Source organism: Streptomyces sp. NPDC048257 (genome assembly GCF_043201855.1).
In the GTDB taxonomy this organism is placed as follows: Bacteria; Actinomycetota; Actinomycetes; order Streptomycetales; family Streptomycetaceae; genus Streptomyces.
Window position 1 is genome coordinate 1 of sequence record NZ_JBICZI010000010.1, and the last position, 56791, is coordinate 56791.

Here is a 56791-nt window from a genome sequence, read left to right on the forward strand (position 1 = left end):
CGCTCCACCATCGCCTCCGCCCTGGGCCCCGCCCCCCCCCCCCCCCCCCCCCCCCCCCCCCGGCGCCCCGCCCCCCCCCCCCGCGCCGGGGGGCCCGGCGGGGGCCCCGCCCCCCCCCCCCCCGGCGCGGGGGGCCCCCCCGGGGGGGCCCCCCCGGGGGGGGGGGCCCCCCGCTCGGGTGCGGGGCCGCCCCTCGGGGGTTACTTGGACTGGTAGACGCCGAAGACGTCGAGGACCAGGTCGGCGTCCTGGTCGCCCTGGTTCCAGAAGGTGATGACGCCGTGGTCGCCGTCGCTGGCCTGCACCAGGTTCGGGACGATCGCGCCGGCCGTCCAGTTCAGGGTGGAGGAGCCGGGGCGCGGCCCGCTGGGTGCGGCGGGCTCGCCGTCCGCCGGCAGCGGGTAGGGGCTCGGGGCGACCGAGAGGTATCCGTCGCCGCCGGTCTCGGTGACGGTGGTGTTCAGTACGTAGGCCTCGACGCCCGTCGCGGCCTCGGGCGTGAACCCCTGTGTGATGTACTCCCGGGCCCGGAACCTGCCGCCGGGCCAGCCGTAGGCCTCCTCGCGGGTGTCGAGCGTCCTGAACGGGGTGAAGGGCAGGAAGGCGGCCTTGCTGTCCTTGCTGTAGTAGCCGACGACGTCGACGACCACGTGGGCCGGCAGCCAGGCCCCGTTGAAGACCTTGATCGTCCCGTCCTCGGCGACCGGCACGATCACCGCGTTGGCGATGGTCTGGCCGGCCACGAAGTTCAGGTTCGAGGCAGTCGGGACCGGCCCGGCGCCGGAGAAGGCGGTCAGGTGGCCCGTCCCCTGGGGTTCGGTCACCGTGACGTTGAGCGCCACGGCCGTGATGCCCGGGGGCACTCCCTGCAGGCCGCCGATGCGGGTCGTGAACGCGCTGCGCGCGGCGAGCTTGCCCGGCCCTTGGGGGATGCCGAGGCCCGAGCGGGTGTCCACGAACCGGGCGGGTGTCATCGAGGTGTAGCCGGCGGCCTGGGCCCGGGTGAAGTAGCCGGTGACGTCGGCGATCAGGTCGACCGGCTGCGAGCCGCCGTTGTAGAGCTCCACGTACCCGTCCTCGCCGACGGGCACGATCACCAGGTTCGGGACGGAGCGGCCGGCCGTGTAGTTCAGGTTCGAGGTGCCGGGGCGGTCGTAGCCGGCGCCGGGCCACGCGGTCACGTACCCGTTGTCGACGGTCTCGGTGACGGTGACGTTGAGGGCGACCGCGGTGACGCCGGCCGGGACGGCGGCGTTGCCAGCCACCTTGACCCGGGCGGACCCCTGCCCCGGGACCTTGGCCGTGGGTGCGCCGGTGCCGTTGCGGGTGTCGAGGAGCCGGGTCGGGGTGTGCGGGGTGAAGTCGGAGCCGGGGGTGAGGAAGGCGCCGCCGTTGGCGGCCTGGACGGCGTTGGCGGTGTCGGTCACCGTCACCTTCACCTGGTACTCGCCGGACTTGTCGTACGTGTGCGAGTGGTGCAGTTCGGCGTTGCCCTGGGCGGTGGCCGTGTCGGTCTTTCCGTCGCCCCAGTCGATGACGACGCCGAGCGCGAAGTCGGCGCTCGTGATCAGGGTGGTGAGCTCGATGCCGTGTGCGGTGTAGCTGGTGCCGCTGACGTCGACCGCGAGGGCCGGGTTGGCTCCTGCGTCCAGTGCGGCTTGCGCGGTCTGCGGAGTCAGTGCGGTCTGTGTGGTCTGTGGTGTGGCGGTCTTGGTGTTCGCCTTGCCGTTCCCCTCGGCGGCGGGCAGGGCGGTACGGATCGTGCGGTCGGCCGGGCTGTGGAAGCCCTCGGACGTGGATGCCTCGGCTATCGCCTCGGCCACGCCCGCCGCGACGGGTACGGGATCCGCCGCCTGCGCGGTGCCCGGGATGAGGCCGAGACCGGCCGCCACGAAGGCAGCGGTCATTACGAGTCGGTGGTTGCGCACCGGCCCCCCAGTTCTGGTGATGAGCGAAGAGGGGCCACCGTATGGAAAGTTACGGCCAAGGGTCGCGGGGTTCTGGCGCGATTCACTCCATAGGGGCCAGGGCTTTACCGGCTGTGCGGTTTGCGATCGACAGGTGGCCGCCGGAACGGCGGGCCGGTCCCCTGCGGACGGTGAAAGTCAGCGCGCAGGAGGCACAGGCACCGGCCCAGACGGTGGACGCGTTCTGCTTAGCCGTCCGGCAGCGCGTCGGGGCCGCCTCCCGGGTCGAAGCCGGCGCCGACGGCGACCAGCGCGATCGCGGGCCGCTTGCGCATCGCGATTCCCGGGTCCGGCGGTACTTCCTGCTCGGTCGGGAGTCGGGCGGCCAGGCCTGCGCCGTCCAGCTCGCAGCGCCGGCTGCCATCGCCCTCGGCACTGAGTCCGCAGTCGTGCAGAACGCATCCCGGGAAGAGCAGTTCGTCGTCGTAGTCGCGGTCGGGCAGCAGGCCCTCCTTCTCCGATGAAGCGTCCGTAGAGGTAGGTACGCAAGCTGTGGCTGAGGATTGCGGAAGCGTGCAGGGCCCCTGCACGACACAGGACGGCCTGAGCGATCACGTTTGCGGGGAAGGGCGTTCCTCCGTGCGCTTCAGGCAAAGTGCGCTCCATTCCCGCTCGTGACTGCCGATGAGGACGAGCGGCAGCAGGACGTGGCCCCAGCGGGCTAGGGCCTTGGCGACGGCCGGACGGGTGGCGAAGAACCGGCCGGCGAAGCACCACACCGCCGCCAGCGCGAGGACCCAGCGGCGGTCATCCCGCCGATGCCGGCGGTGGCGAACACGGGCACGACGGCTCCCCGCTGCGTTTCCCTCATGCCCGGCTCGACCGGCACTCCGCACAGTGCCATCCACACCACTACGACCCGGATGGAGGAGGACGAGCAGAAGGTCTTCATCACCCTGCTGGTGGTGCACCGTGTGGACGGCCACTTCGCTCACCTCGACGAGCGAATCGACATCCTCGAGGCGGAACATCAGGTCTCCGGAGTGGACAGACCTGTCAGCTTGGCCTTCAGCTTTCGGTTCGCACCGGATACCACACGTGTGCAGACCACATGGGGTGTGAACGCAGTCATCGTCACTCCTGGGCCGGTCATCTGCCCTCGTCCCCAGTCTGCTCCCTGAAGAAGCGCAGCCCTGTCCTGCGGACCTGTTCCGGCCGGGCAACACCGGGACAGCCCTGGGCGCCAAGGGGCGATGACCGACGGAGTGATGTCCCTCTGCCGACACGGCAAGGCGGACGTACTCGGAGCCGGAGCGGCTGCGCCGATACGCGGCGGGGTCCAGGGCCCCGCCGCTCACACCCGTGTCGTACCGCCCCGGGAGGGGGCCCGGCGGCCGAGGGGCAGGAGGTATTGGAGGGGCTGGTCCGGGTCGTGGAGGCCGAGGACTTCGTGGGCCAGGTCGTCGTGGAAGCCGCCCAGTGTGGTGCCGCCCAGGCCCAGGGCCGTCGCCGTGAGGAGCAGGGTCTGGGCCAGGTGGCCGGTCTCCAGGAGGGCCAGGCGCAGTGCGCGCAGTCCGTAGCGGCGGCGCAGCAGGCCGAGGTCGGCGTAGAGGGCGAGGAGGACCGGTGCCTGCGTGATGCCGATCCAGTCGGGGTCGGCCGGCGGGCGCGAGAGGTAGGTCGACAGGGCGGTGATGTCCTCCAGCGGTGCCGGCGGGCCGATGCGGCGCAGGGTCCGGCGCTCGGGGACGCAGTCGTAGGTGCCGGCCGGTAGTCCGGCCACGTCGAGGACGAGGAGGCGGACGCGTGCCGTGTGGAGGGCGCCTGCGCTGGGGTAGGGGCGGTGGGTCAGGGTACGGGTCGTGCCGTTGGCGAGGCGGTGCTCGCTGCGGCCGCTGTCGGCGAGTGAGTGCCACAGCAGGGCGCCGAGTGTGCCGGTGTCGAGGGGGCCGGTGAGGGCGCCGCGGAGCGAGGAGCGGGCGGCGAGGACGGTGGCCAGGGATACGTCGGGCAACGGATCGGCGGGGAGCGGGACTTCGGCGTCCGTGGCCGTGGCCGGCTCGTTGTTCCCGGCGATGGCGGACGGGCGCAGTGCCGAGTCCTCGCCGCGGCCGATCTGGAACTTGCTGCGCTCCAGGTACTGCAGGTCGGGGGCGGTGTGGCCGGGCGGGAAGAACCCGGCCGGTCCGTCCGTCTCCAGCAGGGTGCGGGCGGCCAGCCGGCACACGGCGCGTTCCTCGTCGGGGCTCACGCCCAGCCGGTTGAACAGCATGTGCAGCTGTGAGCCCCAGATCCCGGCCCGGGTCCGCTCCCCCGGGCCGCCCAGCAGTGCGTCGGCCTCCCGGACCCGTTCGGCCCAGTGCGCCAGCCAGGGGGCCGCGGTGCCCGCCCGGAGGCGGTCGCGCAGGTCCGCGGCGCGTCCGCCGAGGGCCGTGCGCTGCGCCGCGTGGACGGTGTTGACCCGGGTGTGGACGGCGGCGGCGGGCAGCAGCGGTACCTCGGTGACCCAGCGCCAGCCCGCGGCGTGTGCGCGCAGCCAGCGTGCGGCGGCCAGGCGGTCCATGCCGAGGGCGTACGCCGTGGTGTGCGCCAGGTCGGCGGCCGCGGTGAGGCGGGACGCGGCCGTGCTCCCGGCGGGCAGGGCCCGCAGTACGTCGAGGGCGGTGCGTGTGGAGGCGCCGAAGACCGCCTCGGCGACGGGCAGCGCCCGGGGTCCGCCGTAGCGCCGGGTTTCGGGTACGTAGGGCACGGCGCGGATCTCGCCGTGCCGGGAGGGCCAGGGGCCGGGCACGGCGGGCAGCTGCCGCGCCTGCCGGGCCAGCAGGTCGGGGAGTTCGGGGAGTTCGGGGAGCTGCGCGGTGGTACGGACACGGATCCGTACGTGGGGGCCGTCCTGGCCGTAGCGGATGAAGAACCAGTCGGCGGCTTCGCCGGCGGCCACGAGGCCGTCGAGGAGCGGGGCCGCGTCACGGACCAGGAAGCGGTCGGTCTCCTCGGTGGTGGAGTGCAGGAAGAGGTGGTGGCTCTGCCAGGTGCCCGTGTCGGTGTCGGTGTCGGTGTCGGTTGTGGTCACGTCGTCCGGTCCTCGTCGTCGTATGTCGGGTCAGGGGAAGGGGTGCGGGTGCAGGGGCAGTTCCTCGTGGCGTCCGGGCCGGTCGGTGCGGCCCAGGCGGTGGGGCACTTCCAGCAGCCGGGTCAGGCCGAGGGTGCGCCGGTTGACGTGCCCGAAGGTCATCGGGAGCGCGCCGGGGACGATGGTCTTCACGCAGTGCAGGCCGAACCGCCCGCGCAGCCCCGGCTCGCTCTGGTCGACGGTGATCACCTCCAGTCCGGCCCGGGCCAGCCGGTCGACGGTCCGCGTCAGGAGGCCGGAGAGGTCGGGCACCGGCGCGGGGGCACCGGGCCAGGCCTCGGCGACCGGCACGGCCGGGGTGTCGGCGAAGAGGAACTCCAGGCGGGGCGCGGCCTCGGGCAGGGTGCTCAGTCCGACGTGGTCGTCCAGGGTGAGGACACGTTCCGGACGCTCCAGCATGGGCCGCAGCCGCTCGGGATCGCGCGGCCCTCCGTCGGCGAAGGAGCGGTGGGGTGCCTCCAGGACGTTGGTGACGACCTCGGCGACGGCGGAGCGGACGGCGGCGCGCGGATCGTGGTGGGCGCCGGCCGCGAGGAACATCCGCGGCGCGTCCGGGTGGCCGCCCTCGTAGCGGCAGACGGCCAGGACGGCCGGGATGGCGAAGTCGTTGGTCGCGTCCAGGAGGAGGAGCCGGTAGCCCGCGGCCGCCGCCCGGTCCGCGAGCAGCAGGGTGTCGGTGTCGCCGGCCGGCAGGTGGATGCGGCGCAGCGGGGTGGCCGCGTACCAGGCCATGAGGAAGGCGTCGCGCTCGGCGACCTCGAACAGCCCGTACAGGGCGGCCTCTTCGGGGCTGTTGCCGAGCCCGCAGCCGTTGGAGGACTCGTACACGACGCGCGGCCGGCCCGGGCCCGGCACGTCCCAGTAGGCGACGTGCTCGGGGACGGCGGTGGGCCTGCGGTGGGTGAGGGACCAGCCGCGGACCCAGTGGAGCGGCAGGTCCGGGGTGTAGGGGACGGTGGGCGAGCCGGGGTGGCCGTGGTGGGCGGGGTCGGGCAGGCCGAGGCGTTCGGGGTCCAGTGCCCGGTCGGGGCCCAGTTCGGTGAAGGAGGCCCGCAGGTCGGTGCGGCGGCCGGTCGGGCGCATGCCCGCGTACCGTTCGACGGCTTCGAAGAGGGCGATGCGCTCGCTGTCGGCGAAGGTGGGGGCCCGGCCGTGGCCGCCGTCGTCGACGGACCGGCCGTCCGTGACGATCGCGCTGGTGAGGCTGAACGCCGAGTCTTCGGAGCGGTGCAGCAGCCGCACCGGTCCGAACCGCTCGTCGTGCAGGGCGGCTCGCAGTGCGGCGCCGGTCGTACGGGGGTTGGGGCCGCGCAGGACGGCGGGGTCGGGCAGCGGGCGTGGCCGGGAGGGCAGCGGGCGGAGCGGGGTCCGGGTGTCGGACGGCAGTGGGTGGCACACGTCGCAGCCGCCGATGGGGCGGACGTGGTGGGTGGACCAGGTGCCGCGGCCCTGGTGGACGATGTGGACGACGGCCGAGTCCGCATCCCGGTCCGGGTTCGGGTTCGGGGGGTCGAGGAGCTCCTGGACGAGGGCCTCGAGGGCCGGGGTCAGGGCCGGTGAGGGGACCCCGGCCAGGGTCAGCTTCGGGCTCTGCCACGGGACCCGGCCGCCCGCGGTCGCCAGCCGCTGGTGCTCGGTGCACACGAGGCAGGCCGCGGCGCCGGGCCGGAGCACCGGCCCGACCACCGCCAGCGCCCCGTCGAGGCGCACCGGGACCAGGGCCACGGGCCGGCGCAGGGCGTGGCGGCTCAGTTCCTCGGCGAGGCCGAGCGTCCAGCGGGTCAGCAGGACTGCGGCCCGGCCGGTGGTGGCCGCCAGGGCGGCGGCGGCATCCAGCACGGGAACGGGAGTGCGGGCGATGGCGGGGGCGGGGGCGGTCATCGGGCCTCCTCGGCGGTGCGCAGCACGGTGAAGCCGAAGGAGCGCAGCAGGCCGGCGGGTTCGGGGGCGGGGGCGGAGTCGGGTGTCAGCGGCCTGGGTACGGGGCCGGCTCCGGACAGCTGGTGCAGGGTGTTCTGGAAGGCTTCCTCGCGCCCGGCCAGGTCGGCGAGCCAGCCCCCTGTCCAGCCGAGGTCCTGCCAGGCGGCGGTGCGTGTACCGGCCGTCGCCAGTGGGGCGACCGCGCCGCCGGAGGGCCGGGGCCGGCCGGCGGACGCCCCGGTCGCGGCGGTGCAGGCGGCGGTGACGGCGGCCAGCGCGGCGAAGGAGGCGGCGTCGCCGGGCGTCGCCTCGACGGCCTCGCCGAGCAGCGGGCCCAGGCCGGGGCCGGGGCTCGCCGGGGTGCGGTGGACCACGGCCCGGTAGGCCTGTGCGCGGGGGGCCGCCCGGTGTACCTCCAGCCGCGCGGCGATGCCGAGCCGGTCGGTCAGGGTCGTCCACCAGTGGCGGAGCTGCGGGTGGCCGGACCATCGGGCCGGGTCCACCGTGGTGAGGCCGTCCGGGGCGGCGGCGAGGCGGCGTGCGGCAGCGTGGCGCAGGGCGCGGCCGCGGGCGTGTCCCGGGTCGGCCCCGACGGTGAACGCGGCGTCCCCGAGGAGCAGTTCGGCGGCGCGGCAGAACAGTTCCAGCCGGGCCAGGTCCAGTCGGGGCCCGCCGCCGGTCAGGGTGCGGGGCGTCCCCATATGCGGGGTGGCGGGGCCGGGCAGCGTGCAGGTGGCGAGGGGCACCGGGAGTTGGGGCAGTTCGCCCGGCAGCGGTCCGGGCAGGGGGCCGCAGCGGCGTTCGCCGAGGGCGGCGATCCGCCGCAGTGCCTCGGCGAGTTCGGCCGGGGGTGCGAGGCGGAGGCTGCGGTTCGCGTCGATCCGCTCGGGGCCGAGCCAGCTGTGGTGGTCGGCGTGCGCGGGGCGGGCGTCGGCGAGGAGGACGGCGGGGATCCCGGGGAGCAGCCGCGGGTCGTCTCCCTCGGCGGCCGGGTCGGGCAGTCCGGCGGCCGCGCACAGCAGCCGGTGCGCGGCGGCGCCGGCCAGCAGCGCGGCGAACGCGCCCGGGACCTCGTGGGATTGCAGGGCGGTGGCTCCCTCGGGGCCGTCGGCGAGCCGGGCTTCCAGGGCTGCCGCGTCGGCGCGCGCCTGGGCGGCGCTGCCGGGGGCGGTCACGTATCCGGTGGCGCCGCCCCGTCCGGCCGCGACGGTCCGGTCCTGGCCGCCGCCGCGGACGGTCAGCAGGACCCGGTCCCCGGGCAGTTCCGGGTCGGGGGTGCGGGTGACGGGCAGTCCGCCCGCCTCCAGCGCCCGTACGGCGGCGGTGGCGGGCGCGGAGGCCGGGTCGCGGGCCAGGACCTCGGCCCGGGCGGCGGCGAGGGCGGTGGCCGCGTCGGCGGGGTGCCCGGCCGTGGCGTCGATCCATCGTGCGACGGCGGGGTCCACCGCAGGGTGCTCGGCGGCGGGCGGTGGTCCGGGGACGAGGAGGTCGTGGTCGGCGAGTTGTCCGACGAGGGTGTCGACGGCGGTACGGAGGGCCGAGCCCGGCTCCAGGCCTTCCCGGAACTCCGCGAGGCGGCCGGAGCGCAGGGGTTCCTCCAGCAGGCCCCACACCACCGGAACGGCGGTGCTGCCTTCCAGGGTGACGCTGCCGCGCCGCCCCCGCAGGTGCAGGCCGGCGCGCAGCGGTGTGGCGGCGGTGCCGGGGCGCAGCCGGTCACCGCCGCTCGCGCGGCCCCCGCCGGTGTTGCCGCCGGTCATGTCCCTGCCTCCACGGTGTCGCTGACGGTCATGTCCCTGCCTCCACGGCGCCGCTGACGGTCATGTCCCTGCCTCCACCGCGTCGATGACGGCGCCGATCTCGGTGCGCCAGTCGCAGCCGGTCAGGGCGGGCACGGCGCGGACGACCAGGTGCGCGGCGAGGTAGCGCTCCAGCGGGCGGACGTCGCAGACGGCCAGTAGCCGGTACAGGGCGTTCGTGCAGGCGCGGTGGACGAGGTAGTCGGGACGGCTCCACATCGCGCCCTGCGGGTCGGCTCGGCGCAGCAGCCGGTGGAACTCGCTGTAGCGGGTGCGGATGTCCTGGTTCCAGCGCTCGTGCGCGGAGGCGTCGCCGGTGGCGGCTGCCCGGGTCCGGTAGGCGAGGGGATTTCCGTGCAGGTCGGCGCCGGCGTCGTGGCGTTGCTGCGTGAGCCGCCGGGCCTCTTGCGAGAAGCCGGCCCAGGCCTGTTCCCAGTCGTCCGCGCGCCCGTCGGCGATCCGGCCGACGAGGGCGGTCACGGTGTCGCCGGCGCGCTCCGCGTGCCGCTCGAAGGTGGCGCGCAGCCTTCCGTCCGGGTCGTCGTGGAGCAGGAAGTCCTCGAGGTGGGAGACGTAGGACCAGTGTCCGCCCGTCAGGCCGCCGGGGTGGGCGCAGGCGTGGGCTGCGAGGGCGGTGACGGCGAGGCGGAGGCGGGCCCGGTCGGTGTCGCCGTGCCGGCCGAGGAAGCCGGCACCGGCCCGCAGGGCGTCCAGGCCGGAGCGCAGCAGGTCCTCCCGCAGGACGGTCCCGTCGGTTCCGAGGAGGGCGCGTACGCAGGACCGGTCGACGGGCTCGATCCGGACCGTGTTGTCGGGCAGGAGCGGCCCGTGGGGTGGGGGGACGAGTTCGGCGCGCCCGGCCTCGGCGGCCCGTTCCAGGAGCTGGGCCTCGGTGAGGTCGCTGTGCGAGGGGTGCGCGCGCAGCCAGGCACGGAGGCGCCCGGCCGCGGCCTCGGCGGTGTCCGCCAGGTGGGCGGGATCGGTGCCCTGCAGGCGCAGCCGCAGGTGCGGGCCGTGCAGCCAGTGCCGCTCCACGTGGGCGGCGGTCTGGTCGGTGGTGGCGGCAGCGGCGAGCGGCAGCATCACCTCGCGCAGCAGCGGGGCCTTGACCGGGTGGTGGTAGTAGGCGACGACGTCCAGCGCGCTGCTGTCGTGCGGGGCGTCTCCTGCGGGGGCTTCGGGGTCGGGGTCGGGGGACGGCATGTCCGGCACGCTCCTGTCCTGGTGCTGCGGGATCGGCGGGCGGGTCATCGCGGACGGTCCTCGCGGGCGTCACGGGCGTCACGGGCGTCGCGGGCGTCACGGTCATCGCGGGCGGTCATCGCGGGCGGTCATCGCGGGCGGCCGTCCCGGTAGACCTCCAGGACGAGTTCGACGGCCCGGACGGGCGTGGCCAGGCCGCCTGGTGCGGGCAGCGCCTCTTCGAGGACGACTCCGCCGGTGTGCCGGGACAGCCATTTGGCCAGGCAGCGCAGGTGCAGGGCGTTGCCGAGGTCCGCGAGGTGCGGCTTGGGGCGGGCCAGTGCGCTGAGGAAGTCCTCGGTGGCCCGGCCGGTGGTGGCGCCGGCCACCGGGTGCAGGAAGACCTGCTCGGGCAGGCCGAGCAGGGCGCGCCAGTCGGCCGCGGCTGCTGCGGGGACCCGGCCGGGGCCGGTGCCGGCGGCGAGGTCGGCGCGCAGGCGGGCGACCACGCCGGAGGGCAGCAGCCAGCGGCGGCGCTGGAGCACCACGTGCCGGTGGCGCAGCCGGGAGCTGACGGTGACCGTGCCGCCGGGTGCGGGCAGGGCCCGGCGGGGGGCGAGGGGCCGCAAGTCGACGACCCCGCCCGGGTGGTCGGCGAGGTGGGGTGCGATGCGGGCCGGCAGCAGCACCGGGGCGAGGAAGCCGGGGTACAGCACGTCGAGGGGCTCGCCGGTGGCCCGCAGGCATACCCGGACCTGGTCGGTGGCTTCGTCGTGGACGAGTTCCAGGTCGGCCTCGGCGATCGGGGTGCGGTGCCGGTCGGGGCCGATCTCGTCCGGGACGAGGAGGGGGTGGAGGTTGGCGTTGAACCCGCCGACGGGGCGGATCTGGGCGGGGCGGGCGCCGGGACCGAGGCCGAGCCGGATCTGCCGGGACACCTCGGCGGTGGCGCGGGGGTCCAGGGAGTCCAGGAAGCGGCTGGCGAAGCGGCCCCATCCGCCGTAGACGTGGTTGACGGCCAGCAGTCCGGTGGCGGGGTCGCGCTGGAGGAAGTAGGCGTAGCTCAGCGGCCGTTCGACGGTCGTGGCGGGAAGCCGCTCCCCCAGGGTCTTGAGGGTGTCCGCGGGCAGCACCGCCTCGTCGGAGGCGTCAAAGGGGCCGGAGGGACGGGGGGCGTTGCGGCCCGCGGGACCGTTCTGTTCCCGCAGGGCGTCGGCGACCTCCGTACGCAGCCGGGCCAGCGGTTCGGTTGCGCTGGGGAACGCGTCCCGGTCGGCGGGGTCGAGGCGGGCGATGCGTCCGGCGGACTCCCAGGCGGCGGTGACGTCGGCGCCGAACTCCCAGGGGTGCGCGCAGCGTCCGCCGGCGCCGTAGCGCTCGACGAAGCGGTCCCGGAGGGTGCGGCGGACGAGATGGCCGAGGTCGAAGAGTTCGGCGAGGGCGGTGACCTCGCCGAGCGCCTCGTGGTCGGCGGCGTCGAGGAAGCCGTCGAGCGCCAGTGGCCGCGGGGCGACCACGTCCTCGGACAGGACGGTCAGCGGGGCGGAGGCGGTGGGGACGGGCCGGCCGGCGGCGGCCAGCACGGCGGTCCAGCGCTGGGTGAGGACGGTGAGCCGCTCGGGGCGCTCCGCGGCGGGGGCGGCGGCGTACCGGGCGGTCAGCGAGCCGAGTTCGGCGATCCGGTCGGCGCGTTCCGCGTCCTGGGGGTGGCCGGGTGCGAAGGACCGTACCCAGGCGGCGAGGCGGTGCAGGGGGTCGGGGTCCTGCGGGGGGACGGGGTCCTGCGGGACCAGCAGCTCTGCACGGGTGAGGCGGTCGAGGAAGGCGGCGGCCGCGGCCCGGCCACCACCGCCGGCGGGAGAGAGGGCCGCGGCCAGGTGCTGTGTCAACTCCGTGAGTGGTACGGGGTTCTCGGCGAGGCGGGTGAGCAGGCACAGCGGTCCGCCGCAGGCGACTTCCGCCTCGTCCTCGCCGGGCACGAGGTAGCGGCCGCCGGCGAAGGAGGGGCGGTCGCGGGAGTACGCGGCGCGTCCGCCTGCGGTCCGAGCGGTGCTGGTGATGCGGTGGGGCAGCGTGGTGCGGCGGTGCGGTGCGTCGAGGAGGGCGAGGGTCAGCGCGGTCGTCAGGGTGCGGTTGGCCCGTACGACGGACCGCAGGGGGCCGTCGAGGACGGGAGCGGCGCCCCAGGAGGTCACCGGGCGGGCCGGGCCGTCGGTGGGGGTAGTGGCGGAGGCGGGCGCGAGCGGGCCCCATCCGACCGCCGTGAACCACGACAGCGGGCTGGTCTTGGTGCTGGCCCGCAGGGCGTAGCGCAGCACGGTGGGCTCCTCCTTGCGGGCCCGGCGGTCGGCTGCGCCGGTGGCGGCGCGGTTCACGGCGCGCAGCAGGTCGGCGCTGGTCAGGGCGGTGGCCTTGGCGAGGGCGGGTTCGCGGCAGAGGGAGGCGAGCGCGGCGCGTTCGGCGTCGAGGGCGGGGCCTGCGGCGGCGTCGAGGGCGGTGAGGAGGGTGTCGCGGTCGGCGCGCAGGGTGAGCCAGGCGCCGAGCCGGGGAAGGCGGCTGGGCAGGTCGCCGAGGCGGGCGAGCAGGGCGGGGCGGGGTTCACGGCCGTTGTGCAGGGCCCGCCGCAGGGGCAGGACGACGTCGCGGTGGAAGCCGGCGGGGTGGCCGTCGCGGGCGTCGTACAGGTCGTCGCACAGCGGTGCGGCGGTCCGGGCCAGTTCGGTGTCGACCCGGTGGAGGCGGGCCAGCAGGTCTCGGAAGGCGGCCGGGGCCGGGTGCTGGGCCGGGTGGGCGAGCACGGTGGCGCGGGCCAGCGCATAGGGCGCGGACCGTACCCGGTAGCCGTCGGCGCCGGGGGTGGGGTGCGGCTGCGGCATGGGTTCCCGTCCTGTGGGTGGGGGCGGCGCGCGGGCTTCCCGCCGGGCGCGGGGCGCGGCGGGAAGCGTCTGCCGAGCGGTCGTGCGGTGCTGCGGTGCTGCGGTGGTCAGCGTTGCGGTGGTGCGGTGGTCAGCGTTGCGGTCGTGCGGTGGTCAGCGTTGCGGTCGTGCGGTGGTGCGCCCGGTATCCCCTTACACGGGGAGTTCCGGCAGCTGCGGGTGGGCGCAGGAGGACGAGCCGCAGGAGCAGGAGCTGCCGCCGTTGGACGCGCCGCCCTCGGGCAGCGCGACCGTGTCCCGCATGGAGGTCACGGTGAGTTCACCGAGGTCGAGGTCGTCGAGGTCGAAACGGGAGGACTGCGTGCCGTCGTTCATGGTTTTCCTCTCGTGTGTGGGGTCAGGCCTCGAGGGCGACCGAGTCGTGCGGCTGGGCGCAGGACGACGACCCCTGGCAGGAGCAGGAGCCCCAGGACGCCCCGCCCTCCGGCAGTGCGGAGGTGTCCCGCATCGAGGTGACGGTGAGGTCGCCGAGGTCGAGCTCCAGATCGTGGAGTTCGGCCTCGGGGGTACGTGCGGTGTCGGACATGTATGTCTCCCGGGATGTGGAAGCGGAAAGCCGAAGGTGCACTGAACGTCGGTCGACCGGATCGTTCGGAAAGCATGGCGAGGTCGTCCGGACGGCGGCCAGCGTGTGGGGCTTGTGCTCGCTACCTGGGCATGTCCGGTTCGACTCGGTCACATCGCTGCCGTTGCCGAAACCGGTCGCGGGGGTGTTCCGGCCGGTGTTCCGGCCGCTCCTCAGTATTCCGGGGGGTCGCTCGAGGGCCGCCGGAGCGCAAGCGGCCGCATTTCCCGGCGGGGGCGCGGGAATTGCGATGTGCGGGCGGGTCGCCCGCCCCGGATGACGTGATGACGTGATGCCTTGATGACGTGCTTCGGGTGGGGCCAGGCGACTTCCGGCAGACCGAAAAGCGGCGGCTTACGGTCCGAAGCAGCTCGCTGGACGCCCGGTCACGGGGAGGCGATTCGACCATACCGGGATCTTCGTTCCCCTTTCCCCGGTCGTTTTCTCGTCACATGACGGAGGGAGCGAAAGTGGTTTCTCGCCACTTTGGGGCCACCCTTAACCAGACTTAATTCATCATGCATTTACCTGATGCCGGCATGTGGCGGGTGAGCTCAATCGCCCCTTCGGAAACCGACATGACGGAGTACGTCCTTGACCACTCACCTCAGGCGTGGCGCCGGCCCACGGATGTTCTTGGCGCTGATCGCGGCCCTGTTCGGAATCATCGGTACCACCGCGCTCGGTACGGCCCCGGCGGCAGCAGCCGATCAGCGTCACCCGATCTACGCCATCGCGCACCGCGTCGACACCCTGGACGGCGTGGACGCCGCGCTCAAGCACGGTGCCAACAGCATCGAGATAGACGTCTGCGCCTGGTGGAACCCGAACGAATGGCGGGCCTATCACGACTGTTCCTCGGCCGGTGACAACCGGCTGGGCCCCAGCTTCGACAGCATGATCGACCGCATTCTCTCCCACGCCGGCGCCGGACGCCGGCTGGCGCTGGTCTGGCTGGACATCAAGGACCCGAACTACTGCGGAGAGCGGGAGAACCGCGGGTGCAGCGTCGCCGGACTGCGCGACAAGGCGCAGCGGCTGACGGCTGCGGGGATCCCGGTGCTCTACGGGTTCTACGAGTACCACGGCGGCAGCACCCCGGACGTCGGCGGCAGGGGCTGGAAGAGTCTGGAGGGCTGGCTCGGCAGCCTGGAGGGAATCACGACGACCGGAACCCGCGACCAGGTCCAGGGGGCCTTCAACCGGTCCGGTTCCGGATTCCCGGCCGGCCGCCGGGTGATGGACTACGGCGACAGCGACATCACCAAGGGGTTCGGCAACTGCACGGAGGCCACGTACTACACCTGCACGGAACTGAAGAAGGGCGCCGGGGACCGTGACAGGGGACAGCTCGCGGCCACACTGTCCTGGACGACCACGTACAACGATCCGTGGTACGTCGACAAACTGCTGGGCGACGGGCGTGTCGACGGCATCATCGCGGGCTACGGGGCCTTCACCGGAGTGCGCGAGTACGACGACAGCTGGCAGTGCGCCAACGCCATCGGCCTCGTCCGTGACTGGGTGAACCGCCACGGCGGCACCCATCGCATGGCCACCGCCGGCGACCGTCTGTTCAGGTAGAAGGCAGGCATCTCCCGATGTACCACTGGCTTTCCTTCACGATGCCGTGCGCTCCCCCGCGTGAGTGCACGACATCGCGGGGGGGGCACGACATCGCCGGCGTGCGGCGTGCGGCGTGCGGCGTGCGGCGTGCGGCGTGCGGCGTGCGGTGTCACGATGGGGCTCAGACGTGAGCGGGTCAGGACCGGTTCGCCGGGCAGGACTCCGCAGCGGGAACGAACGCGTCGTCACGCGCGGCGGGTCGTCGGGGCCCGTGACCTCCGGGTTCCGGGTTGCGTGATCTCTTCGGTCTGGAGACTGCGGACCTCTGCGAGGATGTGCCGCATGGACGTGCGGAGCAGGAATCAGGTGCGGGTGTCGGGGCGGCAGGGTGGCCCGGTGGTGATGCTGGCGCACGGGTTCGGGTGTGACCAGAACATGTGGCGGCTGGTGCTCTCCACGCTGGAACGCGATTTCACGGTGGTGCTCTTCGACCACGTGGGCGCGGGCAGATCGGATCTGTCGGCGTGGAGCAAGGAGCGGTACTCCGCCCTGGACGGCTACGTGGAGGACGTGCTCGAGATCTGCCGCGAGCTGGATCTGGGGCCGGTGACGTTCGTGGGGCACTCGGTGAGCGCGATGATGGGCGTGCTGGCCGCCGCTCGGCATCCCGAGTACTTCGAGGGACTGGTGCTGCTCGCTCCTTCGCCGTGCTTCATCGACGATCCCGCCACCGGCTACCGGGGCGGGTTCACCGCCGAGGACATCGAGGAGCTGCTCCAGTCCCTGGACGCGAACTATCTCGGCTGGTCCGGGGCGATGGCCCCGGTCATCATGGGCAACCCCGACCGTCCCGAGCTGGGCGAGGAGCTGACGAACAGTTTCTGTGCCACCGATCCGGACATCCAGCGGGTCTTCGCCCGCGTCACGTTCCTGACCGACAACCGAACGGACCTGGCCCGGGTGACCGTACCCACCCTGGTCGCCCAGTGCTCCAGCGACGCCATCGCCCCGCCGGAAGTCGGCCCCTACGTTCAGGCCCAGATCAAGGGCAGCGAGCTGGTCACCCTGAACGCCACCGGGCACTGCCCTCAGCTCAGCGCCCCCGAGGAGACTGCGGAGGCGATCGCCGCGTTCACGCGGGCCTTGCGATGATGTCCCGGACCGGCGAGCAGCGGGACCGCCCGGATCCCGTCACGGGAGCGGACGACGAGCAGGCGTACTCCGCGCTGCTGGAGGACAGTGCCGAGGACCTGTACGAGCACGCTCCGTGCGGGTACCTGTCCACGCTGCTGGACGGGCAGATCGCCAAGGTCAACACCACGCTCCTGGACTGGCTGGGCTACCGGCGCGGGGACCTGGTGGGCAGAAGGAAGTTCTCCGACCTGCTCACCGTCGGCGGCCGCCTGTACCACGAGACGCACTTCGCGCCGCTGCTGCACATGCAGGGCGAGATCAGTGGCATCGCGCTGGAGCTGAAGGCGTCCGACGGCCGCCGGATGCCGGTGCTGGTGACCTCGACGGTCAAGACGGGGAGCGACGGGCAGCCGTTGCTGATCCGCACCACCGTCTTCGACGCCCGCGACCGCCGCGCTTACGAGGAAGAGCTGCTGCGGGCCCGCCGGGAGTCGGAGCGCGAACGCGAACGCCTCCGGCAGCTGACCACCGCCCTGCAGCAGACCCTGCTGCCCCCGGCGCTGGCGGACGTGCCGGGCCTGGACGTGGCGGCCCACTACCGCATCGCCTCGGCCGACGAGGTCGGCGGTGACTTCTACGACCTGTTCCCCCTGGCGGACGGTGCCTGGGGGCTGTTCCTGGGAGACGTATGCGGCAAGGGCGCGGCGGCCGCGGCCGTCACCTCGCTGGCCCGCTACACCCTGCGCGCCGCCGCCGTCTACGACCCCGACCCGGCCGCCGTCCTCGGCAATCTCAACACTGTCCTCGACCACGAGTACAACGGCAACGACCCGCGGTTCTGCACCGTCGTCTTCGGTCTGCTCGTCCCCGACGGGGAACAGGGCGGCTTCCGGATCACCCTCGCCAGCGGCGGCCATCCCCCGGCCCTGCTGATGTGCGCGGACGGCAGCGCCGGCTACCTGCCCACCCCCGGCGGGCAGCTCATCGGCGTCCTGCCCGACGCCCGCATCGCCACCACCGCCCTCCGCCTGGGCCCGGGCGACACCCTGCTCCTGTACACCGACGGCCTCACCGAGGCCCACACCACCGCAACGGGCAAAGACCGCTACGGCGACGAAGCCCTCCTCGCATTCGGACACGGGCTGGCTCCCACCACCGCCCAGCACACCATCAGCGCGATCCGCGAGCTCCTCGACACCCTGGGCAGCGGGGTCGACGACGACGCCGCCGTCCTGGCCGTCAGCGTGCCGCCCCGCCCCGACCGTGAAGAGCAGCCGTGACCCAGCTGAGCATGACCACCCGCACCACTGCGTCCGGCCCCGTCATCGAACTCGCCGGAGACCTCGACCACCACAGCGCCGTCCAGGTCCGCGGTCTTCTGCCCGAGCTGGCTGTCGAGGAGGGCCAGCAGCTCGTCATCGACCTGGGAGGGCTCACGTTCTGCGACTCCAGCGGAATCACCGTCCTGATCGCCGCGCGCAACCACGCCCTGGCCGCGCACGCCACCATCGCCCTGGCCGCAGTACCCGAAAGGGTCAGCAGGATCTTCCGCATCGTCGGCCTGGACCACGTCTTCCCGGTGCACCCCACCGTGCAGGAAGCCGAGGCCGCCTGGACGCCGGAAGCCGGATGAGCCCGGCTCTCGGGCCCCGTGCCCGCCCGGGCCGGCCCGGCGCCCGCCTTGTGCGCCACGGCCGGGTAGCGGGGCGCGGCGTTCGGTGACCGCGGCACGGGCGGCCTGTCCGGCGCCATGACGCCGTCTACGAGGCCTTGATCGTGTGGGGCCGCATCACGCGTGGGGCCGCCTCAACAGGGCCGGAGTTCCTGCCCGGCCAGGGCTCATGTCTGCGGCTACCGCCTGCAGAGCGGCGCCCTTACGATCTCGGGAAAGGCGGAGCCGTAGCGCAGAGGTCGACGCGCGCGGTCTCCAAAACCGCGAGGACACCGGTTCAAATCCGGCCGGCTCCGCCTCGTCTGACCTGACCTCCCCTGGCCTGCCCCGATCTCCTCCAGCGCCTTTGGGGTCTCGACCAGGTGCCCGCCGGCGATGTCCGCCCGCACAACGGCCCCCGTCACAAGGGCCGCTGAGAGCCGTCCCGTCCGGGTCCGCGGTGCCGGTAGGACGCATCGGCGCCGCGGGGTACGGAGGGCCGCGCCGGCGCGTAGCCTCTCGCCATGAGGTCAAGAATCAAGCCCCCCATCGAAGAGGCGGCCTCCGGCAACGATCTGAGGTGCAGTGCGCACGGCAACGCCGGTCCGAACTGCAGTGGCCGGGTCGTCGCCATCGTGACGCTCGCGGATGCGGGAAGCGAGAGGATCCGCTGGAACGTCTGCCAGTGGTGGCTCGACAACACGCCCGAGGTGCAGCAGCTCTGACGGGACCCCCGGGCGGGAGTGGGGCCGGCTTGGTGCGGGCTCTCGTGACGGGTTCGTGGGAGGCGTCTCCTCACCGCCGGACAGCACGACACGCTGAGTACCGTCGGGTCAGCTCCGTCCCCGGCCGTGTCCGCCGTCAGGAGGGCGGTGTGATGCGGGGTGGCGGGGGTGGGGCGGCGGGAACGGTGGCGGGGGCAGGCCGGGGCTCGGACGGCCAGGAGGCCCGCCGGCTGTGGGCCGTGGCGGTCGTCATCCCGGGCTGTTCGGGGGATCCGAGGGCCTTTGCCGCTCCGGTGCGGTCCGCCGCGGGCACCTCTCGACAAACGAGAGAGGGACATGATGCCGCTCTATCTATCGAGGTTCAGCTACACGCCGGAGACCTGGGCACGGCTGATCGGCCACCCGGAAGACCGCGCGAAGGCCGCCCGGTCCTACATCGAGTCCGTCGGCGGGAAGCTCCACGGCTTCTGGTACGCCTTCGGCACCCACGACGGCTACAACCTGTGGGAAGCCCCCGACAACGTCTCCATGGCCGGTGTCGCGCTGGCGATCAGCGGAGGCGGCGCACTCAGCTCGTTCGAGACGACCGTGCTCCTCAGCGTCGACGAGACGCTGGATGCGCTGCGCAGAGCCGAGCAGATCCGCTACCGGCCTCCCGGCGAGCAGCAGCGGTGAACGGCGCCCCCGGGCGGCAGGGGCGGGCGGCGGCGCGTACCGCACGGCCGGGGGCCGCTGCCCGCTCGGGGCGGCGGCCCCCGGCCGGAGCCTGCGCCGGGAGGCTGGGAGTTACTTGGCGAGGATGTTGCCGGTCCACTGGCCGGCGGCACTGCGCATCAGGGCGTCGTTGCTCATGATCTTGGTCCCGGGCAGGGTCGCCATGCCGATGTCACCGGCCGGCGCGGCGCCGTTGTGGGAGCCGACCGTGTTGTCGTGACCTGCGTTGAAGACGTCGTCGCCGGCCACCTGGCTCAGGTCACCGAAGACGATCGAGTACGTGTTGCTGACCGGTGCGTAGACGGTGAAGGTGTCGTCGGCGGAGGCGGCGGACGCGCCCGCCAGGAGGATGCCACCGGCGGCGAGAGCGGTCAGGGCGCAACGGATCGATCGCACGAGTACTGCCTTTCGTGGAGGGGGTGGGGGGAGCAGTGCGAAGGTAGGGCGCTTCGCCCGGCAAGGCCCCGTACCCGCCGCCGTACGGCCCGAGTCCATCCGTACGGCGCAGCCGCCCGGGCACGGTCCGGCCGGACTCCGGTGTCCCGGTGAAGCAGCCGGCTACCGCTCCCCGACCTGTTGCGAGACGGGGGAGTCGCCCCCGCAGTCCGGGCAGGCCGCCCGGCCGAAGAGGTACGTCAGCCCGAGCGCGATCTGCCCGTGGCCCGCCTGCGACGCCGTGCGGTGCAGGCGGGCGGGCAGCGGGGCGAGCGTGGCCGGATCGGCGGGCAGCAGCGCCGCCTTGACCGGATCGGCCCTCACGTAGTCGCCGGCCGAGACGAAGGTTCCGTGGTCGCCGAAGGCGATGAAGAGTTCCGAGGCGCAGGCCGGGCACTCGATCTCGTACTCCTGCTCGAACAGGCCCTCGAGCCGCCCGGCGCTCCATACCCGCTCGCCCTCGAAGGCCAGGACGCACTGGAGGAGGTGGACGAAGGTCGGCGGGTGGTCCGTCGCCGCGCCGAGGAGACGGCGGGCGACCGGGAGGAGGGCGGAGATCTCCCCGGCGTAGCGCGCACCGTGCTCCTGGTCCGCCGCCGAGACGATGAGGCCCGCCATCAGGACGGCCTCCTGCGGTTCGCCGGGCGCGCGGCCGGTGGCGATCGCCGCCAGGTACGGGAGGGCGGGGAAGCTGTCCTCGTAGACGGAGCCCTGGTGGCACAGGTCGTTCCAGAGGTCGCTCCAGACCTGCTGGTCCGCCGCACCGCCGAGGCGGGCGAAGGCGGCGGTCAGGTCGTCGCAGGGGTGCGGGCTCATGCGACCGCATTCTGCCGAACGCCGTGCGGGTATCCGGAAGGGTGCCCCGGGCCGAGGGCCCGCCGACGGGGCCGACCGGCTCGCCCCGGTGCTGCCGCTACCTGTTCCGGGCGGTCAGGAGCAGGATCAGGGCTTGGGAGCGGGTGGTGCCCAGTGCGGTGGCCAGCGTTTCGGCGGGCATGTCGGTGTCGTGGAGCGTACCGGCCGCCTCCCGGCCGACGTGGGTGGCGATCCGTTCCAGCACGGCGGCGGCGCGCAGCGCGGCCAAGGGTGTGTCCGCGGCCGCGGCGTCGAGCTGCTCGGCCACGGCGGCCAGGAGGGCGGCCAGTTCGCCGGGCAGCGGTACGGCCTTGTCGCGGATGACGGACAGGTGTGCGTTCCAGTCCGCGAGCGGTCCGGTGAGATCGACATCGGCCTCGTACAGGGGCTGGTCGCCGATGGTGTCCCAGTCCAGGGGGTATTCCGCGGCGCCGCGCCATCCGCACGCGCAGGCCGCCCGCAGAGCGTCGGCGCGCGGCCGGCGGGCCCGGCCGTCGTAGACCGACCAGTGCGTCGTCGATGGGACGTCCGGGCCGCTGCCGCAGTCGAAGTACACCGGGCCCGGCTCGGCGCCGCCGACCAGTGCGCCCACCGCCCCCGCGTGCACGTCGCCGAACTCCACCGTCTGCCAGTCCCCGTCCATCAGCGCACCGCCTTCTCCCACGTGCCCCTGCCACCCGGCCGATCGGATCCTGCTCTGCAACTCTGCCCGGCCCGCGCGCCCGCCCGCACCCGGACGGCCCCAACAACACCTGCGGTTGGGTTCGCGGGGGCGGAACGGCCCCCCTCGGCACGGTGCTTCGGTCCGTTCCCGGCGCGGCCCGGCGGTCCCTGCGCATCCGGGCCGGCCCTGCGGCACCGGGCTCGTGGACGCCGACAGGGCGACGTACCCGGCGAGCGCCGGCCTTCGCGGGCCTGTTTCCTGTCAGGATGAGCCCGTGACCGAACCTGATGCGTTGGCGCACGCGTGGTGCCGGGGGGACGGGTCCTCCTACCTTTCCCTCTGGTCGAAGGACTCGGTGCTGTCGATCGGCTCGGTGGGATCCGTGCTGTCGATCGGCTCGGTGGGCTCGGTGCTGTCCGTCGGGTCCGTGGGCTGTGCTCTGTGTGCCGCCTCCATCGGGTCCTCCCTATCCGTGCTCTCCGCCGCCTCCTGGCTCAGTACGGGCTCGTTGCTGTCCGCGCAGTCCCGCTGGTCGGTGTTGTCCTGGCGCTCGCGCAACGGCCTCATGACGGCCGGCATCGTCACCGCGAGCGCCGTCGCCGGACTCGCACTGCACTTCGGGGAGCGGCGCAGCCGCCAGGGGGTGTCTTGTCGATGGGGCCGAATCAGGGAGCGGCGGCGCCTGGTGCGAGCGTGCGTGCCAGGTGACGCGAGCCCGGCCTGATCGACAGGCCCCCCCGGGAACGGTTCGGAGCCTCGAGGGCGAGGCCGGCGTGGCGCCTGTCCTCGCCCGGCCCTGCGTTCGCCGCTCCGGATGCGATCACCGCCCGTACGGCCTGAGCTGGAAGGAGAGAGGGAGGCGAGCGGAAGGCGGTGGTGGCCGTGGCGCGACCCGTGTGGGCCGGGAACCTGACGTTCGGGCTGGTCAGCCTGCCGGTCGGGCTCTTCCCGGCCACCGACAGCCACACCATTCACTTCCACCAGCTGCAGCGCGGGACCGCCGACCGGATCCGCAACCGGCGGGTGAACGAGCGGACCGGCGACGAGGTCGACCTGGACGACATCGTCAAGGGCTACGACACCGGCGGCGAGTACGTCCTGGTCGAGCCGGCCGAGCTCGACGAGATCGCCCCGGGCCGCTCCCGGTCCCTGGAGATCAACGGCTTCGTCGACCTGGACGAGATCGAGCCGATCTACTTCGACAAGACGTACTACCTCGGGCCGCGCGGCGCCGAGTACACCAAGGTCTACGCGCTCCTCGAACAGGCCCTCGCGGGCGCCGGCAAGGCGGGCATCGCCACCTTCGTCATGCGCCAGCACGAATACCTCGTCGCGGTGAAGGCCGAGGACGGCATCCTCACGCTCCACACCCTGCACTGGGCCAACGAGATCAGGGACCCCCGCAAGGAGATCGACAACCTGCCCGGCGGCCGGGCGAAGGCCACGGCGAAGGAGCTGCGGATGGCCGAGCAGCTCATCGTCTCCCTGAGCATGACGTGGGATCCCGAGCAGTTCCACGACACCTTCCAGGAGAAGGTCTCCGCCCTGATCAGGGCCAAGAAGGCCGACGAGACCGTGGAGAAGGCCGAACCGGCACCGGCTTCCACCGGCGCCGTCGACCTCCTGGAAACCCTGCGCGCCAGCGTCGAGCGGGCCCGCAGCCCCAAGGACACCCGCGAGAAGGCCACCACCAGCAGGGCGGCCCCGAAGAAGAGGACGGCGGCCAAGAAGCGCGCCCGCACCGCCCCCAGGACCCAGGACCTCACGACGCTGACCAAGGCCGAGCTCTACAAGAAGGCCACGGCCGCCCACGTCCCGGGCCGGTCCCACATGACGCGGGAGAACCTCCTCGACGCGCTCGCCCACTCCTCGGGCTGAGAGACCCGGCGCCGGCGCCGGCCGGCGTCAGGGGGTGGGCGGGGTCAGGGGGTGGGCGGGGTCAGGGGGTGGGCGGGGTCCAGTCAGCGGGCAGGCCGGACTGGGCGAGGACCGTGGCCAGGCTGTAGTGGTCCTGGTCGGAGGCGATCCGGCAGTGGTTCCTGTCGAGGTCGAGGTGGGTGGTCATCGGCACGGCGAAGGGCTTGGGTGCGCCCTTGAGGTGGCCGGAGTAGACGGACCGGACGGTGAGGCGGTCGCCGTCGACGCGGGCGGTGCGGACGGTGACGTGGACGTTGTCGATCAGGGTGTCGGCGCGGGCCTTCCACCCTGCGATCTCCTTACGGCCGCGGAAGGTGATGCCCACGGCTTCGTCGGTGTAGGTGCCGTCGGCGGTGAACAGGGCGCCGAGCGCCTGGGGGTCGGTGCCGTTCCAGGCACGGGCCCAGGCGGTGGCGATGCCCGGCGTGCGCCGGCTGGTGTCCGGGGCGGCGTGGGCGGCGGGGGCGGTGGCGCAGAGGGCTGCGGCGGCGGTCAGCACGGTGACGGTACGAAGCGCGCGGGACGTCATGGTTGATGTTCCTTCGGATGCGAGTGCGGCCTTGTTCATGGCACGCAGACTCGTGCAGGGCGGTGTCCACTCTCCAGGCCCTGCGGGGGCGGTGGCTGTTCAGCAGTGCCCACTCCTGCCCACCGGCGGGCCCGGGACGTCAGGGGCGGCGGGCGCCCGGTTGCCGTGCGGCGTCATCGGCTGCCCGCATGGACAGGGGCGGGATCCTGCCGAGCGTCACGAGCCTGTGGCGTACGGCCATGACGACGGCCGCGGTTGCGACGATGACCACCCCGCCCAGGCGCAGGATCGCGTCGTAGGCGTCCTCGGGCGGCCGTTGCGGTGTCATCGCGGAGATCGCCGCCGCCGCCCCGGCCAGGGCGATCGCGCCCAGCGTGACCAGGAACGTCAGCAGCACGCCCGAGGCCTCCCCCGCCCTGGCCGGTGCGACGACCTGCTGGGTGGCCACGCTGGAGTAGGTCCAGCCGAGTCCCAGGCCGAGGCCGCACCATGCGAACACCGGCACGTACAGCCACCATGCGCTGACCTGGGCCAGCGCGTACATCCCCGTGCCGGCGACGGCACCGGCGAGTGCCATCACCGCGGTCGGCCGCATGTGGCGGCCCAGCCGGGCCCCGAGGGGGCCGCTGACCGCCACCAGCAGGGCCGGGGCCAGGAACACCGTGCCCGCCAGGAGCGGCGAGAGGCCGCGTACGCCCTGGAGGTAGAGGGTGGCGAGGAAGACGGTGACGCCGTAGCCCATGTTCGAGAGCGAGCCCATCGCGGTCACCAGGACGTACGGGACGTTGCGGAACAGCCGCAGGTCGACCAGCGGGTGCCGGGCGCGGCGCTCCCGTACGAGGAACAGCGCGCCTGCCGTGACGGCCACGGCGAAGCACAGGAGGGTACGGGCGCTCTCCCAGCCCCAGGCGTCCCCGCGTTCCACGGCCAGGGTCACTGCGGCGAGCGCGCACACGATCAGGGCGCAGCCGAGGAGGTCGAGCTGGCGGGGCGCCGAGGTGTCGCGTGAGTCCGGTACGTACGCGAGCGCGGCGAGCAGGGAGAGCAGGCCCAGCGGGGCCATCAGCCAGAAGATCCAGCGCCAGCCGGGTCCCTCGGTGAATCCTCCGCCGACGAAGGGGCCGAGTGCGGTCCCGATGTTGGCGATGCCGAACACCGCGCCGAGGGCCTTGGCCCGGGTCTCTTCGGGGAAGGTGTTGGTGATCACGGCCACGGACACGGGGAAGACGAAGGCCGCGCCGACTCCCTGCGCGATCCGGGCCGCCACCAGCGGGCCGAGGGCGGGGGCGAGGGCGCAGCCCACGGAACCGGCGGTGAACAGGGCGATGCCGGCCAGCAGGGTGCCCCGCCGTCCGAAGACGTCCCCGGCCCGGCCGCCGACGATGAAGAAGCAGCCGATGGCGAGCATGTACGCGGACAGGGTCCACTGGGCTGCCGAGACCGTGACGCCGAGTTCGGCCGCGATGCCGGGGAGGGCGAGGTTGAGGGCGAAGAAGTCGAGCTGGATGCAGAACAGGGCGACGGCGACCGCGACGAAGGCCCCCGTTCTCCGCGCGGCGGGCGAAGTCTCAGCGCGCATGGGGGCGTTCCTCTCAGCCGGCGCAGTCGACACGGCCGGGACACCGCCGAACAGCCCCGCACGCATGGCCGCGTGCCCTCATCCCATTATGGAGCGGGCGGCTGCGGGACGCAGTCCGGCGGCGCCTGCACCACGGGAGGGGTCGGTGGGCGCGGTCGGTGGGTGGGGATGCGAAAACGCTCGGCCGGGGAGTCCGGCCGAGCGTTTTCGTGCGTGTGTGGTCCGCTGGTGGCTTAGTACCAGTGGTGGGCCTGCCAGAAGTTCCAGGCGCCGACCGGGCTGCCGTAGCGGTCGTTCATGTAGTCCAGGCCCCACTTGATCTGGGTGGCCGGGTTGGTCTTCCAGTCCGCGCCCGCGGAGGCCATCTTCGAGGCCGGCAGGGCCTGGACCAGGCCGTAGGCGCCCGAGGAGGAGTTCGTGGCGGTGTGGTTCCAGCCGCTCTCGCGGGAAACGATGTTGTTGAAGGCCGCGAACTGCGCCGGGTCCTTGATCATCTGCTGGGCGATCGCCTTGGCGCTCGTCGGGGCCGCCTGGGCGGGGACCGTGGCGAGCATGGAACCGGCGACACCGAGGGCGACGACGGTGCCCGCGAGGGACTTCTTCGAAGCGGCGATGCGGCGGATGACGGGGTTGGACACGGAGAAGACCTTCCACAGGGAACAAGGGCGGTCGCGGCATGTCGGGGACATGCGTGAGCCACTCACGCGCTGGAGAGGGGTTCGTCGGCGGCGGGTGAAGTACCCGTGCCGCCTGGCGACTCATCCAGTTCTACAGACGGCCCGACGGCGTGGCAACGGCCCCTCTTACTAGGGGCCCTCGCAGTCGGGGGCCGGGGAGCCGGCGTGCGGGGGCGGTAGCGGGGCTTTCGGGGGCTACTAGCCCGGTTCGTATGTGACGTGGGCCCTATGGGGCGGGTCACCCCCGGGGCGTCCGAATCTCACCGAGTGTCATCGTCTGTACCCCTTTGGGAGGCCTGGTCGGATGCCGGAATGACCTCGGGATCAAAGGAACGGGCGGGTCCCGATGCCCTGTCCCCGGGCCCGCCCACCCGCGCCCATACGGGCGAAAAGTCGGGGAAAACGCTGCTCGTCGGGGGTCGAGGGCGCCATGGTCTCTTCAGAGACAGCGGAGCGGCTCGAGCGAAGGAACGGAACATTGCACCTGAGGCGTACCGGAACGATCCTGGGGGCGGCCGCGCTGACCGTGCTGGCCCTCCCGGCCCACGCTCACGCCGCGGCGGTCGCCTGTGGCGGGGGCACGTCGACCGGCCGGGTGGCCGTCAACGGCTGCATCAGTGCCCAGCGGGGGTCGGCCGGGAGGTTCCCCACGCGGGACATCACGGCGCACATCAAGGCGCGTAACACGGGGTCCAAGGGGCTGAACGTCTCGTACGAGGCGTTCTTCCGTGTGGTGGACGGTGGTCACTGGGAGAAGGTGGGCAGCGGTCGCACCTACGTCCCGGCCGGCCAGAGCGTCGGTCCGCTCGAGGTGGGGAGCACGACGCGGGTGTGCGGCCCCGTGAAGGTCGAGATCCGGGTGCACGCCCGGGCCGACGGCGCCGCCTGGAGCGGCTGGTCTCCCGCAGCCACCAAGCAGTGCCAGACCTGAGGGCGGGCGGGGCCCGGGGGCTGCCGGGTCACGGGGAGGCCGGCGGAGTCCAGCCCGGGTCACGCCCGCTCAGCCCGACGGCCAGGTCCAGCAGCGGGGCGTCGTCCGGTACGGGTACGACGGGTCCGAAGATGCCCCCGCCGCGGTCGTCCTCCTCGGCGGCCGCCAGCAGGAACCCGTGCGCGGTGCGCAGCGCGGCCTGATCGGGTGCGTACTCCTGGCCGGTGGCCCGGGCCAGGTCCCATCCGTGGATCACCAGTTCGTCGGCGGCCACCGAGGCCGCGATGTCGCCGGGCAGGTCCACGCCGCCCGCGCGGGTCATGCCGGTCCAGGCGGCCGGGTCCTTCCAGGCTTCGGCCAGTTCGCCGAGGACCTTGGGCAGTTCCTCGCGCCAGCCGGCGGCCAGGGCGGGCACGGCCGAGCCGGGGTCGGTGTCGGTCGTGGGGCCGAGGTCCTTGCGGGCGGCGTCGCGGAAGGCGACGGCGAGGCCGGCGAGGTGACCCAGCAGGTCGCCGACCGTGTACGCGGGGCAGGGCGTCGGGGCGGCGAGCCGGGCGTCCGGGACGCCCGCCGCGAGACGGGCCACGATCCGGGCTTGCGGTCCGAGGTCGAAAGTCGTCGTGTCGGTCATCTGCCGTTCCTCCCAGACGGTGGATCTGCAGGGTAGACCGGCGGTGGAGCCCTCACTCATCGCGACGCGGCGCAGAGATTCACGCGGGCGGACGGCTGTCGGGGGGCCGCGGCATCAGCGCGCCCGGTGCCACGGCGGTCACCGGCCGGACGGCCGCCCCGGCGGTCACCGCGCCGCCCGGGCGGTCCGCGGCCGGCAGCGCCCAGGTGACGGCGGCCCCGGTCGGGAGTCCTGCGGTGGAGTCGGCATCGGCCTGCCGGGCGCTGAGGTCCCGCGTCCCGGCCGGGCGGCGTATGGCGTACCGGGGCCGCGCCGCCCATCAGCACGGGGGCGGCGGCCATGGAGACCATCCGGAGTGTGCTGCCGCGCATCGTGCTCTCCCCCGGCCCGCCCCGGCCACCCCTGGCCGCCGGACGGGAAACGGCACGGGGCGTAGGGGCGAAAGGGGCTTGTCGGCTGGTCTTTCAGCGGGGTGGATGGCGCCTCGCGTGCTCCTCCGCCTGGCCGCAATCCATGCCAACAAGCGGAACCTGGGCCCTTGTTCGCTCGTCTTGCAGCCCGGATCGGCCAGGAACGCTGGCTGCCGCGACTCCCGGGGAGAGCGCGATGGACGTCCGCTCGGCGTTCGTGTTCCCTCCCTGCACCGCACCGTTCGAGAGGTCTTCACCATGCCCGTGGTCACTCCCCGATTCAGCGTCCTGTCCGAGGACTTCGCCGCTGACCCCTACCGGTACTTCGCCCAGTTGAGGGAGCAGGCGCCGGTGCACCACGAGCCGGAGATCGACTGCTACTTCGTCTCCCGTCACGAGGACGTGAAGCGGGTGCTGAGCGACCATGACGCCTTCAGCACCGAGATGCTGCAGGTGCGCGCCGAGCCGGTGATGCGCGGGCCGATCCTCGCCCAGATGACCGGGGCCGAGCACACCGCCAAGCGGAAGACCGTCGTACGGGGCTTCACCGGCCGGGCGCTCCAGGACCAGATTCCCGCCATCCGCGCCAACGCCTCCGAGCTCATGGCCCCGTTTCTTCCCGTGGGCCGGGTGGACCTGCTGAACGATTTCGGCAAGCCCTTCGCCGTGCACGTGACGCTCGACGTCCTCGGCCTGGACAGACAGGACTGGGAGCGGGTCGGCGACTGGCACAGCGGGATCGCCGAGTTCATCACCAGCCTGACCCTCACCCCCGAGCGCCGCCGGCACTGCCTGGACTGCGCCGAGCAGTTGGAGGCCTATCTCCTGCCCGTGATCCAGGAGCGGCGGCGCCGGCCCGGCGAGGACCTGATATCGAAGCTGTGCACCGCCGAGTACGACGGCACCGTCATGAGCGATCGTGAGGTCACCGGGCTGATCATCAACGTGCTGGTGGCCTCCACCGAGCCCGCGGACAAGACGCTCGCCCTGCTCTTCAAGCATCTGGTCGACCACCCGGAGCAGTTGGCGCAGGTCCGCCGGGAGCCGGAGCTGCTGGGCGCCGCGATCGCGGAAACGTTGCGCCACACTCCGCCGGTCCAGCTCATTCCCCGCCAGGCGGAGGGGGACGCCGTGTTCGCCGGCGGCACCGTTCCGGCGGGTGCCACCGTCTTCTGCATGGTCGGGGCGGCCAACCGCGACCCCGACGCGTTCACCGACCCGGACGTCTTCGACATCCACCGCCCCGACCTGGGAACCGCCCGCTCCTTCACCGCGGCGGCCCAGCACCTGTCCTTCGGCACCGGGCTCCACCAGTGCATCGGCGCGGCCTTCGCGCGCGCCGAGATCGAGACCGTCGCCGCGATGCTCCTGCCGCTGCTCGACCAGGTCCGTTACAGCCCCGGCTTCCGTTACCGGGAGACCGGCCTGTACACCCGCGGCCCTGCCTCGCTGTGGCTGGACTTCACCCCCGTCCGCTGAGACAGCGCCGCCGTTCCCCCACCACCCCCACTCTCCGCAGGAGAACACCCGTATGACACCGACCGACATCACCCGGGCCATCAACGATCTGCTGTTCAGCCCGGGCCTCGACCTCGACGAAGCCATCGACCGGCACTTCAGCCCCGACTACCGCCAGCGCACCAACGGCGTGTGGAGTGACCGGACCTCCTTCGCCCAGCACATGACCCGCCTGCGTTCCCTGATCCGCAGCGGGCACATCGAGGTCCACGACGAACTCCGCGACGGGCTGCGCTACGCCGACCGCCACACCGTCACCCTCGGGCACCACGACGGCCACACCTCCCGCACCGAGGTCTACCTCTTCGCCCACCTCGCCCCCGACGGCCGCTTCCGGTGCGTCGAGGAGACCACCCTCCTGGTCACCGGCCACACCGACGACCGCGATCTCGGACTCATCACGTGAGACGGACGGGCCTGCGGGCCCCGGCCACCGCCATGCGTGCCGCGTGCCCATGGCTGCCGGCGCGAGGCCCGATGGGGCCCGCGCAGAGGGCTGTCCCGTGCTGGAACAAAGGAAATGAGAACCGCCGTGGTGTCCGTGGGGGAAAGACTGAGCAGGGCGCGCGTCCAGGCCTTCATCGGCCGGGACGAGCAACTGGGGTGTTTCGGGGAGGCTCTGGACGGTGACCCGCAGGCGCCGTTCGCGTTCTACGTGTACGGGCCGGGCGGCATCGGGAAGTCGACGCTGCTGCGGCGCCTGGCGGACCGCGCGCGTGCGGCCGGCCGGCTGCTCGTCGAACTCGACGGCCGGTTCGTCAGCCGGGACCCGGCCGATTTCGAGCAGGCTGCCGGTCCGTTCCTGGACGTTGCGGGCACGGTGCTGTTCGTGGACTCCTTCGAGCACTGCCAGTGGCTGGAGAGCTGGCTGTGGCACCACTTCCTGCCCCGGGCCGCGGACGACACCCTCGTCGTGCTGGCGGGCCGGCGTGCTCCGCAGCCGCAGTGGACCGCCGACCCCGCCTGGTCCCGGCTCCTGCACGTGAGCGAACTGGAGCCGTTCTCCGAGGAGCAGGCCCGGAACCTGCTGATGGCGGCGCAGCTCCGGCCCGAGATCCGGGACCGGGTGCTGCGCTTCGCCGGAGGCAACCCGCTGGCCCTGTCCCTGGCGGCCGCGGCGGGATCCGGGGGCTGCGGAAACCAGGAGATCTGGGCCCCCACGGCGGACGTCCTGCGCACCCTGCTGGCGGGGCTGATCGGGGAGGTGCCCACGGCGGTGCACCGCCGCGCGCTGGAGGTGGCGGCCCAGGCCCATTCGACGTCCGAGGAGCTGCTGGCCTCGGTGCTGCCCGGGGAGGATGTCCATCCGCTCTTCTCCTGGCTGCGGGACCTGCCGTTCATGGAGTCCACGCACCGGGGGCTGTACCCGCACGACGCCGCGCGCGAGACGCTGGCTGCCGACCTGCGCTGGCGGGCGCCCAACGCCTTCGAGTCGATACGCCAGCGTCTGGCGGACGAGTACCTGCGCATCCTGCGCGAGGCACCCGAGGAGCGGGTGTGGACCGTCACCGACGATCTGTTCTACCTCTTCCGGGAGGGCGAGACCCTGGCCCGGCTGCGGTCCTGGTCCCGTGAGGAGGAGGTGCACGACCGTCCTCTGCACCCGGACGACATCGATGTCCTGCTGCGCATGGCCGAGGAGACCGAGGGTGCCGCCTCCGCGGAACTGGTCCGCTACTGGGCGCAGCGCCAGCCGCAGGCCTTCAGCGTCTACCGGCTCGTGGACACGGGCCGGGTCGTGGCGTTCACGGCCCGGCTGGAGCTGCCGGCGCCTGCCGATCCGCAGGACGTGGCCACCGATCCGGTCGTGGCCGCCGCGTGGCGGTACACCGAGGCCACTGCTGCGGTGAGTCCCGGTGAGCACATCGGCGTCAGCCGCTTCTCGATCTACCCCGAGCGGTACCAGGTTCCCTCGCGCGTCATCGACCTGAGCAGTTCCCGGGCCCAGGCGGAGGCGGCCCGGGCCCGCGGCCGCGCGTACGGCTTCGCCGTCTTCCGGGACGCGGAGACCTGGGGTGCGCGCGTCAGGGGGACTCTCGACGACACCGGGGCGCGTCCGCGGGTCGGTGAGTACACCTACGGGCTGTTCGGTGTCGACTGGCGTCATCTGCCGGTGGAGGCATGGCTGATGAACTTCATATCGGCCTCGCAGGCGCCCGTCCTGGCCGGGCCGTCGCCCGTCTCGCGCAGTGCGTTCGACCAGGCCGTGCGGGAGGCGCTGGCGCACTGGCGCGATGCGGGGGCGTTCGCCGCGTGTGCGCTGATGCGGACCCGGCTCGCGGCCGACTTCGCCGATCCGGTCGGGGAGTTGCGTGCCCTGCTGCGCCGGGCCGTCGACGATCTCGCCGGTGACCCGCGCGGTGTGCGGGCCCGCGACGCGCTCGCGGCGGGCTATTTCTCCGGTGCGCCCACCCAGGAGGCCGCCGCCCGCCGTCTGGGGCTTCCGTACGGCACCTACCGCCGTCATCTGCGTCAGGGGCTGGACCTGCTCTGCGAGGCGCTGTGGCAGCAGGAGTTGCACGACCCGCGGTAGCGGCGGCCCGCCCCGGCCTGGTCGGCGGGACACCTCCTGGGCCGGGGCGGGTGGACAGGCGCGGACAGGAGTGGACAGTGCCCGGCCCGGCCGGGCCTGGATAGTGGACACCTGCCGCGCCGAGTCTGTGCGTCATGAACGTTGCACGCACGCAGACGGGCCGGACGGTACGCCGGGCCCCCGGACCGGGAGCGGTGCTCGCGGCACTGGCCGCGGCCCAGTTCACCGTCATGCTCGCCACCTCGATCGTCAATGTGGCGCTCCCGCAGATCCGTGCCGGGGCCGGCCTCTCGGACGGCGGAACCACCTGGGTGGTCAACGCCTACGGCCTGGCGTTCGGGGCGCTGCTCCTGGCGGGCGGGCGGGTTGCCGACCTGCTGGGCCGCCGCCGGGTGCTTCTCGCCGGGCTCGCCCTGTTCGCGCTGGCTTCACTGGCGGCGGGACTGGGCACCTCCGCCGGGGTACTGATCGCGGCCCGGGCGGTGCAGGGCCTGGGCGCCGCCGCGATCGCCCCGGCCGCGCTCGCGCTGGCGATGGACGGGTCGCCGTCCGGCCCCGGGCGCGGCAGGGCGCTGGGCGTGTGGGGGGCGGTGTCCGGGGCGGGGGCGGCGGGCGGGGTCCTGCTGGGCGGTGTGCTCACCCAGGCGTGGGGCTGGCCGTGGATCTTCCACTCGGTGGCGCTGGCAGCGGCGCTGGTCCTGGCCGCCGTGGTGGCGTGCGTGCCGCGGGATGCCGCTCGCCCGGGCGGGCGGTTCGATCTGCTGGGCACCGCCACCGTCACCCTGGCCCTGACCTGCCTGGTGTGGGGGCTGACCACCGCGCGCGGTGCCGGGTGGAGGGACGCCGGGGTGCTGGGCGCCCTGGGCGGCGCCTCGGTGCTGCTCGTGGCGTTCTGTGCGATCGAGGGCCGCCGGCCGGATGCGCTGGTGCCGCGGCGGCTGCTCACCGCCGGCCGGGTCGCCGCGGGCAATGTGCTGATGGCCCTGCTGGGGTCGGTGTGGATCGCCCTGTTCTTCTTCCTGCCGCTCTACCAGCAGCAGGTCCTCGGGGCGAGCCCGTTGGTCACCGGCGCGGGGCAACTCCCCCTCGCGGTGGTCCACATGGCCGGCTCCGCTCTCGCCCCGCGCATCTCCCGGCGTATGGGTGCCACCGCGACGGTGACCGCGGCCCTGCTGACGGAGGCCGCCGGGCTGCTGTGGCTGTCGCGGATCAGTGCCGGCGGCAGCTACCTCGTCGACGTCCTGGGCCCGAGCGTCCTGGTCGGCCTGGGGCTCAGCGTCGCCTTCGTCCAGCTCACCGCGCTCGCCGTGGAGGGCGTTGCGGGCAAGGACGCGGGGCTGGCCGGCGGGCTGGTGAACACCACCCGGCAGGTCGGCGGGGCGATCGGGCTGGCCGCGCTGGCCACCCTGGCCGGTTCCGTCACCGCCCATGCGTCCGCCGGTCAGGCCCCGCTGGAGGCGCTGACCGCCGGCTACCGCACCGCCTTCGCGGTGTCGGCCGCGGTCCTGGCCGCCACGGCCGTCCTCGCGCTGTTCCTCACCCGCCGCACCGGGGAGCGTACCTCCACGACCACGACCATCCCCGCCCCCACCGCCTCTGCCTCTGCCTCTTCCACCGAGCGGGCCGGCGATGCCGCCGGAGAGCCGGGAACCTCCGCGCTGTCCCCCGTCCCGCTGGACCGCTAGCCCTGCCAACGACCCGACCCACCCCGACCGGACAGGAAACACCACCATGATCACCATCGACGAGAGCGCGCCCGTCATCGTCCGCCTGAGCACCGTGATCGACGCGCCGCTGACGACCGTGTGGGCGCTGCACACCGACATCGCGGCCTGGCCCGCCTGGAACACGGACATCGACCGGGCGGAGGCCGACGGCCCGCTGCGGCCCGGCAGTTCCTTCAGCTGGCGCACCCACGGCCTGGACATCACCTCCACCGTGCAGGAGCTGGTTTCCGGGGAGCGGATCGTGTGGGGCGGGACCGTCGAGGGCATCGCCGGCGTCCACGTATGGACGTTCGAGCAGAGCGGCGAGCGCACCACCGTCCGCACCGAGGAGTCCTGGAGCGGCGCCCCGGTCGACGCCGCGGTCGACGACCTCGGCAAGGCCCTCCACGACTCCCTTGAGGGCTGGCTCTCCCACCTCAAGAACCGTGCCGAACAGGCCGCCTGACCATCCTTCACCTTCACGCGTTCACACCGCGCATTCACGCATTCACGCATTCACGAGAGAGATTCCTGCCATGACGACCGCGAAGCCGTACCTGACCGGCCACTTCACCCCCGTCGCCGAGGAGATCACCGCCACCGGCCTCACCGTCGAGGGCTCCCTGCCCCCCGAGCTGTCCGGCCGGCTGCTGCGCAACGGGCACAACCCCAAGCCCGGCGTCACCCCCACCCACTGGTTCAAGGGCAGCGGAATGGTCCACGGCATCCGCCTGCGTGACGGCCGCGCCGAGTGGTACCGCAACCGCTGGGTGCACACCCCCGCCCTCGACGGCGCCCCCTACATGACCGAGCACGGGCCCGACCTGACCGCCAGCACCGCCGGCACCCACGTCATCGAACACGCCGGGCGCCTCCTGGCGCTGTGCGAGGCGAACCTTCCCTTCGAGCTCACTCCGGAGCTGGAGACGGTCGGCGTCCACGACTTCGACGGCAAGCTGCGCAGCGCGATGACCGCGCACCCCAAGGAGGACCCGCTGACCGGGGAGCTCCACTTCTTCGGGTCCTCGCCGTTCCCGCCGTTCCTGACGTACCACGTCGCCAACGCCAAGGGCGAGATCGTCCACAGCGCCAACGTCCCGGGGGCGACCGCCTCCCTCAAGCACGACTTCGCCATCACCCGCCGCCACGTGGTCTTCGTCGAGGGCAACGTCACCTTCGACCCGAGCGAGCCCTCCGGCATCCCCTACTCCTGGAGCGACCAGCAGCTCTCCCGCATCGGGATCATGCCGCGCGGCACCGACGGCGCCCGCCGCGTCCGCTGGTTCTCCATCGAACCGGGCAACATGCTGCACGTCTCCAACGCCTACGAGGACGACCAGGGCCGCATCGTCCTGGAAGGCCCCACCGTGGACCGCGAAGGGTTCCAGCTCTCCTGGAACTGGTGGGTCGGCGCGCCCGGGCGCGGCAGCGAGCCCGTCTCCCGCTCCTACACCCGCCGCTGGGTCCTCGACACGGTCGACGGCAGCGTCGACGAGCAGATCATCGACGACCTCGCGGTGGAGTTCCCCACGCTCAACGAGGACTACCTGGGCGCCGAGAACCGCTACCAGTACGCCATTTCCTTCCCCGACGAGAAGGGCTTCGGCGGCTACGGCGTCGTCAAGTACGACCGCACCACCGGCGCCCGCCGCATCCACCAGGTCGGCGACGCCCGCATGCCCAGCGAGGCCGTGTTCGTCCCCGCCTCGGGCGCGACCAACGAGGACGACGGCTACCTCCTGACCGTCGTCTCCGACCTCAAGCAGGACGCCTCGCAGCTGCTGGTCCTGGACGCCTCCGGCCTCGACCGCATCGCCACCGTCCACCTGCCGCAGCGAGTGGGCGCCGGACTCCACGGCTCCTGGATCGCCGACGGCACCGTGGAGGGCGCCGCGGGCTGACCCGGAGCCGGGAATGCACCCCGGCTCTTGCCGGAGCCGCGAGATCCCCCGCGGCTCCGGCCGAGCCCTCTCCCGGCCGTGCGCGGAGCCCCTCCCCCGGCCCCGGCCCCGGCCCCGGCCGTCTCGGTTCAGCCGATGGCGGCGATGGCGCCGGCGGAGAGGCCGAGCGCGGTCCAGCGGGAACCGTCGCCGCTCCAGCGGGACACGCTCAGTCCGTCGGTCTCGATGCGGTAGACGCAGTGGGTGCCCACCGCGAGGCCGACGCCCGCCGCCCCGATCGGGCTCCACGCCCCCGGCGTGCCGTCGTAGCGGAGGATCTGGCCGGTGGGGTCCACGGCGAAGAGGCCGGCGCCTCCCGCGTACAGGTTCCGGGCCGGGCCGCCGATACGGTGCCACTGACTGCCTTTGGCGTTGGCCTGCCAAATCTCCTTGGCGTCGGGCGAGATCCGGGCCACGTAGTCCGGTCCGACGGCGAAGTCTGCGCCGGGCCCGCCCGCCTCCACCCAGGTGTAGCCGTAACCGGCGTAGCGGAAGAGGCCGCCGGTGTCCGGGTTGGTCGCGAAGAGACCCGCGCCGCCGGCGTACAGCCGGGTGGCGGGGCCGCCGATGGGTATCCAGTCCGCGCCCTGGCCGGTCCAGCGCATCACGGCGTTGCGCTGTTCGGTGATCGCGTACAGGCCGTCGCCGGAGGTGACGAACTGTTCGCCCGGGAAACCGATCTGCGACCAGGAGCTGGAGGAGCCGTCGTACTTGAGGATGCGGCCGTCGTCGGCGCGGGTCGCGAACAGTCCGGCGGCCCCGGCGTACACCTGGTCGGCGGCCGAACCGATCGGTTTGGCGCCGCCTTGGGCGGTCCACTGCAGGATGCTGTCCCGGTTCGGTGAGACGGCGTAGACGGTGTCGGAGGGCTGCGCCGGCGCCGGGCTGCCGGGCGGGGGCGCCGGGGTGTGGGAGCGGGCAGGTCCCGGCGGGCGGTCCGGCCGGATGAGGGAGGTACGGGGGCCACCGCCGGGGGCGGCCGTGGCCCAAGGCGGGGTCGTCGGCGGCGGTGCGGGGAGGGCCGCCGGGGGTGAGGCGGGTGCCGTACCCGGTACGGCCGGGCCCGCCAGTGGAGGCGAGGGGGCCGGCGATACGTCCGTTGCGCCGGTGGAGAGCGGGTGACGGCGGCCGAAGGCCACTGCGGCCAGGGCGACACCCGCCAGCACGGCCAGGACGAGGGCGGTCCCCAGGACGGCGACCGGAATCCTGCCGGGCCCTCGTCCGCGCCGTCGGCCGCCCCGGCGGGCCGGGAGAGCCGCACCCGGTCGGAGACGGACGGCCGGCAGGACCGACCCACCGGGCGCACCGGGCGCACCGGGCGCACCGGGGAGGGTGTCCAGCCGTTCGAGGACGACGCCTTCGACGATCCTGGAGGAGGTGTGGTCGGCCCGTAATCGCTCCCACAGGCCGCGGGCGGCCTCGCGCTGCTGTTCCACGAGGAGGTGCAGCTGGGTCGGGTCGGTGGACAGGGCCCGGTCCTTTGCCACCGCCGGCGCCGGGAGGCGGTGCGCCGGAGTCGGTGCCTGCCGTACGGCCTCGCAGCGGGCCCGGAGCTCTGCGACGGTCGTGCGCGCCGATGTCTCGGTGTCCCGGGCGGCGGTCAGCTGGTCCCGTACCTCCTCGGTCCCGAGCGGCAGCCGCCCGGTGGCCGGGTCCGCGGGCGGGTCCGCGGGCGGGTCGGAGCCGGCCGGTGCGGCTGCGTCGTCCGTCTTGGCGGCCGGGGCGGCTTCGGCGTTTTCCTCGATGATCGTCATCATCGCCAGCAGCGCCTCCACCAGGCGGCCGGAGGTGGTGAGGTCGCTCTGCGCCTGGCGCAGGGCCTCCTCCAGGCCGGGCGCGGGGCCGGCTTCGGCCTCCGAGGTGAGGGCTCGGCCGTGCAGGCGCCGCGCCCTGGCCAGGGTGTCGGCCTGCCGGCGGGGATCGCGTACGCGGTCCCTCACGACGAGGTTGAGGCGGCCGAGGGGAATGATGCGGGCCGCCAGCCGGTACTCGCTCCAGAGCGTTTTGCCTCCCCCGTAGCGCTGTGCCAGCTCTCGCACCGAAAGGCCGTGGGTCACCTCCCGCAGCAGCTCCGCCAGTTCGTTGGCGGCGTGCGTCCTGCCCCGTGGAGCTCCCTGCGGGCGCCCTGCCCTGGCCATCCCCCACCCCCTCGTCGTGAGCGGGCGACCGGGGTCGTCCGCTCCTCCCCTGCGTGGAGCTGCGTGCGCGTCGTCCTGCGGAGCTCCTCGCGGCCCGGCGCCCCCGTCGGTCCCCGGCCCCGTGTTCGAGCGACACCAGCAGACACGCCGGGACCGGGCAGGTCCAGCGCGACGCGTGGTGCTGTCTCAAATGCGCACCGCCGCCCTGCTGCGTTGCCGTCTTTCGGCCAGGGGACGGGCCCGGTCCGCGGCGGCGGCCGGAGCCGGGGGCAGGGCGGGTGTTGTCCGGCGGACACGTGTGTTGTCCGCCGTGTGGTGCGGGGGCCTGAGTACGTGTACTCAGGCCCCCGTTCTTCGATGAGGGAAAGCTGGAGCCATGAACACCCCACATGCGGAGCGGCCCGTCCTGCCGGGGGCGGCCGGAGCGGCCGTCACCGGTGCGGTCCTGGCCGCCGGCGCCGTGTCCTTCTTCTCCTGGGTCGAGCGCCACAACGAGCAGGTGTGCGAGACGACGGACGGCCTGTGCTGGACCTGGTGGGACTGGGCGGCCGTCCCCCTCGCCCTGACGTGCGCCCTGATCGCCTTGATGGCCGTCTACGAGCGGCTCGGCATCGCCCCCCGCCTCGCAGTCGTCCTGCCGACCCTCGCCCTGGCGGTGTTCCCCCTCGCCGCCTCCCAGACGGCCGGCGGCTGGTGGGCCGCGGCCGTCGCGGGCGGAGCGTGGTCGGCCGCTCTCGCAGTGGCCGCCTGGGACCGCTACCGGACCCCGGCGCTGTCGGCCGCGGCCGCGCTCCTCCTCGCCTCGCTCGTCGCCCTGTACCGCTGACCCGGCCTCGGGGAACTGACGTCGCGTCACTCAAGAGGTGCTGGAGGGTCGCTCGATTCCCCCGCGACGCGGGGCACTGCCGCCCGTATAGTCGCCATGACTTGACGATTCGATGACCCGTTCCCGAAGAATCGATGACCGAGAAGCTCCGCGGACGGGCGAGCAGGGGGACACACGATGGAGACCGCACGCCTGGCCTCGCTCATCGCCGCCACGGTCACGATGGGGCTGGTCAGCGGCCTGTTCTACGGCTTCTCGGTCTCCGTGATGCCGGGCCTGAAGCGCGCCGACGACCGTACGCTCATCGAGGTCATGCAGCACATCAACAAGGCGATCCTCAACGGCTGGTTCGTCCTGGGCTATATCGGCGCGTTCCTGTTCACCGCGCTGGCCCTGGCCCTGCACATCCCCTCGGACGGACGGGACGTGCTGCCGCCGCTGATCGCGGCCCTGGTCTGTTACGTCCTGTCGATGGGGCTCACCAACAAGGTGAACATCCCGCTGAACAACGCGCTGGAGAAGGCCGGGCCCATCGCCCGGATCGGTGACCCGGCTGCCGTGCGCCGCGCCTTCGAGGGGCCGTGGACCCGGGCCAACGTGTGGCGGACGCTGCTGTGCACGGCGGCGGTCGGTTTCCTGGCGTGGGCCCTGTACCTGCACGGGCAGACGGGCTGAGCGCGAGAGGGAGTCCCCCGGCCGTTGTGGTGGCGGGGGACTCCCTCTCGTGGCGGGCTGGTTCAGCGGGTGGCGCGGCCGTAGAGGATCAGGGCGCGGGAGAGGGCGGTGAGGGCCACCGTGCACAGCAGGGTGCGGAGGATGTTGGTGGCGACCCAGGTGCCCTTGAACTTGTCGACGATCGAGAAGTCCGTCAGCTTGGCCGCGTTGCCCGCGTCGGCCAGTTCGTTGTTGAGCGGGATGTTCACGGAGAAGGTGATCATCAGGACGACGAAGTAGGCGACGGCGGCGACGCCGACCCAGATGGCCACGGTGCGGCGGCCCTTGCGGAACTCGATGATCGCGGAGGCCACGGACGTCAGCAGGGCGAGGACGAACGCCATCCCGAAGAGCCCGTTGCCGTCGATCGCCGAGTTGAAGTTCTGCATCGCCGTGACGTACGTGCGTTCGTCGCCCGCCGCCAGTCCCGGCATCACCGAGACGTCGAAGGCGAAGAAGAGGCCTGCCATCAGGCCCACGAGGACCGTGGAGACCAGGAGGAGGACGGTGGCCGCCTTGCCGCGCTCGGTGGCCGCCGGTGCGGGCGGGCCGGGCTGGGCGTAGGAGCCGGGGGGCGTCGGGTAGGGGCTCGGGCCGCCGGCGGGGTACTGCTGGGGGCTACCGGCCGGATTGGGGTTCATGGGACATCCTCATCTGCGGTGGTGGGAGTTGTGCTCGCCCTCGGCACGGACATCCGATCGTGGCATTGCCCGGGGTACCCGGCCATGGGGTTTCCACCGGCTCTCGAGCGGGGCTCGAGAGCCGGTGGCGTGATTCGTTCGGTCAGTAGCGGTAGTGGTCCGGCTTGTACGGGCCCTCGACGGGGACGCCGATGTACGCGGCCTGCTCCGGGCGGAGGGTGGTGAGGCGGACACCGAGGGCGTCCAGGTGCAGACGCGCGACCTTCTCGTCCAGGTGCTTGGGAAGCACGTAGACCTCGGTCGGGTACTCCTGCGGCTTGGTGAACAGCTCGATCTGGGCCAGCGTCTGGTCCGCGAACGAGTTCGACATCACGAACGACGGGTGACCGGTCGCGTTGCCCAGGTTCAGCAGACGGCCCTCCGACAGCACGATCAGGACCTTGCCGTCGGGGAACTTCCACGTGTGGACCTGCGGCTTGACCTCGTCCTTGACGATGCCCTCGATCTTCGCAAGACCGGCCATGTCGATCTCGTTGTCGAAGTGACCGATGTTGCCCACGATCGCCTGGTGCTTCATCTTGGCCATGTCCGAGGCCATGATGATGTCCTTGTTCCCCGTCGTCGTGATGAAGATGTCGGCCGTCTCCACCACGTCGTCCAGGGTGGCGACCTGGTATCCGTCCATCGCCGCCTGCAGCGCGCAGATCGGGTCGATCTCCGTGACGATGACACGCGCACCCTGGCCGCGCAGCGACTCCGCGCAGCCCTTGCCGACGTCGCCGTAACCGAAGACGACCGCGACCTTGCCGCCGATCAGGACGTCGGTGGCCCGGTTGATGCCGTCGATCAGCGAGTGGCGGCAGCCGTACTTGTTGTCGAACTTCGACTTGGTCACGGCGTCGTTCACGTTGATCGCCGGGAACAGCAGGCTGCCCTCGGACATCATCTCGTACAGACGGTGGACACCGGTCGTGGTCTCCTCCGTCACGCCGCGGATGCCGGCGGCCAGGGCCGTCCAGTCGATGGAGGTCTTGCCCAGCAGGTCGAGGACCAGGGCCATTTCCTCGTTGTCGGCGGTGGAGGGGTCCGGGACGTGTCCCGCCTTCTGGTACTCGACGCCCTTGTGGACCAGGAGGGTGGCGTCGCCGCCGTCGTCGAGGATCATGTTGGGGCCCGTGTGTCCGGGCCAGGTGAGCGCCTGTTCGGTGCACCACCAGTACTCCTCCAGTGTCTCGCCCTTCCAGGCGAAGACGGGGATGCCGACGGCGGCTATCGCGGCGGCCGCGTGGTCCTGGGTGGAGTAGATGTTGCAGGACACCCAGCGGACCTCGGCGCCGAGGGCGACGAGGGTCTCGATGAGCACGGCCGTCTGCACGGTCATGTGCAGCGAGCCGGTGATCCGGGCCCCGGCCAGCGGCTGGGTCTGCGCGTACTCGGCGCGGATCGCCATCAGGCCCGGCATCTCGTGCTCGGCCAGGGTGATCTCCTTGCGGCCGAACGCGGCAAGAGAGAGGTCTGCGACCTTGAAGTCCATGGGTTCTACTCCGTGATGGTGGTGGCTGGGTCGTGGCTGACGTTCAGGTTCTGATGGATCTCTAGAGTCGCGGTGGACTTGTTGAGGGTGATGTAGTGCAGGCCGGGTGCCCCCTCGGCGAGCAGCCGCTCGGACATGGCGGTCGCGTACTCGACACCGATCCGGTGCCCGTCCGCCGGGTCGTCCTTCGCGGCTTCGAGCCGGTGTGCGAGGGCGTCGGGGAAGCGGGCGTCGCTGAGCTCGGCGAAGCGCCGGATCTGGCGGAAATCGGTCGCCGGCATGATCTCGGGGATGACCGGGGTCAGGCAGCCCACCGCGAGGAGCCGGTCCCGCAGGCGCAGGTAGTCCTCGGCGTGGAAGAACATCTGGGTGATGGCGTAGTCGGCGCCGGCATGGCACTTGGCGGCGAAGTGGCGGATGTCCTCGGTCCAGGACGGCGAGCGGGGATGGCGTTCGGGGAAGGCCGCCACGCCCACGGTGAAGTCGCCGAGGCGGCGGATGAGCGTGACGAGCTCGTGGGCGTGGGTCAGGCCCTGCGGGTGGTGCGTCCACTCCCCTTTCGGGTCGCCGGGCGGGTCGCCGCGCAGGGCGAGGATGTCGCGGATGCCGGCGTCGGCGTACTGGCCGATGATGTGGCGCAGTTCGGCGACGGAGTGCCCGACCGCGGTCAGGTGTGCGACCGGGCGCAGGGTGGTTTCCGCGGCGATGCGCTTGGTGACCTCGACGGTGCGGCTGCGGGAGGAGCCGCCGGCGCCGTAGGTGACGGAGACGAAGGAGGGGGCGAGGGCCTCGATGCGGCGGATGGCCGCCCACAGGGTGCGCTCCCCCGCGTCGGTCTTCGGGGGGAAGAACTCGAAGGAGAAGGTCCGCCGGCCCTGGGCCAGCAGTTCGCGGACGCCGAGGGGGGCGGGGGCGCCGGCGGGGGCGGGGGACGTGCGGGGGCGTTCGGCGGTGGCGGCCAGGGCAGCCGGCATGTCGGACTCCTTTCCGGCTGGTGGGGGGTCAGCGTGCGTTGAAGTAGTTGGCTTCGGGGTGGTGGGTGACGATCGCGTCGGTGGACTGCTCGGGGTGGAGCTGGAACTCCTCGGAGAGGTGGACGCCGATGCGCTCGGGCTGCAGGAGGTCGGCGATCTTGGCTCGGTCCTCCAGGTCGGGGCAGGCGGGGTAGCCCAGGGAGTAGCGGCAGCCCTGGTATTCGGTGCGGAACATGCCGGCCATGGACTGCGGGTCGCTGCCGCCGATACCGAGGTCGGCGCGGACGCGGGCGTGCCAGTACTCGGCGAGGGCCTCGGCGAGCTGGACGGACAGGCCGTGGAGTTCCATGTACTCGCGGTAGGCGTCGGCGGCGAAGAGCCGTGCGGTCTCCTCGCCGATCCGGCTGCCGACGGTGACGACCTGGAGGGCGACGACGTCGGTCTCGCCGGAGTCCTCGGGGCGGAAGAAGTCGGCGAGGCACAGGCGGCGGCCGCGCTGCTGGCGGGGGAAGGTGAAGCGGGTGCGTTCCGAGCCGTTCTCGCCGAGGATGATGAGGTCGTCGCCCTTGGAGACGCAGGGGAAGTAGCCGTGTACGACGGCGGCTTCGAGGAGGCCGTCGGTGTGTAGTTTGTCCAGCCAGCCGCGTAGCCGGGGGCGGCCGTCGGTGGCGATGGTCTCGGTGTCCTTGAGGCCCCACTGGCCCTTGAAGAGGGCGGTTTCGTCGAGCCAGGAGGCGTAGTCCTTGAGCGGGACGCCCTTGACCACGCGGGTGCCCCAGAAGGGCGGGGTGGGGATGGGGTTGTCGGCGGCCACCTCGGAGCGGCCTGCGTCGACCGGTTCCGCGCTCTGGAGCAGGGGGGTGTCCCGTTTGGGCACGCGGCGCTGTTTGAGGGGCGGGAGCTGGGCTCCGGGAACGCCGCGTTTGACTCCCATGAGGGCGTCCATCAGGCGCAGGCCCTCGAAGGCGTCGCGGGCGTAGCGGACTTCGCCGTCGTAGATCTCGTGGAGGTCCTGCTCGACGTAGGCGCGGGTGAGGGCGGCGCCGCCGAGGATGACCGGGTAGTCGGCGGCCAGCTTGCGCTGGTTGAGCTCCTGCAGGTTCTCCTTCATGATCACGGTTGATTTCACGAGGAGGCCGGACATGCCGATGACGTCGGCCTTGTGTTCCTGGGCGGCTTCGAGGATCGCGGAGACGGGCTGTTTGATGCCGATGTTGACGACGTTGTAGCCGTTGTTGGTGAGGATGATGTCGACGAGGTTCTTGCCGATGTCGTGGACGTCGCCGCGGACGGTGGCCAGGACGATGGTGCCCTTTCCGTCGGCGTCGGTCTTCTCCATGTGGGGTTCGAGGTGGGCGACGGCGGTCTTCATGACCTCGGCGGACTGGAGGACGAAGGGGAGCTGCATCTGGCCGGAGCCGAAGAGTTCGCCGACGACCTTCATGCCCTCCAGGAGGGTGTCGTTGACGATGTCGAGGGCGGGGCGGGTCTGCAGGGCCTCGTCGAGGTCGCTCTCCAGGCCGTTCTTCTCGCCGTCGATGATGCGGCGCTGGAGGCGCTCGTCCAGCGGGAGGGCGAGGAGTTCCTCGGCGCGGCCGGCTTTGAGGGACTGGGTGTTGACGCCCTCGAAGAGGGCCATCAGCTTCTGCAGGGGATCGTAGCCCTCGGCGCGGCGGTCGTAGATGAGGTCGAGGGCGGTGGTGACCTGCTCGTCGTCGAAGCGGGCGATGGGCAGGATCTTGGAGGCGTGGACGATGGCGGAGTCCAGGCCGGCCTTGACGCACTCGTCGAGGAACACCGAGTTCAGCAGGACGCGGGCGGCCGGGTTCAGGCCGAAGGAGATGTTGGAGAGGCCGAGGGTGGTCTGGACGTCGGGGTGGCGGCGCTTGAGCTCGCGGATCGCCTCGATCGTGGCGATGCCGTCGCCCCGGGATTCCTCCTGGCCGGTGCAGATGGTGAAGGTCAGGGTGTCGATGAGGATGTCGGGCTCGCGGATCCCCCAGTTGGCGGTGAGGTCGCCGATGAGGCGTTCGGCGATGGCGACCTTGTGGGCGACGGTGCGGGCCTGGCCCTGCTCGTCGATGGTCAGCGCGATGAGCGCCGCGCCGTGTTCCCGGGCGAGTCGGGTGACCTGGGCGAAGCGGGACTCGGGGCCGTCGCCGTCCTCGTAGTTGACCGAGTTGATGACCGCCCGGCCGCCCAGCTTCTCCAGGCCGGCCCGGATGACGGGGACTTCGGTGGAGTCCAGGACGATGGGGAGGGTGGAGGCGGTGGCGAAGCGGCCGGCGAGTTCCTCCATGTCGGCGACGCCGTCGCGGCCGACGTAGTCCACGCACAGGTCGAGCATGTGCGCGCCTTCGCGGATCTGGTCGCGGGCCATCTCCACGCAGTCGTCCCAGCGGGCCTCGAGCATCGCCTCGCGGAACTTCTTGGAGCCGTTGGCGTTGGTGCGTTCCCCGATGGCCATGTAGGAGGTGTCCTGGCGGAAGGGGACGGTCTGGTAGAGGGAGGCGGCGCCGGGCTCGGGGTGCGGTTCGCGGGGGGTGGGGGTGAGGTCGCGGACGCGTTCGACGACCTGGCGCAGGTGCTCGGGGGTGGTGCCGCAGCAGCCGCCGACCAGGGAGAGGCCGTAGTCGCGGACGAAGGTCTCCTGGGCGTCGGCCAGTTCGGGGGCGCCCAGCGGGTAGTGGGCGCCGTCCTTGGTGAGGACGGGCAGGCCGGCGTTGGGCATGCAGGACAGCGGGATGCGGGCGTTGCGGGCGAGGTAGCGCAGGTGCTCGCTCATCTCGGCGGGGCCGGTGGCGCAGTTCAGGCCGATCATGTCGATGCCCAGGGGCTCCAGGGCGGTGAGTGCTGCGCCGATCTCGGAGCCGAGCAGCATCGTGCCGGTGGTTTCGACGGTGACGGAGCAGATCAGCGGGACCGTGAGGCCGAGGGCGTCCATGGCGCGGCGGGCGCCGATGATCGAGGACTTCGTCTGGAGGAGGTCCTGGGTGGTCTCGACGAGCAGTGCGTCGGCGCCGCCGGTCAGCAGGCCTTCGGCGTTGGTCTGGTAGGCGTCGCGGATCTGGCCGTAGGTGATGTGGCCGAGGGTGGGGAGTTTGGTGCCGGGGCCCATGGAGCCCAGGACCCAGCGCTGCTGCCCGGTCTTCGTGGTGTACTCGTCCGCGACTTCGCGGGCGATCCGGGCGCCGGCCTCGGACAGTTCGAAGTTGCGTTCGGCGATGTCGTATTCGGCGAGGGCGGCGTGGTTCGTGCCGAAGGTGTTCGTCTCGACGCAGTCCACGCCCACCGAGAAGTACGCCTCGTGCACCGAGCGGACGATGTCGGGGCGGGTGATGTTCAGGACCTCGTTGCAGCCTTCGAGCTGCTGGAAGTCCTCCATGGTGGGGTCCTGTGCCTGGAGCATCGTTCCCATGGCTCCGTCGGCGACGACCACTCGGGTCGCGAGGGCGTGGCGCAGTGCGGTGGCCCGCTCGTGCGCGTTCGGGGGGTGCGGCGTGTTCGTGGTCATGTCAGCTGCCCCAGCTTCGGTGCCAGCAGCCCGGCCGCCTGCTCCCCGTACACCGCGGCGACGGTGGCCAGGAGCCGCTCGGGCTGGATCTCGTAGGACTGCGAGCCCACGGCCGTCAGGACCAGTGCGGACATCGCGCAGCCGAGCTGGGCGGCGGTCTCCAGGGGCAGTCCCCAGCCGGCGGCGGCCAGGAACCCGGAGCGGAAGGCGTCTCCGACGCCGGTCGGGTCCGCGGCGTGGACGTCGGGGAGGGCGGGGACGGTGAGGGGCGGCCGGTCCTTGGCGTCGATACGGACGCCCTGGGCGCCGAGGGTGGTGATCCAGGTGCCGACGCGGTCGAGGACCTCTGCGTGGCTCCAGCCGGCGCGTTCGCGCAGCAGCGCGGACTCGTAGGCGTTGGTGAAGAGCCAGCGTGCTCCGGTGACGAGGTTGCGGACCTCGGCGCCGGTGAGGCGGGCGAGCTGCTGCGAGGGGTCGGCGGCGAAGGGGACGCCCAGTTCCCGGGCCTGTTCGGTGTGGCGGGCCATGGCGCCGGGGTCGTTCGGCGAGACGAGGATCAGGTCGAGGGGGGTGCGGGCGTGCAGGGCGTGCAGGTCGATGCGGGCGGATTCGGCCATCGCGCCCGCGTAGAAGGAGGCGATCTGGTTGGAGTCCTGGTCGGTCATGCACATGAAGCGGGCGGTCTGGTGCTCGCCGGAGACGTGGACCGCGCCGGTGTCGACGCCGTGTTCCTTGAGCCAGACCTCGTATTCGGCGAAGTCGGGGCCCACGGCGCCGGCGAGGAGGGGGGCGAGGCGCAGGCCGCCGAGGCCGTAGGCGATGTTGGCGGCCACTCCGCCGCGTCGTACTTCGAGGGTGTCGACGAGGAAGGACAGCGAGATGTGGTGGAGCTGGTCGGGGAGCAGCTGGTCGACGAACCGGCCCGGGAAGGCCATGAGGTGATCTGTGGCGATGGATCCGGTCACCGCGATACGCACGTGGACTCCTGTGAGCTGGTCTGTTGCCGGCGGGACGAAAGGGTGGGGGGCGGGGGTGCGGGGCGGGCGGGCGGCGGGCTGTCGGTGTGCGGCGCCGCCCGCCCGGGCCCGGGCCCGGGCCGGGGCCGGGGCCGGGGCCGGTGGTGCTCAGGCGCCGGCGGCGGCCTTCAGCTGGTCGGCGCGGTCGGTGCGCTCCCAGGTGAAGTCGGGGAGCTCGCGGCCGAAGTGGCCGTAGGCGGCGGTCTGGGCGTAGATCGGGCGCAGCAGGTCGAGGTCGCGGATGATGGCGGCCGGGCGGAGGTCGAAGACCTCGGCGATGGCGTCCTCGATCTTCGTGATGTCGGTCTTCTCGGTGCCGAAGGTCTCGACGAACAGGCCGACGGGCTCGGCCTTGCCGATGGCGTACGCGACCTGGACCTCGCAGCGTGAGGCGAGGCCGGCGGCGACCACGTTCTTGGCGACCCAGCGCATGGCGTAGGCGGCGGAGCGGTCGACCTTGGAGGGGTCCTTGCCGGAGAAGGCGCCGCCGCCGTGTCGGGCCATGCCGCCGTAGGTGTCGATGATGATCTTGCGGCCGGTGAGGCCGGCGTCGCCCATGGGGCCGCCGATCTCGAAGCGGCCGGTCGGGTTCACCAGGAGGCGGTAGCCCGCTGTTTCCAGCTTGATGCCGTCGTCGGCCAGTTGGGCCAGGACGTGTTCGACGACGTGTGCCTTGATGTCGGGGGTCAGCAGGGCCTCGAGGTCGATGTCGGCGGCGTGCTGGGAGGAGACGACGACGGTGTCCAGGCGGACGGCCTTGTCGCCGTCGTACTCGATGGTGACCTGGGTTTTGCCGTCGGGGCGCAGGTAGGGGAGGGTGCCGTTCTTGCGGACCTCGGAGAGGCGGCGGGAGAGCCGGTGGGCGAGGTGGATGGGCAGCGGCATCAGTTCGGGGGTCTCGTCGGTGGCGTATCCGAACATCAGGCCCTGGTCGCCGGCGCCCTGCTGGTCGAGTCCGTCACCCTCCTCGCCTGCGGCGGCGCCCTCGACTCGGCTCTCGTAGGCGGTGTCGACGCCCTGGGCGATGTCCGGGGACTGGGCGCCGATGGAGACGGACACGCCGCAGGAGGCGCCGTCGAAGCCCTTGACGGAGGAGTCGTAGCCGATCTCCAGGATCTTCTCGCGCACGAGCTGCGCTATCGGCGCGTACGCCTGCGTCGTCACCTCGCCCGCGATGTGTACCAGACCGGTGGTGATCAGTGTCTCGACGGCGACGCGCGAGGCGGGGTCCTGGGCGAGCAGCGCGTCGAGGATCGTGTCGCTGATCTGGTCGGCGATCTTGTCGGGGTGTCCCTCGGTCACGGACTCCGAGGTGAACAGACGACGGGACATGTCACTCCTGGTGGTGTGGGACGGGGTGTCGGGTCGGGCGGGGAGGGGTGGTCAGGGCCGGGCGGTGGTGGTGGCCGCCGAGGCCGTCTGGAGGGCCTGGGCGAGGGCCCGGACGGGGCCGGGGTCGCCTTCGGTGGTGAGGGTGCCGCCGATCGCGACGCGGGGCGGGTGCCAGCCGTGGGAGGCGATGCGTTCGGCGACCGCGCAGGCGAGGGAGCCGGCGCCGGAGAATCCGCCCAGCAGCAGTGGTTCGCCGCGGGCGAGGGCGGGGCGGAGCGCGGCCAGTACGGTGCGGGCGTCGGCGGGCGGCGGGACGGTGGCGAGGGCCTGCGGGCCAAGGTAGGCGGCGGCGAGCGCGTCGTAGCAGCCCGGTGGTGCGTCGGGCGGCGGGACCAGGCAGATGGTGCCGGCGCCGGTACGGGCGGCCGCGCGCAGGATCCGCAGGGTGCGGGCGGTGGATGCGGGCCGGGCGATGCGGGGTACGGGGCCGGCGTCGAGGAGGGCCAGGGCGTCGGCGACGGTGCTGGTTTCGCCGGTGGCGGCGGGCAGTTCACGCAGCAGCAGGGCGGTCTGGGCGAGTGTCTCGGCGGCGTCGGTGTCGGCGACGCGGGCCCGGTCGTACACGCAGGTCAGGACGAGGCCGCCGGCGGTGTCGTGGTGTGCGGTGACGGCGAACGGGAGCGCGGTGTGTGCTGCGATGGTTTCGGCGGCGCCGGCCCGTACGCCCTCGGCGGCGAGTTCGGTGGGCAGGGGGTCGCCGGCGGGCCCGGTGGGGGTGTTCGCTTCGAAGGCGATGAGCGAGTCGGGGACCGCCGGGGCGCCCGGATCGCGGCCGGGGTCGGTGGTGGCGGACGGGGACCACTGTGCCGCCTGGCCGGGGGCGACCCATTCGTAGGAGGCCGCTTCCAGGGCCTGGCCGGCCAGTGTGGTCAGCAGGTGGGTCAGCGGGGCGGCCGGGTCGATGCGGACGTGCAGCGGGAGGGCGCTGCGCAGCGGGCCGGGGAGGCGTTCGGCGCCCGGCAGGGGGATGCCGCGGCCCGAGACGGCTGCCGCGAAGGTGACGGCGGGGGCGGCGGGGGTGGCGCGGTGGAGCTGGAGGGCCCAGGCGGTGTGCAGGGCGGTGCTTTCCGTCGCGCCCCGCTCCGCCGCCCAGTTGCGCAGGCGCAGTGCCTGGTGGGGGGTGAGGTGCTGGTGGGTGCGGCCGTGGCCGCGCCGGTGCGGGCTGCTGTTTTGCGGCCGGTGTGAGGTGCGGCCGGGCAGGCCGGCGGCGCCTGCCGGGGGCCCGCCTCGGGCCCAGAACGCGCGGGCGGGTGCGGGGTCCTGGCGGGCCAGCCAGTGCAGGTGGTCGCGGATGTCGGGCCGTCGACCGCTGCCGAGGGGGCGTCCGTCGGCGAGGTAGGTGCGGTGCAGGGTGCGCTGGAGCAGTCGTGCGCTCCATCCGTCGAGGAGTGCCTGGTGGTAGGTCAGCAGCACTCTGGATACCCGGCCGGGCTCGTGCAGCAGGGCGATGCGCAGTGCTGTGCCGGGCCGGTACAGGTCGAAGTCCCGTGTGCGCTCGTTCAGCAGGAGGGTGTGCCAGTCGGTGCTGTCCGGGGTGTGCCGTTCCAGTTGGGGGGCGGCGTGCGGGTGTACGGCCAGCAGGGGTCCGGCGCCGGGGGTGGCGGGTCGGGCCAGGGCGGTGCGCAGGACGGCCTCGCTGTCGTAGAGCGTCTGCCAGGCGGCGGCGAACCGGCGGGGGTCCAGCGGTCCGTACCAGCGCCAGTGGAGTTGCTCGACGTGCAGTGCGGCGCCCGGGTGGGTCATCGCGTCGAGCAGTACGTCGCGTTGCAGGGGGGTGGTGGGTGGTGGTGTGTGCGGTTGCCGGGCGGCGCATCCGGGCGGTCGGGTGGGTGCGGGGGGTGGGGTGCCGTGCGGTGTCCGGGGGGTGTGCGGCTCCTCCCCCGCCGTCGCGGCCCCGGTGAGCAGGTCGGACAGCCGTCCGGCGGGGAACGGCGGCGGGGGCAGGGTGAGCGTGTGGTGGTGGGCGGTGTGCCGGTGCAGCGTCGGGGTGCACGGGGGCAGCGACGCGAGGGCGGCGGTGAGTGCGGCGGGGGTGAGCCTGCCGTGGAGGTCGAGGGAGGTCGGAGGGCCGGGTGTGAGGACCACGGTCATGGCCACGGTGGCGGCCATCGGCTTCCCTCCTCTTCCCTTTCGGTTTCGGACACATGAGGACTCGTGGGGGACACGGCCGGACATGGTCTGTTGTCGAGGATTCTTCCGCCCGGTCCTCGGCCCGTCCTTGAGCGCGCATCGAGCGGGGGGATCCCCCGCGGGCCCTATCGGATGCGGAAGTTGGCCATCATTCCCATCGCCGAGTGGTCCAGCAGGTGGCAGTGGTAGACGTAGGTCCCCTTGTAGGTGTCGAAGGTGGCGTGCAGTTTCACCGTCTCGCCGGGGAAGAGGCGGACGGTGTCCTTCAGTCCGGCTTCGGCCGGTCCCACCGGGGCGCCGTTTCGCTCCAGGACCCGGAACTGGACCAGGTGCATGTGGAAGTTGTGGGGGACGAGTTTGTTGGCGTTGGTGACGGTCCAGATCTCCGAGGTGCCGTGCGTGATGGTCTGGTCGATGCGCTGGTGGTCCCAGACCTGGCCGTCCATGAGCCCCCGCGGCTCCTGGCGGCCGTCCTCGTCCATGCTGAGGACGATGGTGCGCTGCACGGTGGCCGTGCGCAGGGCCGGCAGGGTGCGCAGGACGTCGGGTATCCGGCTGGGGTCGGGGGCGGTACGCACGACGTCGAAGCGCAGTACCTTGCCCACCTGGTCCGGGGTTCCCGGGCCGAGGGTGTTCTCCAGGACGATCTTCGTGCCGGTGGGGTAGCGGGAGAAGTCGATGACCACGTCGGCGCGTTCGGCCGGGGAGAGTCCGACGGTGTCCGTGGTGAAGGGGCGTTCCAGCAGTCCGCCGTCCGAGCCGATCTGGATCATCTGGCCGCCGTCGGAGAGGCGGAGCTGGAAGAAGCGCATGTTGGAGGAGTTGAGCAGCCGGATGCGGTATTTGCGGGCGGCCACCTCGAAGTAGGGGGTGGGGCGGCCGTTGGCGAGGATGGTGGTCCGGCCGAAGACGTCGTCCATGACGTAGACCAGTTGTCCGCTCTCGTCGAAGCGGGCGTCGCGCAGGGCGATGGGGACCTCGTACTGGCCGGCCGGCAGGGGCAGGGACCGCTCGTGGTCGTCGGAGAGCAGGTAGGTGGCGGCCAGGCCGCGGTAGACGTGCTCGGACTCCATGTGGTGTGCGTGGTCGTGGAACCAGAGGCCGGCGCCGGGCTGCTGGTTGGGGTAGCTGTAGGTGCGTGAGGTGCCGGGCCCGAAGGTGTCCATGGGGCCGCCGTCGTTCTCCGGGGTGACGCTGGCGCCGTGCAGGTGGACCGAGACGGGCATGGTGAGGGTGTTGCGGTGCCGGACGACCACTTTGCGTCCGGTGCGGGCCCGCAGGACGGGGCCCGGGAAGTGGCCGTCGTAGGTGAGGACCTTGGTCCGTACGCCGGGGATGATCTCGCGGGCGGCTTCCTTGATGGTGACGGCGTAGGTGTCCTGGCCGGCCGGCCCGGATATCGGCGAGAGCACCGGTGCCGTCGGCATGCGCACGGTGAAGGGCGGCGGGACGGTGACCGGCTTGGTCCCGGCGGTGGCGGTGGCCTGCGCGGACCCGGCGCCGAGCAGCGGGGTCAGCCCGCCGGCGGTGAGCAGGCCGGCGCCGGTCGCGGCGACGGCTCCGCCGAGCACTCTGCGTCTGGTGACCATGGAATGTCCTCCTGGGAAGGGTGGGGTGCGCGGGCCGGTCGCGCTGCGGGCAGCCGGGCGAGCGGGACTGCTCGCGCAGGTGGCGCGCCGCGAGTGCACCAGATACGCCTTGCGCGCTGCTCGAGCCCGGATGGTGTGCGGGGGTCCGGCGTTGCGCGGGCCTTGCGGGGCCTGGGCAAGGCTCGCCGTACGTACGTATGACCGCGTACGCGCGACGCGTGCCGCCGATCGGGGCGGCCGCTGGGGGGAGGCACCCGTGGACCTGCACGACCTGCACGACTTACGCGACTGGCTGCCGCGTGCGCTGGGGGTGGCGGAGCGGTGGGGCGGGCAGTTCGGCCCGTACGAGAGTCACGACGCGCACCGGGTCGGCCCGGAGGCGTTCACCGAGGCCTTCGAGCGTCTCGCCAAGCGGATGGACCACAACTATCCGTTCTTCCACCCGCGTTACGCCGGACAAATGGTCAAGCCGCCGCATCCGGCGGCCGTCACCGGCTACCTCACCGCGATGCTGTTCAACCCCAACAACCACGCCGCCGAGGGCGGGCCCGCGACCACCGAGATGGAAGTTGAGGCGGTTGCCGCGCTGGCGGGCATGTTCGGGTTCGACGCGCACGTCGGGCACCTGACCACCAGCGGCACGATGGCCAACCTGGAGGCCCTGTACGTGGCCCGGCAGGTGCACCCGGACCGCGGAGTCGCCTACAGCAGTGAGTGTCACTACACGCATGAGCGGATGTGCCACGTCCTGGGCATGGAGGGGCACCGCATCCCGGCCGACGGGCACGGGCGCATCGACCTCGGTGCGCTGGAGGGTGCGCTGCGCAGCGGGCGGATCGGCACCGTCGTCGTCACCACCGGCACGACCGGGCTGGGGGCGGTCGATCCGGTGCACGAGGTGCTGCCGCTGGCGCGCCGGTACGGAGCGCGGGTGCACGTCGATGCGGCGTACGGCGGCTTCTACGCGATCTTGGGGCGGGCGGGGACGGGTGGTGTCGATCCTGCGCCCTGGGAGGCGATCGCCGGGTGCGACTCGGTGGTCGTGGACCCGCACAAGCAGGGGCTGCAGCCGTACGGGTGCGGGGCGGTGCTCTTCCCCGATCCGCGCACCGGGCGGCACTTCGCGCACGACTCCCCGTACACGTATTTCACCGACGCCGACCTGCATCTGGGTGAGATCAGCCTGGAGTGCTCGCGGGCGGGGGCGGCGGCGGCCGCCCTGTGGCTGACCCTGCAGCTGCTGCCGCTGACCCCGGACGGTTTCGGGCGGATCCTGGCCGCGAACCGGCGGGCCGCGCTGCGCTGGGCGGACCTGCTGGACGGCTGCGAGGAGCTGGAGCTGTACCAGCGTCCGGACCTCGACATCGTGACGTACTTCCCGGCGACCGCCGACGGCTGCCTGTCCTCGATCGACGCGGCGTCGGAGCGGCTGCTGCGGGCGGGCATGACGGCGGAGGCGGACCCGGTGTTCCTGAGCGTGCTGCGCGCGGACGCGGACGCGTTCGTGCGGCGTCACCCGCGCGTGGTGCGCGACGCGCAGACGGCGCGGGTGATCCGCAGCGTGTTGATCAAGCCGGAGTCCGAGCACTACCTGCCGATGCTGCACGCCCGGGTGGCCGAGCTCGCGGCCCACGCCCGGGCGACGCCCTGACCCCGACGACTCCGACCCCCCTGCCCTCCGACCCTCTTGCCGTCTTGCCGTCTTGCCGTCTTGCCGTCTTGCCGTCTTGCCCGTTGTCCCGTGTCCCCTGTCCGTCCCGTCACCCGACCGGAAGGCCCTGCCTTGTCCGCCCTGCCTGTGAACCGGCTGAAACCGCCGGCCGTCGCCGACCTGTCCGACCTCCTCGCCACCTCCTTCCAGGAGGATGCGCTGACCCGCTGGATGATCCCCGGCGCGCGGCTGCGTGCCGAGCTGCTGCCCGGCTTCTTCCGGGTGTTCGTGGAACTGTCCGCCGCCTACGACGGGGTGCTCACCAGCCCGGACGGCGACGCGGTGCTGCTCTTCCTGCCACCCGGCGCCGAGCCGGACGACACGGCCCTGGACGCGGCGTTCGCCGCCGTCCTGGGCGTGCACACGGACGCGATGCGGACCATCGCGGGCCTTCAGGAGCAGGCACATCCCCGCGGGGCCGCGCACTACTACGTCTCCTTCGGGGCGGTCCGTCCCGGCCGGCAGCACAGCGGCCTGATGTCCGGGCTGCTGGGCGAGGTGGTCGCCCGCGCGGACGCCGAGGGCGTCGCCTGCTACGTGGAGGCCAGCTCCCCCGGCGGGCAGGCCGCGAGCCGGCGCGCCGGCTTCGAGGTGCTGGGCCCGGACATCGCCCTGCCCGAGGGCGGGCCCGTACTGCGACCCATGTGGAGGGACCCCCGATGAGGGGCGACGATCTGATCCAGTCGTGGACCGCCGGCGAGATAGCCCGCGGCGAAGCACCGGCGGAGCACCTCGGCCCGCTGCTCCAAGTCCTGATGTGGAGCAGGGAGTTCCTGGTCTCCAGCCATCCCGAGCTGGGCCGCACCGGCCCGGTGTGCCCGTACACCCAGCCCTCGCTGCGCAAGGAGCTGTTCCACCTGGCCGTGCCGTCCGCGGCCTGTGAGGACCTGGCGTCGGCGGTCGACTCGCTGCGCACCCGCCACGCGGTGCTGTCGCGGCCGCTGGCGCCGGAGGACCGTGAACTGCTGACCATCCTGCTGGTCCTGCCGGGGTTCGACCCGACGGACTCGGTGGAGCTGGACGAGCTCCAGCGCAAGGCGAAGGACGAGTTCGTGGCGGAGGGGCTGATGATCGGTCAGTTCCATCCGGTGTGCGAGGAGCCGGGCCTGTACAACGAGGCGTTCCGGCCGCTGCGTGCGCCGCTGCCGCTGCTGGCGGTCCGCAAGCTGCTGGTGTTCGACCTTCCGTTCCTGGTGGGCGACGACGCCCACATGGACCACTACCTCCAGCGTTTCGCCCCGGCGCTTCCGTCCCGGATCCGCGACCAGCTGGTGAGCCGCGTGGTGGCTGCCTGACGCACGGACGACGACGGCGGGCCCGGGGGTGTGCGTACCCCCGGGCCCGCCGTCGTCGCGGTGGTGGGCCGGCCCGCGGCGACGAACGGCCGCCCGGTGGTGCGTGGGCGGCCGGCACGGCTCGCGTGTCCGACATCCGCAGAGGGTGGATGCGGCGGGCATCGAGGCGGTGGTGCGGGGTGACGCGGCGCTGCTGGAGGACGATCCGGCCGGGTTCCTCGGCTCGCTGACCGCCGCACCGGTGCGGGTGCGCTCCGGTGCGGCGGCATCGGCGTACGAGGCCGCGTTGCGGCGTTGCCTGTACGAGCCGGTCGCGGACGCCGTCGGGTCCAAGGTGGGGCAGGAGGCCCTGCCGCCGGCTGCCGGGGCGCCGGGCAGCGGCGGGCCCCCCGCTGCGTCCTTCGATGGTGTTCTGGGCCTACCGCAATTACCGGGGCTTTCCCGACGAGGCGGCCGCGATGCCTCGTCGGCGGATCTGGCGGCGGTTCGCCGTGCGGCGGTGGCGGTACGGGTCCTGCTGAAGGCGGCGGTCGCGCTCGACGACATCCAGGACGGCAGCGGCGTCCGCTACGGGGAGGCCGCGCTGCACGTCACCCATGGGATTCCGCTCGCCCTCAATGCCGGCTCCTGGCTGATCACGGCCGCTCTGGAGCATGCGGGCGATCCCACGGTCGTGGCCGGCCTGGTGCGGGCGGTCGGCCACGGTCTGGCGGGCCGCGGGCTGGGCAACCGGGTCTTCCTGGAGCTCCGAGGACGGTGTGCCCGCCGAGTCGGCCGGCCGGGGGCTGAAACGATTCGTCCTGGGCGTCCGAGGCTGCAGGAGACGTTGCCGGGGCTCGCGGCGCAAGCGGTCGAGCTGAAGCGTGCGGCGAAGGACGCGGTGCACGGTGTGTGCCGCTCCGAGCGCGGTGCGGCGTACTTCGACGTGACGATCGAACGCAAGGGGCACCTGATCGACGGTCGGTACCGGAGGGTTGGGCAGCGGAGCGGCGCGTGCGTGCCGGGTGACGCGAGCCCGGCCTGATCGGCACGACGCCCCTAGGGGGTGCGCAGGCAGTCTTCCAGGAAGGTCAGGACCCGCAGGTGGTAGGCGGGGGCGGTGTGGCCGAGGCTGATGTTGTGGCCGGCGGCGGGGAGGTGGTCGACCGTGACGGTGGGGGCGGCGGTCAGGCGGGAGGTCATGGCCGACAGGGTGGGGGCGTCCAGGTGCCACCAGGCCTCGTGCTGCGCGAAGGTGAGGCGGACGGGGATGCGGATGTGCGGGGCCAGGGCTTCGTACTGGCCGGGCCAGCGCAGGGTTTCCGCCGATTCGCGTGGTGGGGTTGCGGCCAGCAGGGTGCGGCTGGCCTGGAAGGTGCCGCGCGGGTAGAGGTTCAGGGGGCCCCAGTTGAGTTTGGTGGCGCCGCCGCCCAGGGTGGACGGGAAGTGCAGGGCCTCGGGGTTGTAGTGGTAGCCGACGCCGGAGGCGTCCAGGCCCAGCAGGGGGGCGCCGCCGTCCGCGGCTGCCGTGTGGAGGGCGACCTTGCCGCCGTCGGAGTGGCCCAGCAGGAAGACGCCCGCGCCGATGTCGTGGGCGGCGCAGTGTTCCTTGAGGGCCGCGTGGAGGGTTTCCGCCTGGCCGGCCAGGGTCTGGCCCTCGGGCAGCTGGTCCGCGGAGTCCCCGTATCCGGGGCGGTCGACGGCCAGGACGGCGTGGCCCAGGCTGGTGGCCAGGGGGACGAAGGAGTTCCAGTAGGCGGCGCGCATGCCGCGGCCGTGGA

Annotated in this window: 47 protein-coding genes, 1 tRNA gene and 1 pseudogene (1 of these 49 cut by a window edge); 23 read left to right on the forward strand and 26 right to left on the reverse strand. The window is 72.9% G+C overall.

Annotation, left to right across the window (positions count from 1 at the left end; all coding sequences use genetic code 11):
• Positions 1-200: 200 nt before the first annotated feature.
• A complete protein-coding gene (locus ACGFZK_RS20600; RefSeq protein ID WP_393850317.1) occupies positions 201-1907 on the reverse strand; it encodes a PKD domain-containing protein in 1707 nt (568 codons plus the stop codon).
• Positions 1908-2098: 191 nt separating this feature from the next.
• Between ACGFZK_RS20600 and ACGFZK_RS20605 the strand changes: the two genes are divergently transcribed.
• Positions 2099-2431, forward strand: coding sequence for a hypothetical protein (locus ACGFZK_RS20605; protein WP_393850318.1), 333 nt, complete (start codon positions 2099-2101; stop codon positions 2429-2431).
• An 87-nt stretch (positions 2432-2518) separates the two neighbouring features.
• Here ACGFZK_RS20605 and ACGFZK_RS20610 read toward each other — a convergent pair whose 3' ends face one another.
• The 8 genes from ACGFZK_RS20610 to ACGFZK_RS20645 form a co-directional block, all read right to left on the reverse strand.
• Positions 2519-2938, reverse strand: coding sequence for a hypothetical protein (locus ACGFZK_RS20610; RefSeq protein WP_393850319.1), 420 nt, complete (start codon positions 2936-2938; stop codon positions 2519-2521).
• 323 nt (positions 2939-3261) lie between these two features.
• Complete coding sequence (locus tag ACGFZK_RS20615; RefSeq protein ID WP_393850320.1) at positions 3262-4980, reverse strand: thiopeptide-type bacteriocin biosynthesis protein; 1719 nt, start codon at positions 4978-4980, stop codon at positions 3262-3264.
• A 30-nt stretch (positions 4981-5010) separates the two neighbouring features.
• The gene (locus tag ACGFZK_RS20620; protein WP_393850321.1) at positions 5011-6921 is read right to left on the reverse strand and encodes a TOMM precursor leader peptide-binding protein; all 1911 of its coding nucleotides are present in this window, start codon (positions 6919-6921) and stop codon (positions 5011-5013) included.
• On the reverse strand, positions 6918-8720 hold the full coding sequence (locus ACGFZK_RS20625; protein WP_393850322.1) for a hypothetical protein: 1803 nt from the start codon (positions 8718-8720) through the stop codon (positions 6918-6920). Before ACGFZK_RS20625 ends, ACGFZK_RS20620 begins: the two co-directional genes overlap by 4 nt.
• A gap of 60 nt (positions 8721-8780) precedes the next feature.
• Positions 8781-10010, reverse strand: a complete 1230-nt coding sequence (locus ACGFZK_RS20630) for a lantibiotic dehydratase C-terminal domain-containing protein (RefSeq protein WP_393850323.1) — start codon at positions 10008-10010, stop codon at positions 8781-8783.
• Positions 10011-10090: 80 nt separating this feature from the next.
• On the reverse strand, positions 10091-12817 hold the full coding sequence (locus ACGFZK_RS20635) for a lantibiotic dehydratase (RefSeq protein ID WP_393850324.1): 2727 nt from the start codon (positions 12815-12817) through the stop codon (positions 10091-10093).
• Between the two features lie 192 nt (positions 12818-13009).
• A complete protein-coding gene (locus ACGFZK_RS20640) occupies positions 13010-13192 on the reverse strand; it encodes a thiazolylpeptide-type bacteriocin (RefSeq protein WP_393850325.1) in 183 nt (60 codons plus the stop codon).
• A 22-nt stretch (positions 13193-13214) separates the two neighbouring features.
• The gene (locus tag ACGFZK_RS20645; protein WP_393850326.1) at positions 13215-13403 is read right to left on the reverse strand and encodes a thiazolylpeptide-type bacteriocin; all 189 of its coding nucleotides are present in this window, start codon (positions 13401-13403) and stop codon (positions 13215-13217) included.
• A gap of 633 nt (positions 13404-14036) precedes the next feature.
• Between ACGFZK_RS20645 and ACGFZK_RS20650 the strand changes: the two genes are divergently transcribed.
• From ACGFZK_RS20650 to ACGFZK_RS20680, 7 genes are all read left to right on the forward strand, one after another.
• Positions 14037-15026, forward strand: a complete 990-nt coding sequence (locus ACGFZK_RS20650) for a phospholipase (protein WP_393850327.1) — start codon at positions 14037-14039, stop codon at positions 15024-15026.
• A gap of 324 nt (positions 15027-15350) precedes the next feature.
• Positions 15351-16160 carry an alpha/beta fold hydrolase gene (locus ACGFZK_RS20655; protein ID WP_393850328.1) on the forward strand — a complete coding sequence of 270 codons (810 nt, stop codon included), beginning with the start codon at positions 15351-15353 and terminating at the stop codon, positions 16158-16160.
• The gene (locus ACGFZK_RS20660; protein WP_393850511.1) at positions 16160-17422 is read left to right on the forward strand and encodes a PP2C family protein-serine/threonine phosphatase; all 1263 of its coding nucleotides are present in this window, start codon (positions 16160-16162) and stop codon (positions 17420-17422) included. The genes ACGFZK_RS20655 and ACGFZK_RS20660 overlap by 1 nt, the downstream gene beginning before the upstream one ends.
• Positions 17419-17775: an STAS domain-containing protein gene (locus tag ACGFZK_RS20665; protein ID WP_393850329.1), complete on the forward strand. Its 357-nt coding sequence runs from the start codon at positions 17419-17421 to the stop codon at positions 17773-17775. The genes ACGFZK_RS20660 and ACGFZK_RS20665 overlap by 4 nt, the downstream gene beginning before the upstream one ends.
• 260 nt (positions 17776-18035) lie before the next feature.
• Positions 18036-18110 (forward strand) — tRNA-Trp (locus tag ACGFZK_RS20670).
• A 207-nt stretch (positions 18111-18317) separates the two neighbouring features.
• Entirely contained in the window at positions 18318-18518 is a 201-nt protein-coding gene (locus ACGFZK_RS20675) for a hypothetical protein (protein WP_393850330.1), read from the forward strand.
• A gap of 339 nt (positions 18519-18857) precedes the next feature.
• The gene (locus tag ACGFZK_RS20680; protein WP_393850512.1) at positions 18858-19193 is read left to right on the forward strand and encodes a GYD domain-containing protein; all 336 of its coding nucleotides are present in this window, start codon (positions 18858-18860) and stop codon (positions 19191-19193) included.
• Between the two features lie 111 nt (positions 19194-19304).
• Here the strand turns inward: ACGFZK_RS20680 and ACGFZK_RS20685 are convergent, their stop codons facing one another.
• From ACGFZK_RS20685 to ACGFZK_RS20695, 3 genes are all read right to left on the reverse strand, one after another.
• Positions 19305-19628, reverse strand: a complete 324-nt coding sequence (locus ACGFZK_RS20685; RefSeq protein ID WP_393850331.1) for a hypothetical protein — start codon at positions 19626-19628, stop codon at positions 19305-19307.
• A 162-nt stretch (positions 19629-19790) separates the two neighbouring features.
• A complete protein-coding gene (locus tag ACGFZK_RS20690; RefSeq protein ID WP_393850332.1) occupies positions 19791-20483 on the reverse strand; it encodes a hypothetical protein in 693 nt (230 codons plus the stop codon).
• 97 nt (positions 20484-20580) lie between these two features.
• The gene (locus tag ACGFZK_RS20695; protein WP_393850333.1) at positions 20581-21186 is read right to left on the reverse strand and encodes a hypothetical protein; all 606 of its coding nucleotides are present in this window, start codon (positions 21184-21186) and stop codon (positions 20581-20583) included.
• 274 nt (positions 21187-21460) lie between these two features.
• Here ACGFZK_RS20695 and ACGFZK_RS20700 point away from each other — a divergent pair.
• Positions 21461-21799: pseudogene (locus ACGFZK_RS20700) on the forward strand (hypothetical protein); the annotation flags it as partial.
• A 269-nt stretch (positions 21800-22068) separates the two neighbouring features.
• A complete protein-coding gene (locus tag ACGFZK_RS20705) occupies positions 22069-23064 on the forward strand; it encodes a Ku protein (protein WP_393850334.1) in 996 nt (331 codons plus the stop codon).
• Between the two features lie 61 nt (positions 23065-23125).
• Here the strand turns inward: ACGFZK_RS20705 and ACGFZK_RS20710 are convergent, their stop codons facing one another.
• From ACGFZK_RS20710 to ACGFZK_RS20720, 3 genes are all read right to left on the reverse strand, one after another.
• Entirely contained in the window at positions 23126-23632 is a 507-nt protein-coding gene (locus ACGFZK_RS20710) for a nuclear transport factor 2 family protein (RefSeq protein WP_393850335.1), read from the reverse strand.
• A gap of 139 nt (positions 23633-23771) precedes the next feature.
• The gene (locus tag ACGFZK_RS20715; protein WP_393850336.1) at positions 23772-25211 is read right to left on the reverse strand and encodes an MFS transporter; all 1440 of its coding nucleotides are present in this window, start codon (positions 25209-25211) and stop codon (positions 23772-23774) included.
• Positions 25212-25444: 233 nt separating this feature from the next.
• Positions 25445-25900: a transglycosylase SLT domain-containing protein gene (locus ACGFZK_RS20720; protein ID WP_393850337.1), complete on the reverse strand. Its 456-nt coding sequence runs from the start codon at positions 25898-25900 to the stop codon at positions 25445-25447.
• Between the two features lie 466 nt (positions 25901-26366).
• On the opposite strand from ACGFZK_RS20720, the gene ACGFZK_RS20725 reads away from it, so the two are divergent.
• Positions 26367-26819: a hypothetical protein gene (locus ACGFZK_RS20725; RefSeq protein ID WP_393850338.1), complete on the forward strand. Its 453-nt coding sequence runs from the start codon at positions 26367-26369 to the stop codon at positions 26817-26819.
• 28 nt (positions 26820-26847) lie between these two features.
• On the opposite strand, the gene ACGFZK_RS20730 is transcribed toward ACGFZK_RS20725, so the two are convergent.
• Entirely contained in the window at positions 26848-27450 is a 603-nt protein-coding gene (locus ACGFZK_RS20730; RefSeq protein ID WP_393850339.1) for a TIGR03086 family metal-binding protein, read from the reverse strand.
• Positions 27451-28118: 668 nt separating this feature from the next.
• Between ACGFZK_RS20730 and ACGFZK_RS20735 the strand changes: the two genes are divergently transcribed.
• From ACGFZK_RS20735 to ACGFZK_RS20760, 6 genes are all read left to right on the forward strand, one after another.
• Complete coding sequence (locus ACGFZK_RS20735) at positions 28119-29339, forward strand: cytochrome P450, cyclodipeptide synthase-associated (RefSeq protein WP_393850340.1); 1221 nt, start codon at positions 28119-28121, stop codon at positions 29337-29339.
• Positions 29340-29391: 52 nt separating this feature from the next.
• Entirely contained in the window at positions 29392-29784 is a 393-nt protein-coding gene (locus ACGFZK_RS20740; protein WP_393850341.1) for a nuclear transport factor 2 family protein, read from the forward strand.
• 114 nt (positions 29785-29898) lie between these two features.
• Positions 29899-31911 carry an ATP-binding protein gene (locus ACGFZK_RS20745; protein WP_393850342.1) on the forward strand — a complete coding sequence of 671 codons (2013 nt, stop codon included), beginning with the start codon at positions 29899-29901 and terminating at the stop codon, positions 31909-31911.
• Between the two features lie 134 nt (positions 31912-32045).
• The gene (locus ACGFZK_RS20750) at positions 32046-33596 is read left to right on the forward strand and encodes an MFS transporter (RefSeq protein ID WP_393850343.1); all 1551 of its coding nucleotides are present in this window, start codon (positions 32046-32048) and stop codon (positions 33594-33596) included.
• 46 nt (positions 33597-33642) lie between these two features.
• Positions 33643-34083, forward strand: a complete 441-nt coding sequence (locus tag ACGFZK_RS20755) for an SRPBCC family protein (RefSeq protein WP_393850344.1) — start codon at positions 33643-33645, stop codon at positions 34081-34083.
• 70 nt (positions 34084-34153) lie between these two features.
• Positions 34154-35518: a carotenoid oxygenase family protein gene (locus tag ACGFZK_RS20760; RefSeq protein WP_393850345.1), complete on the forward strand. Its 1365-nt coding sequence runs from the start codon at positions 34154-34156 to the stop codon at positions 35516-35518.
• 128 nt (positions 35519-35646) lie between these two features.
• Here ACGFZK_RS20760 and ACGFZK_RS20765 read toward each other — a convergent pair whose 3' ends face one another.
• Positions 35647-37695, reverse strand: coding sequence for a hypothetical protein (locus tag ACGFZK_RS20765; RefSeq protein WP_393850346.1), 2049 nt, complete (start codon positions 37693-37695; stop codon positions 35647-35649).
• A 376-nt stretch (positions 37696-38071) separates the two neighbouring features.
• Here ACGFZK_RS20765 and ACGFZK_RS20770 point away from each other — a divergent pair, with 376 nt between their 5' ends.
• Complete coding sequence (locus ACGFZK_RS20770; RefSeq protein ID WP_393850347.1) at positions 38072-38521, forward strand: hypothetical protein; 450 nt, start codon at positions 38072-38074, stop codon at positions 38519-38521.
• Between the two features lie 177 nt (positions 38522-38698).
• Entirely contained in the window at positions 38699-39196 is a 498-nt protein-coding gene (locus ACGFZK_RS20775; protein ID WP_393850348.1) for a DUF1772 domain-containing protein, read from the forward strand.
• Positions 39197-39258: 62 nt separating this feature from the next.
• Here ACGFZK_RS20775 and ACGFZK_RS20780 read toward each other — a convergent pair whose 3' ends face one another.
• From ACGFZK_RS20780 to ACGFZK_RS20815, 8 genes are all read right to left on the reverse strand, one after another.
• Positions 39259-39876, reverse strand: a complete 618-nt coding sequence (locus ACGFZK_RS20780) for a DUF1772 domain-containing protein (RefSeq protein WP_393850349.1) — start codon at positions 39874-39876, stop codon at positions 39259-39261.
• Between the two features lie 142 nt (positions 39877-40018).
• Positions 40019-41410 (reverse strand): adenosylhomocysteinase, encoded by a 1392-nt coding sequence (gene ahcY / locus ACGFZK_RS20785; RefSeq protein ID WP_393850350.1) that lies wholly within the window; start codon positions 41408-41410, stop codon positions 40019-40021.
• A gap of 5 nt (positions 41411-41415) precedes the next feature.
• Positions 41416-42384 (reverse strand): methylenetetrahydrofolate reductase [NAD(P)H], encoded by a 969-nt coding sequence (gene metF / locus ACGFZK_RS20790; protein WP_393850351.1) that lies wholly within the window; start codon positions 42382-42384, stop codon positions 41416-41418.
• Positions 42385-42412: 28 nt separating this feature from the next.
• Positions 42413-45898 (reverse strand): methionine synthase, encoded by a 3486-nt coding sequence (gene metH / locus ACGFZK_RS20795; protein WP_393850352.1) that lies wholly within the window; start codon positions 45896-45898, stop codon positions 42413-42415.
• Entirely contained in the window at positions 45895-46875 is a 981-nt protein-coding gene (locus ACGFZK_RS20800; protein ID WP_393850353.1) for a carbohydrate kinase family protein, read from the reverse strand. Before ACGFZK_RS20800 ends, metH begins: the two co-directional genes overlap by 4 nt.
• 147 nt (positions 46876-47022) lie before the next feature.
• Positions 47023-48246, reverse strand: a complete 1224-nt coding sequence (metK, locus tag ACGFZK_RS20805; RefSeq protein ID WP_393850354.1) for a methionine adenosyltransferase — start codon at positions 48244-48246, stop codon at positions 47023-47025.
• A 51-nt stretch (positions 48247-48297) separates the two neighbouring features.
• Positions 48298-50415 (reverse strand): condensation domain-containing protein, encoded by a 2118-nt coding sequence (locus ACGFZK_RS20810; RefSeq protein WP_393850355.1) that lies wholly within the window; start codon positions 50413-50415, stop codon positions 48298-48300.
• Positions 50416-50561: 146 nt separating this feature from the next.
• Positions 50562-52025, reverse strand: a complete 1464-nt coding sequence (locus ACGFZK_RS20815) for a multicopper oxidase family protein (protein ID WP_393850356.1) — start codon at positions 52023-52025, stop codon at positions 50562-50564.
• A 256-nt stretch (positions 52026-52281) separates the two neighbouring features.
• Between ACGFZK_RS20815 and ACGFZK_RS20820 the strand changes: the two genes are divergently transcribed.
• The 4 genes from ACGFZK_RS20820 (at position 52282) to ACGFZK_RS20835 (ending at position 56055) form a co-directional block, all read left to right on the forward strand.
• Positions 52282-53676 carry a pyridoxal phosphate-dependent decarboxylase family protein gene (locus ACGFZK_RS20820; protein WP_393850357.1) on the forward strand — a complete coding sequence of 465 codons (1395 nt, stop codon included), beginning with the start codon at positions 52282-52284 and terminating at the stop codon, positions 53674-53676.
• 132 nt (positions 53677-53808) lie between these two features.
• Entirely contained in the window at positions 53809-54399 is a 591-nt protein-coding gene (locus tag ACGFZK_RS20825; RefSeq protein ID WP_393850358.1) for a hypothetical protein, read from the forward strand.
• A complete protein-coding gene (locus ACGFZK_RS20830; protein WP_393850359.1) occupies positions 54396-55031 on the forward strand; it encodes a DUF6875 domain-containing protein in 636 nt (211 codons plus the stop codon). The genes ACGFZK_RS20825 and ACGFZK_RS20830 overlap by 4 nt, the downstream gene beginning before the upstream one ends.
• Positions 55032-55176: 145 nt before the next feature.
• Positions 55177-56055 carry a hypothetical protein gene (locus tag ACGFZK_RS20835; RefSeq protein ID WP_393850360.1) on the forward strand — a complete coding sequence of 293 codons (879 nt, stop codon included), beginning with the start codon at positions 55177-55179 and terminating at the stop codon, positions 56053-56055.
• A gap of 14 nt (positions 56056-56069) precedes the next feature.
• On the opposite strand, the gene ACGFZK_RS20840 is transcribed toward ACGFZK_RS20835, so the two are convergent.
• Positions 56070-56791, reverse strand: partial view of an alpha/beta hydrolase gene (locus tag ACGFZK_RS20840; protein WP_393850361.1) — the 3' portion only. The gene runs 121 nt beyond the window's last position; 722 of the gene's 843 nt are visible here — the last part of the coding sequence; its start codon lies off the right edge, out of view; it ends in the stop codon at positions 56070-56072.

Coding starts and splice junctions, on each gene's coding strand:
- ACGFZK_RS20755 (WP_393850344.1), top strand. CDS start 33,643: ATGATCACCATCGACGAGAGCGCGCCCGTCATCGTCCGCCTGAGCACC.
- metH (WP_393850352.1), bottom strand. CDS start 45,898: ATGACCACGAACACGCCGCACCCCCCGAACGCGCACGAGCGGGCCACC.
- ACGFZK_RS20765 (WP_393850346.1), bottom strand. CDS start 37,695: ATGGCCAGGGCAGGGCGCCCGCAGGGAGCTCCACGGGGCAGGACGCAC.
- ACGFZK_RS20680 (WP_393850512.1), top strand. CDS start 18,858: ATGCCGCTCTATCTATCGAGGTTCAGCTACACGCCGGAGACCTGGGCA.
- ACGFZK_RS20675 (WP_393850330.1), top strand. CDS start 18,318: ATGAGGTCAAGAATCAAGCCCCCCATCGAAGAGGCGGCCTCCGGCAAC.
- ACGFZK_RS20715 (WP_393850336.1), bottom strand. CDS start 25,211: ATGCGCGCTGAGACTTCGCCCGCCGCGCGGAGAACGGGGGCCTTCGTC.
- ACGFZK_RS20760 (WP_393850345.1), top strand. CDS start 34,154: ATGACGACCGCGAAGCCGTACCTGACCGGCCACTTCACCCCCGTCGCC.
- ACGFZK_RS20750 (WP_393850343.1), top strand. CDS start 32,046: ATGAACGTTGCACGCACGCAGACGGGCCGGACGGTACGCCGGGCCCCC.
- ACGFZK_RS20810 (WP_393850355.1), bottom strand. CDS start 50,415: ATGGCCGCCACCGTGGCCATGACCGTGGTCCTCACACCCGGCCCTCCG.
- ACGFZK_RS20720 (WP_393850337.1), bottom strand. CDS start 25,900: ATGTCCCCGACATGCCGCGACCGCCCTTGTTCCCTGTGGAAGGTCTTC.
- ACGFZK_RS20775 (WP_393850348.1), top strand. CDS start 38,699: ATGGAGACCGCACGCCTGGCCTCGCTCATCGCCGCCACGGTCACGATG.
- ACGFZK_RS20770 (WP_393850347.1), top strand. CDS start 38,072: ATGAACACCCCACATGCGGAGCGGCCCGTCCTGCCGGGGGCGGCCGGA.
- ACGFZK_RS20630 (WP_393850323.1), bottom strand. CDS start 10,010: ATGACCCGCCCGCCGATCCCGCAGCACCAGGACAGGAGCGTGCCGGAC.
- ACGFZK_RS20740 (WP_393850341.1), top strand. CDS start 29,392: ATGACACCGACCGACATCACCCGGGCCATCAACGATCTGCTGTTCAGC.
- ACGFZK_RS20780 (WP_393850349.1), bottom strand. CDS start 39,876: ATGAACCCCAATCCGGCCGGTAGCCCCCAGCAGTACCCCGCCGGCGGC.
- ACGFZK_RS20620 (WP_393850321.1), bottom strand. CDS start 6,921: ATGACCGCCCCCGCCCCCGCCATCGCCCGCACTCCCGTTCCCGTGCTG.
- ACGFZK_RS20710 (WP_393850335.1), bottom strand. CDS start 23,632: ATGACGTCCCGCGCGCTTCGTACCGTCACCGTGCTGACCGCCGCCGCA.
- ACGFZK_RS20660 (WP_393850511.1), top strand. CDS start 16,160: ATGTCCCGGACCGGCGAGCAGCGGGACCGCCCGGATCCCGTCACGGGA.
- ACGFZK_RS20655 (WP_393850328.1), top strand. CDS start 15,351: ATGGACGTGCGGAGCAGGAATCAGGTGCGGGTGTCGGGGCGGCAGGGT.
- metF (WP_393850351.1), bottom strand. CDS start 42,384: ATGCCGGCTGCCCTGGCCGCCACCGCCGAACGCCCCCGCACGTCCCCC.
- ahcY (WP_393850350.1), bottom strand. CDS start 41,410: ATGGACTTCAAGGTCGCAGACCTCTCTCTTGCCGCGTTCGGCCGCAAG.
- ACGFZK_RS20600 (WP_393850317.1), bottom strand. CDS start 1,907: ATGACCGCTGCCTTCGTGGCGGCCGGTCTCGGCCTCATCCCGGGCACC.
- ACGFZK_RS20645 (WP_393850326.1), bottom strand. CDS start 13,403: ATGTCCGACACCGCACGTACCCCCGAGGCCGAACTCCACGATCTGGAG.
- ACGFZK_RS20815 (WP_393850356.1), bottom strand. CDS start 52,025: ATGGTCACCAGACGCAGAGTGCTCGGCGGAGCCGTCGCCGCGACCGGC.
- ACGFZK_RS20640 (WP_393850325.1), bottom strand. CDS start 13,192: ATGAACGACGGCACGCAGTCCTCCCGTTTCGACCTCGACGACCTCGAC.
- ACGFZK_RS20625 (WP_393850322.1), bottom strand. CDS start 8,720: ATGACCGGCGGCAACACCGGCGGGGGCCGCGCGAGCGGCGGTGACCGG.
- ACGFZK_RS20745 (WP_393850342.1), top strand. CDS start 29,899: ATGAGAACCGCCGTGGTGTCCGTGGGGGAAAGACTGAGCAGGGCGCGC.
- ACGFZK_RS20635 (WP_393850324.1), bottom strand. CDS start 12,817: ATGCCGCAGCCGCACCCCACCCCCGGCGCCGACGGCTACCGGGTACGG.
- metK (WP_393850354.1), bottom strand. CDS start 48,246: ATGTCCCGTCGTCTGTTCACCTCGGAGTCCGTGACCGAGGGACACCCC.
- ACGFZK_RS20730 (WP_393850339.1), bottom strand. CDS start 27,450: ATGACCGACACGACGACTTTCGACCTCGGACCGCAAGCCCGGATCGTG.
- ACGFZK_RS20830 (WP_393850359.1), top strand. CDS start 54,396: ATGAGGGGCGACGATCTGATCCAGTCGTGGACCGCCGGCGAGATAGCC.
- ACGFZK_RS20610 (WP_393850319.1), bottom strand. CDS start 2,938: ATGTTCCGCCTCGAGGATGTCGATTCGCTCGTCGAGGTGAGCGAAGTG.
- ACGFZK_RS20690 (WP_393850332.1), bottom strand. CDS start 20,483: ATGAGCCCGCACCCCTGCGACGACCTGACCGCCGCCTTCGCCCGCCTC.
- ACGFZK_RS20735 (WP_393850340.1), top strand. CDS start 28,119: ATGCCCGTGGTCACTCCCCGATTCAGCGTCCTGTCCGAGGACTTCGCC.